Annotated in this window: 53 protein-coding genes, 3 tRNA genes and 1 other RNA gene (1 of these 57 running past the window's edge); 21 read left to right on the top strand and 36 right to left on the bottom strand. The window is 50.4% G+C overall.

Annotation, left to right across the window (positions count from 1 at the left end; all coding sequences use genetic code 11):
• Window position 1, top strand: a 1-nt sliver of a protein-coding gene (gene mscL / locus KSO86_RS07710) for a large conductance mechanosensitive channel protein MscL (protein WP_216379541.1). It extends 377 nt beyond the left edge of the window; a 1-nt sliver of its 378-nt coding sequence is all that appears in the window; the start codon falls outside the window, past its left edge; its stop codon straddles the left edge of the window (only 1 of its three bases is visible, at window position 1).
• A gap of 57 nt (window positions 2–58) precedes the next feature.
• Here the strand turns inward: mscL and KSO86_RS07705 are convergent, their stop codons facing one another.
• The 11 genes from KSO86_RS07705 to KSO86_RS07655 all read right to left on the bottom strand — a co-directional run bounded on the left by KSO86_RS07705 (window position 59) and on the right by KSO86_RS07655 (window position 12,478).
• Window positions 59–280, bottom strand: a complete 222-nt coding sequence (locus KSO86_RS07705; protein ID WP_216379540.1) for a hypothetical protein — start codon at window positions 278–280, stop codon at window positions 59–61.
• Complete coding sequence (locus tag KSO86_RS08730; RefSeq protein WP_216432029.1) at window positions 273–4,466, bottom strand: PDDEXK-like endonuclease domain-containing protein; 4,194 nt, start codon at window positions 4,464–4,466, stop codon at window positions 273–275. The genes KSO86_RS07705 and KSO86_RS08730 overlap by 8 nt, the downstream gene beginning before the upstream one ends.
• Window positions 4,467–4,508: 42 nt before the next feature.
• Entirely contained in the window at window positions 4,509–5,417 is a 909-nt protein-coding gene (gene trhO, locus KSO86_RS07695; RefSeq protein ID WP_216379538.1) for an oxygen-dependent tRNA uridine(34) hydroxylase TrhO, read from the bottom strand.
• A 53-nt stretch (window positions 5,418–5,470) separates the two neighbouring features.
• Window positions 5,471–5,543: transfer RNA gene (locus tag KSO86_RS07690), tRNA-Arg, on the bottom strand.
• Window positions 5,544–5,651: 108 nt separating this feature from the next.
• Window positions 5,652–6,569 carry a universal stress protein gene (locus KSO86_RS07685; protein WP_216379537.1) on the bottom strand — a complete coding sequence of 306 codons (918 nt, stop codon included), beginning with the start codon at window positions 6,567–6,569 and terminating at the stop codon, window positions 5,652–5,654.
• A gap of 122 nt (window positions 6,570–6,691) precedes the next feature.
• Window positions 6,692–7,426, bottom strand: coding sequence for a C40 family peptidase (locus tag KSO86_RS07680; RefSeq protein WP_253280675.1), 735 nt, complete (start codon window positions 7,424–7,426; stop codon window positions 6,692–6,694).
• Window positions 7,427–7,656: 230 nt separating this feature from the next.
• Window positions 7,657–8,334: a metal-dependent transcriptional regulator gene (locus tag KSO86_RS07675; RefSeq protein ID WP_216379536.1), complete on the bottom strand. Its 678-nt coding sequence runs from the start codon at window positions 8,332–8,334 to the stop codon at window positions 7,657–7,659.
• A 187-nt stretch (window positions 8,335–8,521) separates the two neighbouring features.
• Window positions 8,522–9,955, bottom strand: coding sequence for an NCS2 family permease (locus KSO86_RS07670; RefSeq protein WP_216379559.1), 1,434 nt, complete (start codon window positions 9,953–9,955; stop codon window positions 8,522–8,524).
• Window positions 9,956–10,086: 131 nt separating this feature from the next.
• On the bottom strand, window positions 10,087–11,319 hold the full coding sequence (manA, locus tag KSO86_RS07665; RefSeq protein ID WP_216379535.1) for a mannose-6-phosphate isomerase, class I: 1,233 nt from the start codon (window positions 11,317–11,319) through the stop codon (window positions 10,087–10,089).
• Between the two features lie 3 nt (window positions 11,320–11,322).
• Window positions 11,323–12,111: a DUF3027 domain-containing protein gene (locus tag KSO86_RS07660; RefSeq protein WP_253280674.1), complete on the bottom strand. Its 789-nt coding sequence runs from the start codon at window positions 12,109–12,111 to the stop codon at window positions 11,323–11,325.
• On the bottom strand, window positions 12,104–12,478 hold the full coding sequence (locus KSO86_RS07655) for a cold-shock protein (protein WP_216379533.1): 375 nt from the start codon (window positions 12,476–12,478) through the stop codon (window positions 12,104–12,106). The genes KSO86_RS07660 and KSO86_RS07655 overlap by 8 nt, the downstream gene beginning before the upstream one ends.
• 199 nt (window positions 12,479–12,677) lie before the next feature.
• Here KSO86_RS07655 and KSO86_RS07650 point away from each other — a divergent pair, with 199 nt between their 5' ends.
• The 5 genes from KSO86_RS07650 to KSO86_RS07630 all read left to right on the top strand — a co-directional run bounded on the left by KSO86_RS07650 (window position 12,678) and on the right by KSO86_RS07630 (window position 18,368).
• Window positions 12,678–14,603 (top strand): TPM domain-containing protein, encoded by a 1,926-nt coding sequence (locus KSO86_RS07650; protein ID WP_216379532.1) that lies wholly within the window; start codon window positions 12,678–12,680, stop codon window positions 14,601–14,603.
• An 87-nt stretch (window positions 14,604–14,690) separates the two neighbouring features.
• Window positions 14,691–15,416 (top strand): PspA/IM30 family protein, encoded by a 726-nt coding sequence (locus tag KSO86_RS07645; protein WP_216379531.1) that lies wholly within the window; start codon window positions 14,691–14,693, stop codon window positions 15,414–15,416.
• Window positions 15,417–15,533: 117 nt separating this feature from the next.
• The gene (locus KSO86_RS07640) at window positions 15,534–16,115 is read left to right on the top strand and encodes a nuclease (protein WP_216379530.1); all 582 of its coding nucleotides are present in this window, start codon (window positions 15,534–15,536) and stop codon (window positions 16,113–16,115) included.
• A 47-nt stretch (window positions 16,116–16,162) separates the two neighbouring features.
• On the top strand, window positions 16,163–16,900 hold the full coding sequence (locus tag KSO86_RS07635) for a response regulator transcription factor (protein ID WP_216379529.1): 738 nt from the start codon (window positions 16,163–16,165) through the stop codon (window positions 16,898–16,900).
• Between the two features lie 7 nt (window positions 16,901–16,907).
• A complete protein-coding gene (locus KSO86_RS07630) occupies window positions 16,908–18,368 on the top strand; it encodes a sensor histidine kinase (protein ID WP_216432027.1) in 1,461 nt (486 codons plus the stop codon).
• Here the strand turns inward: KSO86_RS07630 and KSO86_RS07625 are convergent.
• Complete coding sequence (locus tag KSO86_RS07625; protein WP_216379527.1) at window positions 18,361–19,071, bottom strand: lysophospholipid acyltransferase family protein; 711 nt, start codon at window positions 19,069–19,071, stop codon at window positions 18,361–18,363. The genes KSO86_RS07630 and KSO86_RS07625 overlap by 8 nt on opposite strands.
• On the bottom strand, window positions 19,068–19,865 hold the full coding sequence (locus KSO86_RS07620; protein WP_216379526.1) for an SDR family NAD(P)-dependent oxidoreductase: 798 nt from the start codon (window positions 19,863–19,865) through the stop codon (window positions 19,068–19,070). Before KSO86_RS07620 ends, KSO86_RS07625 begins: the two co-directional genes overlap by 4 nt.
• 141 nt (window positions 19,866–20,006) lie before the next feature.
• Between KSO86_RS07620 and KSO86_RS07615 the strand changes: the two genes are divergently transcribed.
• Together KSO86_RS07615 and KSO86_RS07610 are read left to right on the top strand one after the other, a co-directional pair.
• The gene (locus tag KSO86_RS07615) at window positions 20,007–21,107 is read left to right on the top strand and encodes an HD domain-containing protein (protein ID WP_216379525.1); all 1,101 of its coding nucleotides are present in this window, start codon (window positions 20,007–20,009) and stop codon (window positions 21,105–21,107) included.
• Window positions 21,108–21,123: 16 nt separating this feature from the next.
• Window positions 21,124–22,593, top strand: a complete 1,470-nt coding sequence (locus tag KSO86_RS07610) for a CPBP family glutamic-type intramembrane protease (RefSeq protein WP_216379524.1) — start codon at window positions 21,124–21,126, stop codon at window positions 22,591–22,593.
• Between the two features lie 126 nt (window positions 22,594–22,719).
• Here the strand turns inward: KSO86_RS07610 and groL are convergent, their stop codons facing one another.
• The 3 genes from groL to KSO86_RS07595 form a co-directional block, all read right to left on the bottom strand.
• A complete protein-coding gene (gene groL, locus KSO86_RS07605; RefSeq protein WP_216379523.1) occupies window positions 22,720–24,342 on the bottom strand; it encodes a chaperonin GroEL in 1,623 nt (540 codons plus the stop codon).
• 268 nt (window positions 24,343–24,610) lie between these two features.
• Entirely contained in the window at window positions 24,611–25,198 is a 588-nt protein-coding gene (locus tag KSO86_RS07600) for a LytR C-terminal domain-containing protein (RefSeq protein WP_216379522.1), read from the bottom strand.
• Between the two features lie 45 nt (window positions 25,199–25,243).
• Window positions 25,244–25,504 carry a DUF3263 domain-containing protein gene (locus tag KSO86_RS07595; protein ID WP_216379521.1) on the bottom strand — a complete coding sequence of 87 codons (261 nt, stop codon included), beginning with the start codon at window positions 25,502–25,504 and terminating at the stop codon, window positions 25,244–25,246.
• A gap of 47 nt (window positions 25,505–25,551) precedes the next feature.
• Here KSO86_RS07595 and KSO86_RS07590 point away from each other — a divergent pair, with 47 nt between their 5' ends.
• Window positions 25,552–26,223: a uracil-DNA glycosylase gene (locus KSO86_RS07590; RefSeq protein WP_216379520.1), complete on the top strand. Its 672-nt coding sequence runs from the start codon at window positions 25,552–25,554 to the stop codon at window positions 26,221–26,223.
• A 5-nt stretch (window positions 26,224–26,228) separates the two neighbouring features.
• Here KSO86_RS07590 and KSO86_RS07585 read toward each other — a convergent pair whose 3' ends face one another.
• The 3 genes from KSO86_RS07585 to tdh form a co-directional block, all read right to left on the bottom strand.
• Window positions 26,229–27,518, bottom strand: coding sequence for a thioester domain-containing protein (locus KSO86_RS07585; RefSeq protein WP_216379519.1), 1,290 nt, complete (start codon window positions 27,516–27,518; stop codon window positions 26,229–26,231).
• Window positions 27,519–27,649: 131 nt separating this feature from the next.
• A complete protein-coding gene (locus tag KSO86_RS07580) occupies window positions 27,650–28,843 on the bottom strand; it encodes a glycine C-acetyltransferase (protein ID WP_253281456.1) in 1,194 nt (397 codons plus the stop codon).
• The gene (tdh, locus tag KSO86_RS07575) at window positions 28,843–29,943 is read right to left on the bottom strand and encodes an L-threonine 3-dehydrogenase (protein ID WP_231943977.1); all 1,101 of its coding nucleotides are present in this window, start codon (window positions 29,941–29,943) and stop codon (window positions 28,843–28,845) included. Before tdh ends, KSO86_RS07580 begins: the two co-directional genes overlap by 1 nt.
• A 53-nt stretch (window positions 29,944–29,996) precedes the next feature.
• On the opposite strand from tdh, the gene KSO86_RS07570 reads away from it, so the two are divergent.
• Together KSO86_RS07570 and KSO86_RS07565 are read left to right on the top strand one after the other, a co-directional pair.
• A complete protein-coding gene (locus KSO86_RS07570) occupies window positions 29,997–31,385 on the top strand; it encodes a TrkH family potassium uptake protein (protein ID WP_216379518.1) in 1,389 nt (462 codons plus the stop codon).
• Window positions 31,386–31,400: 15 nt separating this feature from the next.
• Window positions 31,401–32,069, top strand: a complete 669-nt coding sequence (locus KSO86_RS07565) for a potassium channel family protein (protein WP_091279858.1) — start codon at window positions 31,401–31,403, stop codon at window positions 32,067–32,069.
• A 63-nt stretch (window positions 32,070–32,132) separates the two neighbouring features.
• Here KSO86_RS07565 and KSO86_RS07560 read toward each other — a convergent pair whose 3' ends face one another.
• The 4 genes from KSO86_RS07560 to KSO86_RS07545 all read right to left on the bottom strand — a co-directional run bounded on the left by KSO86_RS07560 (window position 32,133) and on the right by KSO86_RS07545 (window position 36,473).
• On the bottom strand, window positions 32,133–33,575 hold the full coding sequence (locus tag KSO86_RS07560) for an alanine/glycine:cation symporter family protein (protein ID WP_216379517.1): 1,443 nt from the start codon (window positions 33,573–33,575) through the stop codon (window positions 32,133–32,135).
• A 253-nt stretch (window positions 33,576–33,828) separates the two neighbouring features.
• Window positions 33,829–33,901: transfer RNA gene (locus tag KSO86_RS07555), tRNA-Thr, on the bottom strand.
• Between the two features lie 103 nt (window positions 33,902–34,004).
• Window positions 34,005–34,853, bottom strand: a complete 849-nt coding sequence (locus KSO86_RS07550; protein ID WP_216379516.1) for a DsbA family protein — start codon at window positions 34,851–34,853, stop codon at window positions 34,005–34,007.
• A gap of 54 nt (window positions 34,854–34,907) precedes the next feature.
• A complete protein-coding gene (locus tag KSO86_RS07545) occupies window positions 34,908–36,473 on the bottom strand; it encodes a serine/threonine-protein kinase (RefSeq protein WP_216379515.1) in 1,566 nt (521 codons plus the stop codon).
• A gap of 226 nt (window positions 36,474–36,699) precedes the next feature.
• Here KSO86_RS07545 and KSO86_RS07540 point away from each other — a divergent pair, with 226 nt between their 5' ends.
• Window positions 36,700–37,827 carry an ABC transporter ATP-binding protein gene (locus tag KSO86_RS07540; RefSeq protein ID WP_216379514.1) on the top strand — a complete coding sequence of 376 codons (1,128 nt, stop codon included), beginning with the start codon at window positions 36,700–36,702 and terminating at the stop codon, window positions 37,825–37,827.
• Window positions 37,828–37,924: 97 nt separating this feature from the next.
• Window positions 37,925–39,175 (top strand): DUF4032 domain-containing protein, encoded by a 1,251-nt coding sequence (locus tag KSO86_RS07535; protein WP_216379513.1) that lies wholly within the window; start codon window positions 37,925–37,927, stop codon window positions 39,173–39,175.
• Window positions 39,176–39,203: 28 nt separating this feature from the next.
• Here the strand turns inward: KSO86_RS07535 and recR are convergent, their stop codons facing one another.
• From recR to ffs, 3 genes are all read right to left on the bottom strand, one after another.
• Window positions 39,204–39,821, bottom strand: a complete 618-nt coding sequence (gene recR, locus KSO86_RS07530; protein ID WP_216379512.1) for a recombination mediator RecR — start codon at window positions 39,819–39,821, stop codon at window positions 39,204–39,206.
• A complete protein-coding gene (locus KSO86_RS07525) occupies window positions 39,821–42,346 on the bottom strand; it encodes a DNA polymerase III subunit gamma and tau (protein WP_216379511.1) in 2,526 nt (841 codons plus the stop codon). Before KSO86_RS07525 ends, recR begins: the two co-directional genes overlap by 1 nt.
• A 115-nt stretch (window positions 42,347–42,461) precedes the next feature.
• Window positions 42,462–42,557: signal recognition particle sRNA small type (ffs, locus tag KSO86_RS07520), an RNA gene on the bottom strand.
• A 122-nt stretch (window positions 42,558–42,679) separates the two neighbouring features.
• Here ffs and KSO86_RS07515 point away from each other — a divergent pair.
• Window positions 42,680–42,767, top strand: a tRNA-Ser gene (locus KSO86_RS07515).
• Between the two features lie 83 nt (window positions 42,768–42,850).
• On the opposite strand, the gene KSO86_RS07510 is transcribed toward KSO86_RS07515, so the two are convergent.
• Complete coding sequence (locus KSO86_RS07510; protein ID WP_216379510.1) at window positions 42,851–44,155, bottom strand: MFS transporter; 1,305 nt, start codon at window positions 44,153–44,155, stop codon at window positions 42,851–42,853.
• Window positions 44,156–44,240: 85 nt separating this feature from the next.
• Between KSO86_RS07510 and KSO86_RS07505 the strand changes: the two genes are divergently transcribed.
• Window positions 44,241–44,813, top strand: a complete 573-nt coding sequence (locus KSO86_RS07505; protein ID WP_216379509.1) for a LytR C-terminal domain-containing protein — start codon at window positions 44,241–44,243, stop codon at window positions 44,811–44,813.
• 4 nt (window positions 44,814–44,817) lie between these two features.
• Here the strand turns inward: KSO86_RS07505 and KSO86_RS07500 are convergent, their stop codons facing one another.
• The 5 genes from KSO86_RS07500 to cysS all read right to left on the bottom strand — a co-directional run bounded on the left by KSO86_RS07500 (window position 44,818) and on the right by cysS (window position 50,513).
• Window positions 44,818–46,182 (bottom strand): uracil-xanthine permease family protein, encoded by a 1,365-nt coding sequence (locus KSO86_RS07500; protein WP_216379508.1) that lies wholly within the window; start codon window positions 46,180–46,182, stop codon window positions 44,818–44,820.
• Window positions 46,183–46,276: 94 nt separating this feature from the next.
• Window positions 46,277–46,801 carry an ASCH domain-containing protein gene (locus tag KSO86_RS07495; protein ID WP_216379507.1) on the bottom strand — a complete coding sequence of 175 codons (525 nt, stop codon included), beginning with the start codon at window positions 46,799–46,801 and terminating at the stop codon, window positions 46,277–46,279.
• Window positions 46,802–46,816: 15 nt separating this feature from the next.
• A complete protein-coding gene (locus KSO86_RS07490; protein WP_216379506.1) occupies window positions 46,817–48,103 on the bottom strand; it encodes a hypothetical protein in 1,287 nt (428 codons plus the stop codon).
• 2 nt (window positions 48,104–48,105) lie between these two features.
• Entirely contained in the window at window positions 48,106–49,089 is a 984-nt protein-coding gene (gene rlmB, locus KSO86_RS07485; protein WP_216379557.1) for a 23S rRNA (guanosine(2251)-2'-O)-methyltransferase RlmB, read from the bottom strand.
• Entirely contained in the window at window positions 49,089–50,513 is a 1,425-nt protein-coding gene (gene cysS / locus KSO86_RS07480) for a cysteine--tRNA ligase (protein ID WP_216379505.1), read from the bottom strand. Before cysS ends, rlmB begins: the two co-directional genes overlap by 1 nt.
• Before the next feature lie 182 nt (window positions 50,514–50,695).
• Between cysS and KSO86_RS07475 the strand changes: the two genes are divergently transcribed.
• Window positions 50,696–52,114, top strand: a complete 1,419-nt coding sequence (locus tag KSO86_RS07475; RefSeq protein WP_216379504.1) for an MFS transporter — start codon at window positions 50,696–50,698, stop codon at window positions 52,112–52,114.
• 66 nt (window positions 52,115–52,180) lie between these two features.
• Here KSO86_RS07475 and ispF read toward each other — a convergent pair whose 3' ends face one another.
• The 4 genes from ispF to KSO86_RS07455 all read right to left on the bottom strand — a co-directional run bounded on the left by ispF (window position 52,181) and on the right by KSO86_RS07455 (window position 54,903).
• Window positions 52,181–52,663 carry a 2-C-methyl-D-erythritol 2,4-cyclodiphosphate synthase gene (gene ispF, locus KSO86_RS07470; protein WP_216379503.1) on the bottom strand — a complete coding sequence of 161 codons (483 nt, stop codon included), beginning with the start codon at window positions 52,661–52,663 and terminating at the stop codon, window positions 52,181–52,183.
• A gap of 6 nt (window positions 52,664–52,669) precedes the next feature.
• Window positions 52,670–53,365, bottom strand: a complete 696-nt coding sequence (gene ispD / locus KSO86_RS07465; RefSeq protein ID WP_216379502.1) for a 2-C-methyl-D-erythritol 4-phosphate cytidylyltransferase — start codon at window positions 53,363–53,365, stop codon at window positions 52,670–52,672.
• A gap of 66 nt (window positions 53,366–53,431) precedes the next feature.
• Window positions 53,432–53,977 (bottom strand): CarD family transcriptional regulator, encoded by a 546-nt coding sequence (locus tag KSO86_RS07460; RefSeq protein WP_216379501.1) that lies wholly within the window; start codon window positions 53,975–53,977, stop codon window positions 53,432–53,434.
• 185 nt (window positions 53,978–54,162) lie between these two features.
• Entirely contained in the window at window positions 54,163–54,903 is a 741-nt protein-coding gene (locus KSO86_RS07455) for a phosphoglyceromutase (protein WP_091279804.1), read from the bottom strand.
• 15 nt (window positions 54,904–54,918) lie between these two features.
• Between KSO86_RS07455 and KSO86_RS08725 the strand changes: the two genes are divergently transcribed.
• The 5 genes from KSO86_RS08725 (at window position 54,919) to KSO86_RS07435 (ending at window position 57,561) form a co-directional block, all read left to right on the top strand.
• Window positions 54,919–55,236 carry a YccF domain-containing protein gene (locus KSO86_RS08725; protein ID WP_366493660.1) on the top strand — a complete coding sequence of 106 codons (318 nt, stop codon included), beginning with the start codon at window positions 54,919–54,921 and terminating at the stop codon, window positions 55,234–55,236.
• Window positions 55,236–55,355, top strand: coding sequence for a YccF domain-containing protein (locus KSO86_RS08720; protein ID WP_216379499.1), 120 nt, complete (start codon window positions 55,236–55,238; stop codon window positions 55,353–55,355). The genes KSO86_RS08725 and KSO86_RS08720 overlap by 1 nt, the downstream gene beginning before the upstream one ends.
• Window positions 55,356–55,445: 90 nt before the next feature.
• Entirely contained in the window at window positions 55,446–55,616 is a 171-nt protein-coding gene (locus KSO86_RS08760) for a DUF8730 family Cys-rich protein (RefSeq protein ID WP_494545862.1), read from the top strand.
• A gap of 39 nt (window positions 55,617–55,655) precedes the next feature.
• On the top strand, window positions 55,656–57,281 hold the full coding sequence (locus tag KSO86_RS07440; protein WP_216379498.1) for an FAD-dependent oxidoreductase: 1,626 nt from the start codon (window positions 55,656–55,658) through the stop codon (window positions 57,279–57,281).
• Between the two features lie 25 nt (window positions 57,282–57,306).
• Window positions 57,307–57,561, top strand: coding sequence for a metal-sensitive transcriptional regulator (locus tag KSO86_RS07435; RefSeq protein WP_091279799.1), 255 nt, complete (start codon window positions 57,307–57,309; stop codon window positions 57,559–57,561).
• The last annotated feature ends 110 nt before the right edge of the window (window positions 57,562–57,671 follow it).

Below are 57,671 nucleotides of genomic sequence, written 5' to 3'. Positions count from 1 at the left end.
ATCACCGCATAGTAAATGGTGGGGCGAGCTAGTAGCTCGCCCCACCATTTACTATGTATTAGATTTTCCCAAAATGCGGCGGAATGTTGTCAATCAGTTCCCGCTCGTGTGGTGACAGGTTCACTGGTTTTGGAGGTTCGATAGCAGACTTCCGCGATAGCACTGGTCCTGCATCCGAAATATGTAGTGCCTGTTCGGCATATTCAATTTCACCTCGTTCTAAACGTTGCGCATCGACACGCGATAACCGCACAACGCGACGCCCATGTGTCTTACTCATCGCTAGCTACTCCAACACGGCGAACAATATTGGCTAAAACGCGATCAATCTGACTACCGCGCCGTAACGCTAACTCGTTACGAAGTTCAGCAACAAATTCCTCGGTGGTACGTTTAATTTCGTCCGAAGCAATCCACGTCAGTAGCTCTTCAAGCTCATTATCTGTATATCCAGCTAACTGCAATCCTGGAATAACGGCTGGACGCGCAGACCGCTTCTTTGGTTCTATGCGGGGAGCTTCAAGTTCTTCTTCTGCAGCTGGATCTCCCCATTCGTTGACGTCTGGAACTGTTAAATCAATGTCTGGATCATCTTGATTCAGCACCGACCGAACGAGGTCAATAATCTTCTCAGCTTGACCCTGCGGGTCAACGAAAAGTGACGTGGAGAACGTCTGGTAGACTTCCCATCCACAATACTTCAACGCGTCGATACGGTAGCGGTCACGCCGGCGCAGTGATGCTTGGCGTGCATATGCTACATCGTCATAAACAACGGCTACTGCCCATTGACCCGGAATATCTGGATGCCCCACGATGAGTGGAATACTCCAGTCACCTTGGCCGACATTAGCTCGTGTAACAAAGCCCGCATTCTCGATCCGTCGTGCTAAATCTGAAAGTAGCGGCGCTATCTCGCCAACGGAATCCGGAACAGTATTATCTGCAACGTACCCGCCAGCTTCAGCTAAAAGTTGTGCGAGTAGTCGCGGCCCCGGCGTCGAAACCCGCTTCAACGAAATATCTCCCGGCGCAAGGGAGGAAATAATGGTCATCGATCCACGCGCAGCTTCAATGGCGTCGATCATGCCGGTTAGGCCTAACGGAGTTGATAATGCTCCGAAGGAATGTAACACTCGGCCGTGGACCGTCTTTCCATAGCCTACGGACAAAATCACGTGATCACGACGCACACTCGCCGCCGAGAAAATATCAACAACGACAAACGGTTCGCCTTTGTTGCCGGCATACAAAGCTGACAGTTCCTTGGACTCGGTTCCCAAATGACGCAAAGCTTCGCGAATCCGATGGGCGTGCGCCGGCGATACCGTGATGACAGCTAAGGACTCATCTGGTCTACTCATAGCATGAGCCAACACAGCATCAACTACTGCATCAACTTCCACTTTTGGTGCTTCAACCGCACCATCTGCAGACGAACTTGGCACTCCTCGCCCATCAACCACGACTAGTTGCGATTGTTTTACTGATGCAACTGAGGGGATCTGTGGCAGGACGTCGTCGTAGCCATGAGCACGCAGTGCTCGTAGTGATAGTCCATCGAGTCGCGCACGGTTTGTTGGTAACTCTCGTACTGGAAGCACACCAGACAACGCTCGCAACGCACCATTTTCGTGTTCCACAATGTGTGCTCGACGGACATCTCCCAAAACGACCATCTGTCGGCCGCGGGTGACGGTCGAAGCAACCGATGCAACAGTTGCGTTATCTGAAATGTCCATCATAACGACGTCTACCCACGGCATCGGTGGAATAAATTCGGCAGCAATAGTGGCCGGAACAATCCACACTGGACGAGCAACTTGGACTAGCCGCTGATATGTTGCAATCACATCGCGTAACACTGATATTCCGTGGCGTGCCAGAAGTGCATCAAGTTTCAGCGTATCGTTTTTGCGGTCAATCATTAGTGCTCGCGCATTATTCACTACGGCCAGCTTCACTGGACCGGCCAAAGACTCGCAATGCGCCGCATCGAGCTCTTGGAACGAAGCTAATAAATCCGCAAGATCTTGCGGCCCAAGATGAGCAAGCGAAGACGACGTAACGATTAACTGCTCAAAAATAGAGGACCAGTATGCAAGGTCAAACTCAGCATCGATATGCTCGACTAGAACTTCGCGCTCCAGCATATCGTCCACGAAGCGTCCCAACCCGCGCTCACGCAAATCATTCAAAGCCGCGTTGCGCTTGGGGAGAACTTCCATGTGTGGACCATCAGCAACTAATTCAGCAATCCTACGTTGCAACTGGTCAAACGGCATCTCTACAAAGTTCACATTGCCCAGATGCTCGGAGAGGAAAGCCAGATCATCCATCAACTGTGCGCTCGTGGCCTGCATATGCGCCAAGCCCTGTGGTAACTGTGGCCAGCCACCTTCTGCAGTGTAACGTCGCCAAGTTTCCCGACGCTCTTGGACTAAGGAAAGTTCAGCATGTAGATCTTTGACAATGGCTCCCGGGCGAACCAGATCCTGCGCTTGTTTCTTGAACCGACGGCGTTCCCCACCGCGCATAGTATGCCCATTACTATCACGCCATTCACGCGAAGCAGTAGCAATAACCATGTCCATCGGAGAGGTTTCAAAAATCTGTGGAACGAAGATATCCAATGACTGCGCAATGCCGTCGAGTACGTCAATTTGTTCCAGCCACTGGGCAAGATTAGACGCCTGCTGTAAACCTGTTTCACCCGCTGCCCGCGAAGACTGGCTCACGACTGTAGGAACTGTTTCTTCATGTAACCGCTGAGCTGCTTCAAGCGCTTTTTGCCCCATGACTGGATCAGCAATATCAGTCGATGTCCATGCACAATGCGCTACTGATGGGTCAAAGGCGTGATGCTGACCCGCTTGTTCTAGCGCGTGGCGAACAGCCGTTAAACCTTCACCAGCAAAACTGTTTAGTGTTTCGCTGTCAAAGCGGACCCGTGTTAAGGGGGCTTGCGTACCTTCTGTAGACGCCGCTAACTTTTCGAGCAGATCATAAACTGATACGCCCCAGCGTGGGCTTACGTCGTGTAGTTCCCGCATAAAAGTTTCGAGAGTTGAGCGAACTCGCATCAGCTCAGTGCGCTGCGCCAGAGTTTCATCAAGTGGTAGTTCTGGACGCTCAACTCGCATTCCAGTACGGAGCCGCATCGGGATGGCTTCAACGTCTGAAAAATCAGCAATGAGATCGCCTAAACCGTGTTTTTCAAGTTCACTGACGACGTCGGCCGCGCTCGAAGCTCGCGAAGGCACGATGATCAAGGAATGTCCTGAGGCAACCGTATCTGTAGCAATAGCTGCCATCGTCGCAGAACGCTGAGATCCTGGCGGGCAATCAACTAACAACGAACGTCCCGAGGCAACTGCCTCAACAACATCTAATTCAGCAACATCGAGATCACCCACACCACGTTCTTGGTCCGGGTTGCGATCGTGCGCATTGCCTGCTGGCAACGGCTGAGCAGACTCATCACGCGATTCTTGATCGCCAGCCAACGCCAACATAACCGGAGAGGTCCGAATGTAAGGCTCCATTGCTTCCAGATCTGCCAACATCATTCGTTCCGGTTGGAAGAAAGACCCTAAGATGACCCGTGATTCATATGAGAAGCCCGGCAAATAAATACGTCCCAGCTCGTTTAACCGAGTGATCAGGACATCAACGGATCCACCCTCTGTTGCCAGCTGACGCAGTGCTGCCAATTCCTCTGCAGCCGCACCATGATTGCGAAGCGCACGAATGACCACTGGGTTAATCTCAACTGCAGTGACAAGTTGGATCAGTGCTTCTTTTTGTGATGGGAAAAAGAGCCGCACTGGACGGAACAAGGCAACTTCAGTAATTGTTTGTGCTTCTCGAATGTGCGAATCATCTTGGTCAATCGTCTCTGCCACTGACTCTAACAGAGCATCCGGAGAGAGCTTGAGCTCGCCGGTCACATCATAATGCACAATAGGCGAATCACTCTGAGATAACTCCGGCAGTTCCGTCCACGTCATCGAGCCAACAGCTAGACTGGCCGGAGCATGCCCATACGTTTGCGCGGTAATATCAAGATCTTCACGAAGTCGCGCAAGTTGAACCTTCGCCTGTGCAAGTGAGCGTTCTTCTCTGATTAGCGACGACAGCCGAGTAGCTTGGTAACCGTAAAATTGGACCGACGCCGTCGGGTGAATCTGGGTTAAATCAATACGCCCTGGGGCACGCTCAGCTTCTCGCTTGTCCGCCGCGGACGCACGTTGAGTCAGCTCCTGATGCCAGCCGTCAAACGCCACATCCATAATCTGCTCACGTGTAGCAACCATTTCTGGCCGGCGCTGCGGAACATCGGGAGTTGGTTCATCGTCGGCTTTAGTAGGCGCTTCGGTACTGGGTGATTCAACAGCGATCTCAGGCGTTAGCGCATCATCCTTGTGCTCCGGAGTTGTGTCCTTATTACGTTTAAAAAAACTCACGTTTCTCACCTATTCGCTGTTTCAGAGTTGTCATTCACCAGCTCAACGAGCCAATGTTGCCTTATGCGCATCGCAATAGACAGGATGCTCACCGCATGATTCGCAGGTCACCAATCGGGCTCGACATGATGGTTCGTCGCAGTTATGCAACTGCCCAGTCGGCTGACCACATGAATGACAAGAACCAATGACGTCCACTTCGCCACCGGGAAAATCCATCACCTCGCGATTGTCAAAAACCGTTAGCGATCCTTTCCAGCGACCAGTATTTCCGAACTTTTCTCCGTACCGTACAATTCCGCCGTCAAGCTGCATTACTTTGTCGAAACCACGATTCTTCATCAGCGCGGTCAAAACTTCGCACCGGATACCACCAGTGCAGTATGCCAAAATCGGCTTGTCTTTCAGGTCATCATATTCACCTGATTCAAGAATTGAAATAAAATCGTGCGTAGTAGTGGTTGGCGGCACAACTGCTCCATCAAATCGCCCAATTTGCGCTTCGATCGCGTTACGTCCGTCAAAGAAAACAAGATCTGGGTTCTCCGCGATAATCTGCTCGACTTCGTCAGGCTTCACATGGCGTCCACCGCCGACGATGCCGTTTTCATCAACTTTGAGTTCTTCCGGGGCACCAAATGCCACGATTTCTTTGCGGACTTTAACAGATAGCCGAGGAAAATCTGCCGCGTATCCCTCAGCGTCCGTGCCTAACCCCTCCGATATTTTCCATTCAATATCAGCAAATCCGGGGTATTGTTTCATTCGCTTAACATAGGCTTTACATGCATCGATCGTGCCCCCTACAGTAGCGTTGATTCCGTGTTCAGAGATAAGGATACGGCCACGAAGTTTCAACCGTTCACACATGTCCCACTGCCACATCTTCATCGCAATTGGGTCTGTAATCGGCGTGAATTTATAAAAGAGTAAAACTCGAGACAGTGCCACAATATTCTCCTTGTTCTGATTGCTTCCAGATGAAATCTGGCACGAAATTCGCGTGCCCCCGATAGGAATTGAACCTACGACACCGGCTTTAGGAGAGCCGTGCTCTATCCACTGAGCTACGAGGGCATAGTACACCGATAAATGGAGTACTTATCTAGTGTAACTGAAAGTCTCCACACAATGAACCGCACCACTCGGGTGCGGTTCATCTATGAGACTAGAACAACGTTAACTTTATTTAACCTGTGGTCCCTGATCATCACCAGGGCGCACCCGGCGCGGAACTACCATTGTTGGGCACGACGCTGTTGACAGCACGCTTTGCGATGTCGACCCTAAAAGCAAGCCCGCGAAACCGCCACGCCCGCGAGTTCCTAATACAAGTAGATCTACTTCATGCGAAAACTCCGTCAAGATTTGTGCTGGATTTCCTTCAACAGCATGAACTTCGACGTCGATCTCACGGCCTTCGTCTACTTCCGCGAGTTGGGTACGCACCGATTCCGCAACTTCTTCTAGGAAACCGTACCGGAATGTGTCCGCTGGAATCCACGTTGCAGCTGCTGTATTAACGGTTGCCACAATTGACAAGCGAGCGTGCCATCGATCAGCTTCCCACACAGCACGTTGCAGTGCAGTTTTGGCATGATCTGAGCCATCAACGCCAACCACGATATGCTTAATCGGTAGATCATCTTCAGTGTGGTCTGCCGGTACGACAACAGTTGGGCAGTATGCGTTTGACGGCACTGCCGAAGACACCGTGCGTAACAGCCGATCAGCCAGTGAATTAGAGGTTTCCTCGCGGCCACCCACCACAATCAAAGCAACTTTCTTGGACATTCCAACAAGGATTTCGGTAGGATCGCCAAATTCTAGCGACCATGTCACGTCCACGCCTTGATTCGCAACACTTGTAACGATTTCTTTAATCATTTTCTCGGCTGCACTATATAGAAATCCTGAGTCTCCAGTAGGAATCCTCGCACCGCTCGTGGGCATAAATTCTGGCGCATAGCTTGGCAACTCATAGGCACAAACTAGATGCAAGCGAGCACCTCTAGCCTGCGCCTGGGCATGGGCCCATCTCAATGCGCTCCGAGATGCAGGTGACCCATCGATTCCAACAACGACGATGTTTTCGTGTGACATGGCAACCTCCCTTGGTTTCTTCCATTATCGCACGTTTCAACACTATATGGTGGAGGTCACATTAAATTAGAACGACATAGGGAGAAGCCTGAGGGCTTCTCCCTATGTCAAAAGCTTTAAAATCAGCGACCCATGCGGACGAATGTTGGGTTACCGTACAGTGGGGATTCAGAAGTACCCAGCGCTGGTGTGTGAGCTGCAATATGCATGCCGTTACCACTGTAGATACCAACGTGCCCTGGCCAGTAAACAATATCTCCTGGCTGAGCATCAGCGGCCGAGACAATAGTTCCAGCGGCCAACTGAGCACCTGCTGTACGTGGGATAGCAATACCTGCTTGACGGTATACCCATGAAGTAAACCCGGAGCAATCCCAACCAGCTGGAGTAGTACCACCCCAAACGTAAGGAGTACCAGTATATGCCCGAGCAATAGAAACAATGTCTCCAGAAGCAATGGCCGGTGCAGCAGCTCCAGCAGCGACTGCTGGAGCAACGGTCGCCTTTGCTACAGCCTGAGTCTCAGCTACAGGCGCTTCAGTTGCTTCAACAACATCCGCACCAAGGTCAACTTCTGCCGAAACTGCATCGATCGACCACTCGCCAGCTTCTTCTTCGCTCAAAACAACGCTCTGAACCTCGACAGAATCATTAGCCGATGCTGTAGCAACTTGGCCAAGCGATACGGAAGCATTAGCCGCACCCTCAACCGCCTTATTTACATCATTTTGCGGAGCTGCCATAGCTACTGGGATACCAGCACCAGCAATAACGCCCAGTGCTCCAGCTAGAGCCAAACCACGCACTGCGTTCGGGTTTTTCACGTCTACTGGCGTTGCGATCGAATGTCGTCCCATTGCTTATATCTCCATTTATGTCTTGACTCAGGCAACTAGATCAAATCTGGTCCGCCCTTAGGCACAAGAAAGAGATTACAACGTTTATAACAATTAGGCAACAATTTGACACGCATCTATAACAATTCCACACTTCTCGATTGTGTAGAAACTTATTTTCCTTTGAATTATCGCCGAAAAATGCTCATCAGTGATTCACGTTACAGCCCGTTATAGAGTGTTATTTTTCGTTATAAAGCCGAGACATAAACATGTTGCGCGAGGTCATCCGGCACTGCCACCTGCACGTCACCAAGGTCAAAGATTATCGACCCATCAACTGTAACAATTCCTTGAGCACCAGGGACGACGCCCAATTCTTCAAGATCCGCCAATCCTTGTTCATCTACCTGAACAACTTCAGCAATTCGCTGGATCCGCACTCGACGCCCCGCTGCGCTCGGACTATTGAGTGACATAAGCCCGTCATCGCAGCCGCACCGCATTTCCTCCGGCTTCGGCTCATCGCTAGGCATAGGGTTACCGAACGGATCATACTTCGGCTCGCCAAGTAGTTCACTAATATGGTCAGCCGCCCGGTCAGAGATCGCATGTTCCCAGCGGCACGCTTCATTGTGTACCTGAGACCATGGCATCTTAACAACATCCAATAAAAGCACTTCCGCTAAGCGATGCCGACGCAACACCGCAGCAGCTCTCTCATATCCTGCAGGGGTGAACGATATTTCACGTTTGCTATTCATCCGAATTAAGCCGTCACGTTCCAAACGCGCTACAGTTTCGGACACGGTTGGCCCTGACTGGCCCAACCGCTCAACGATACGCGCACGAAGGGGAGGAATCCCCTCTTCAACTAATTCATAGATAGTTTTGAGATACATCTCTGTTGTATCCATCAAATCACTCATAGCGCACCCCTTTCACGTTTCATATTACTGACAAGTTCCCCCAAAGCTGTGATTAAATCTTTTACTATACGAAACCCTTTCCTAAATGATTTTATTCCTTTCTACGCTCCTTATATATAGGACAAGCAGACATCCAACTGATAAGTACCAGTTGGATGCCTGCAGAGCTTTCAGTTGGTCAGTTGCTCTAGTTAATTCCCAATGCGCGGGTAATTGGCTCTAGCGCAAAGTAAATGACAAACACAGCGCTCGTTAGATACATCAGTGGGTGCACCTTCTTAGCATTGCCCAAAACCAGTTCAACAATGACGTGGACGATGAAACCAATGCCAATTCCAACGGTAATTGAGTATGTAAATGGCATGAACACGATCGCCATAAACGCCGGAATCGCAGTGCGAAGATCTGCCCATTCAATCTCAACTACTTGTTGCATAATTAAGAAACCAACAACCACAAGAGCCGGAGCAGCCGCCTCGGTAGGGACAATTGCGAACAGTGGCGATAAGAATGTCGCAAGCAAGAAGGCAATACCAGTGACGATTGAAGCCACACCAGTTCGAGCACCTTCTGCCACACCAGTGGAAGATTCTACGAAGGAGGTATTTGTGGAAACACCACCCATACCACCGGCAACAACACCGAGTGAGTCAATCAGAAGGATATGGCGGGTACGTGGTACTTGACCACGCTCATCGACAAGTCCAGCTTCAGTTCCGACTGCTACCATTGTACCGAGCGTATCGAAGAAGTCGGCGAGCATGATCGAGAAGGTGAGGACGACGACGGCGATGACGCCAACCTTTTGGAATGGTCCAACTATTGAGAACTGGCCGAGAGTGGAAAAATCTGGAACCTGGATCGGACTCCCTGGGAACGCCGGGACGGTAAGGCCCCAACCACCAGGATTTTCAGTGCCAGAGTTTCCTAGATGACCAAAGTTTTCGATGATGATTGCTAATACGGTACCAGTGATTATTCCGAAAAGGAGTGCGCCTTTAATCTTGCGCACCATCATGATGATGATACATAAGAGTGCAATCACGAAAACAACGAGTGGCCAGGTGGAAATGGAGCCATTGACTGCGAACGACACCGGAGTACCAACTCCAGGGCGAACAATTCCCGCGTTCACCAAACCGATAAACGCAATGAAGAGACCAATACCTACCGAGATGGCTGAACGCATGAATTTCGGGACAGCCTTGAAAATAGCTTCGCGCAAACCTGTCAGAACAAGCGCAACGATAACAATTCCTTCAATAACTACGATGCCCATGCCATCCGCCCAGGTCATTCCAGGGAGCTTGACGAAACCAGCGATCATACCGTTGAGCCCTAGGCCTGCTGCGAGCGCGATCGGGAAATTGGCTACCGCACCCATCAGGATGCTCATAATTCCTGCAATCAATGCTGTCGCAGCAGCGATGGCTGGAATGTTAGGCTCTGCGCCACCACCGAGGAATGCTCCAGTCGAATCCGGACCAGACAAGATGATTGGATTGAGAACCAAAATGTAGACCATGGAGAAGAAGGTAACGATACCGCCACGAACTTCTTGCATCAGCGAGGAACCACGCTGCGTGATCTTGAAATAACGCTCAAGAAAGGATGATGACATCTGTTCAGCAGCAGGCTGTTTTACTGGGTCAGCTCCCGTAGTTTTCTTCACTTGCCTAATGCTGACATAGGGTTGTAACACCCAGCCACACAAGTTCATATTTTGATATATAATTTATTCACATTTTGAGATTACGGAGCTTCTACCTGAACAAGCTCGCCAGCACCACGCACACTGATTGCGCCGTCGTCGGCACCTAAAAACATTGATTGCCCAGTATTTATAAAGAAAAACTCGTTCCCTATCCACACCTCTACAGCACCACGCACACACAAAATGATACGTGGACCACAACCCTTAACCTCGACACGCTCATCGGCATGACGCAAGGAAATAATGGATAGCTCAAAGTCATCCACGGGAACATAGAACGTTGATTGCACGGAACTAATCCGTTCTGCCGCAATACGGATCGGTGGCGCCGCAACCGTGTCGGTAATGCGCAACAACTCCTCCACATCAACATGCTTATAGGTCAAACCAGCACGCAACACATTATCGGAGGCAGCCATGACTTCAACACCTAAGCCGGAGATGTAGGCATGAACAATACCCGCTGGTGTATAAAGAGCTTCACCCGGATGCAAAGTCACCGGATTAAGCAACAGCGATGCCACGATTCCCGGATCACCAGGATGGAACCGAGCAATCCGCACCGCCAACGCATCCGCACGAGGCGACGGCGAATCGACAGATCGACGAGCAGCACACTGTGTCACCAGCTCTGCCACTTCCTCCTCCGTCGGTCGCGTTGCTTGCGAAATCAACTGCGAAAATGCTTGACGCACCCCGTGATTATTGGGTTCAGCCGCGATCGTAGTGCGCACCCGCTGGGCTACTGCACAGTCCAACCCACTGAGAACCCCGAGAATTCGGCGCGGACTGCGGAACCCCACTAACGCTTCAAACGTTGTTAGCGAGTAAAGCATTTCTGGCTTATGATTTTGATCCGGATAGCACCGGCGCGGATCCTGCGGTGGAATCCCAGCACGCTCTTCACGCTCAAACCCGAGGTATGCCTGCTCCAATGACGGATGCACTTGTAGCGACAACGGCTGATCTGGTGCGATTAGCTTGAGTAAAAATGGTAACTGCGAACCATATCTGGCAATAATGTCATCACCGAGAACACGATGAGGATCAGCCGCAATCAGCTCTGCAAGTGACAACAGCTCAGCACTGCCACCCTGCGGAGCATAAGACTGCTGTCTAGGATCATCGGAAACAAAGGACGGGGCGTTATTATGCGCACCGAACCATAGCTCCGCTACCGGTTTCTCCGCAGCAGGGCACCCGAACAGTCGGGGGATCGCATTGTGCGATCCCCACGAGTAATGACGAACGCGGCCCTGCAAATATTTCATTACTTACCGCTTAGCTACCTCAACTTCGGCTTCATCAATTACTGGCGTGGTTTGCTTCCATAGATGTTCCCGGTGCGGAACGTCTGTTTCCGAATGAGCACCACACCCGTGATCCAGGGACACAATACGCCCATCAAATGCTGACCACTCGTTAGCACACGCCCCAAAAAGCTGACGGGCAGAACCGCCCAGATGCATCAAATACCCACAGGTTGAACAGGTTGCTTTAGCATCGCGGGTAGCTTGGTTACGCGGGCCAGCGTCGGAGCGGTACCAGCGACGGTAGGCTTGTGTCCGGCCGTGATCAGACATGATTCGGGCACGGCCCAAACCTAACTCCCAGGCCGCTATTACATCCTCGTCAACGCCTACAGTTTCAAATCCCTGATCGAGCCCCGGATCTACATTAGCGACTAGCTGTGGATCTTGCGGGTTATATGGCAAACGATCTGAAGGCGTAACGTCAGATGGCTGTAAGCGATCAGCCCACGGAATCCAGTCCGGAGCCAGCAATGCATCTTCGCCGGGCAGGATCGATAGTTCCGCAACCGAAACATTCTTGGACCGCGGTGCACGAACTAGTGACACGGTCCAGTACCAGCCTCGATATCCAGCCATTAGACATTCAAACGCATGTGTGACAAGACGTTCGGCCTCCTGGACCATCCCCACGTGTTTGCCTACTCGCTCAGGAGTAGTAATATCCGTGAGCGCTTCTCTCGCGAATTCAACAGCTTCGCCAAGAGTCTTATCTTTAACTACTTTTTTGCGTGGAGTTATTCTTTTAGGCATCAAAATCATCTGCTAGTGCACGTAATGCTTGAGCAATCCGCGGTCCGCCGTCGGGATAACGACCCCGGCGAAGCTGCGTGGATGAAACATCAAGAATCTTAATCAGGTCTTCAATGAGCGGAACGAGTTCTTCAGGTGACCGGCGATTGACTTCTAGGAGTGACTTTTCTTTTTTGATCACCGAGACCGAAAGCGCAGCTGGACCGCGGCGAGTTTCGCCAATTCCGTATTCAACTCGGGTTCCTGGGCGCAACTTAACGCCCAGTGGCACTGCGCTCTGAGCAACATAAACTTGGGCACCATCGTCCCCAGTGATAAAACCAAAGCCCTTCTCAGCGTCGAAGAACTTCACTTTTCCAGTAGGCACGGCATTCTCTCTTTCATTTCCGGAGTGCGATAGTTTTGAGTACGCACTCAGATATAGCTAAGCAACATTATGACACTTATATGACTAACTATTCTATCAGGCAAGGCGTGCAGACTTGCGCGCTAAGCGTATCAATATACCCACAACAGACAACTTAATTGATAGATTTGAAGTAATACTCAGCAGAAAGGCGATTATCATGAGAAACATGCGCCGATTATTGACGGCTGTCATAGCAGGTATCTTCGTATTATTACCTGGTGTGGCGTATGCAGTTCCTCCTGTTGATATTTCCCGGAACTATGAAGACTACGCAGACGTATCTGAGCGCGAAGCACAGCTATCAAATCTTATTGTTGAGGTTTCTAGCGGAAATTTGTGGGTTATCACAGTTGATGATTTTGATGGGCTTGCCCCTGATAATTGGGTCCAGAAAACGTTTGACAAATCTGGTTTAACATCGGCTGATGGGATACTCGCTGTCAGTGTTGGGACATCTGAGCTCTATGCCTATTCGCCAGATGGCCAGATCAAAGAGCTTCTCAACCAGGCAACTTCCCAAGATGTCTTGGATAAGTTCCACGACGGCGAATGGGACGCTGGCATTGAGTTGTTTGGCGAGCACGTACGCACTTTGCGTAATGGCGGCCCCGCTCCGGTCGCGCCTGGGCAAGCAGCTGCTCCAAATGTCCTACCTGTTATCGTGTTGATTGCACTTGGCGGCGCAGTAGTGGTTGGATTCTCGATATGGCGAAAGAAAAAGGCTCGCGTTAGTGAGGCTGTGTCTAACACACAATTAGCGAAACAAGCTTCGGCTGAATTATTGGCTGCCGACGACGACGTTCGCGCTGGCGCTAACGAACTTGAGTTTGCTCGCGCTGAATTCGGCGTCGAAGCTACCCGCGAGTTCCGCGATGCCCTAACACAAGCTCAAGAAGCTGTTCACAAAGCATTTAACTTGCGGCGGTTACTTGACGACGACGAACCAGAGACTCCTGCTCAGCAGCACCAGATGAATACTCAGATTCTGCAGTTATCACACGATGCTCGGGAGACGATGCAAGCACAAGCCGAACAGTTTTCTGCACTACGTGATTTAGCGAACCGGGTAGATTCGAAACTGAGTGACTTGCAAGAACGCCATGATGAACTCCAGTCTCAGCTTTCACTGGCAGAGGTTAAGGTTCGTAATCTTGGTTTGTCTTTCCCACAAGAATCATTAGCAACGATTTCTACATACCCGTCTCAGATTCGTACTCTTTTAAGCGCATCATCGACACATATTACCAATGCTCATACTCATGTGAAGCAGGCAGAAAAAGGCGAAGCCGTACAATATGCCCGCCTGGCTGAAGGCGTACTCGACCAAGCGTCCAAACTCATGGATCGCATCGATCAAGCTCCAACATTGTTAGCTCAAGCCCGCGATCACTTGCCACAAGCTATTGAATCATTGTCTGCCGATATTTCTGATGCGAAGCGACTGGGCCAAGGAAACGCCACGATTACCCAACGCCGGCAAGAAGCCGAAGCAGTCATTGCGCGAGCGACTGCGGGCTCCGCCGTCGATCTCCTTCTGGTAGCTGACCAACTAGAGGAGGCCGAACGGCAGCTTGACCTAGCACTAGTTCACGTGCGTACAGCAGCCGAACAAGAAGGCAAACGAAACACTAAGCTCGCTCAATACCGTATCCGGCTAGAGGAAAAACTCGCGCGCTTAGATGAAGATGTGACTCGCTATCGCGAGGTCGTCACTGCCGATACACGCACCCTTCTCAATCGTGCTCACAGTGCATTTACTTCGGCACAATCACAAACTGGCGAACAACAGCTTTCGACATACAGTTCCGCAATGGACTATGCACAACGTGCCGAACGCGCGCTAAATTCTGATATCGAAGATTATCGCGGAAGCGGACGTCAATCGCGTACTGGTTCCGAACTAGGCGGTGAACTGGCTGGAGCGATTCTCACCGGAGTTGCCAGGTCATTGATCTACGGAGCTTTGTCGGGCGGTTCTTCACGTCGGAATGACTGGGGAAATAACAGTTTCGGATCTGGCGGCAGCTCGCATTTCGGTGGCGGTTTCGGATCTGGCGGTGGCGGTTTCGGAAAAACCTTCTAAACACGAGAACTTACGCATAAGATTACAAGAGTAACTACTGACAGTAAGATGTATCTCAACATCGCTGTCCCAAAGAAAGGTTCCACTATGGCTGAAAAGCAATCAATCCTCGGCCGCATGGCCCAGTTAGCTAAAGCAAATATCAACGCGCTACTTGACCGCGCCGAAGATCCGCAGAAGATGCTCGACCAGATGGTTCGCGATTACACTAATTCGATCGCTGAAGCAGAGGACGCAGTAGCGGTCACAGTAGGAAATCTTCGACTTGCCGAAGCAGATTACGACGAAGACATCCGTGCAGCACAAGAGTGGGGTGCCAAAGCCCAGGCTGCCGTCTCCAAGGCACAGGAACTACGCACTGCTGGCAATGAAGATGGCGCACAAAGGATGGAGCATCTTGCCAAAGTCGCTATCGAACGTCAAATTACCGCTGAAAAAGAAGCCCACGATGCAGAGCCGATGATCGCTTCGCAGCGTGAGGTTGTTGCGAAGCTCAAAGACGGCTTGAATATTATGCGGAGCAAGCTCAACGATCTGCGCAGCAAGCGTGACCAGCTCGTTGCCCGCGCAAAGTCGGCTCAGGCACAAAATACTGTCCAAGATGCGATCGGCTCCATTAACGTTCTCGATCCTTCAACAGAGATTGGTCGCTTTGAAGAGTCGGTACGCCGGCAAGAAGCCCTTGCTCAAGGCAAGGCAGAAGTTGCCGCATCATCATTGGATGAACAGTTTGCTCAACTTGAACAGTCCTCGAATTCAACTGAAGTCGAAGCACGGTTAGCGATGCTTCAAGCAAACACTGAACCTCAGTAAATCGAAAACTAACATATCAACTCTTCGGTGGGCAGAAACCGTTACGTCGGTTTCTGCCCACCGCTATATGTTACACATTGCCCTGCTTTTCGTCGCGAAGAGGGCTAAAATACAAGTATGTATATTCTTATTGATGGTGAAAACATTGACGCTACCCTCGGAGTGAACATCCTTAAGCACTCCCCACGTGCTGAAGAACGTCCTCGTTGGGATCGTGTTCTCGAATTTGATCCGTTTGACGGCCCGGCCGCACCAACTTCTGAAAACCGTCGGGAGAAGAACACCAAAGGCTTTTTCTTCCTGAATGTTTCACAGCGCACCGCAGCCCCATTCATCCAAGCTCTCCTAGCAATCGGATGGCAGCCAATCCAGCTGACATCGCAAGATCCAGAGCGGAAAGTTGTTGATGAAGGAATTCAGCGCACTCTCGAAGCCATTCTTAAAGAACGGCCTGGAGCAGACGTCGTCGTCGGAACTCATGACGTCGACTATCTTCCGCAACTAGAAGCATTACTCGACGCTGGACATCGCGTTGCTATTATCTGTTTCCGCGAGTTCCTTGCTGTCCCGTTGGCAGAATTAGAAGATCGTGGACTTGTCATCCACGATCTTGAACTTGATGTTCAGGCATTCAATATTCCACTCAACCGTACTCATCCAGTAGATATCGATGAGTTCGATCCATACCCCTACCTGTGAAACACATTTTCAGGATTCTCTCAGTTTAGTAGCGGAAAATATTGTCCATGACAGAACAAAAATCAACAGCAAAGATATTGGTCGTTGACGACGAACCTTCGATTCGCGAACTTCTCTCCGTCTCGCTTAAGTTCGCTGGTTTTACCGTTGAAACTGCTGACGACGGCCGTAACGCAGTGCGTCTATTTCAGGAATTTGCACCTGATTTAGTCGTACTGGACGTGATGCTACCTGATTTTGATGGATACGAAGTCTTGCGCCGCATCCGCACACAAGACTCCGACACTCCAGTTCTTTTCCTGACGGCAAAGGATGATCTCCAAGATAAGATTCATGGACTAACAGCTGGTGCTGACGATTACGTCACTAAGCCATTCTCCTTGGAAGAGGTCGTTACCCGGATCCAGGTCATTTTGCGACGCACAAATCCCAGTACTGATGAGCCTTCAGTTATCACTTATCATGATCTTGAGCTAAACGAAGACACATACGAGGTTCGTAGAGCTGGTCATCTCGTTGAGCTCTCTCCTACCGAATATAAGTTATTACGGTATCTGATGGTAAACGCGGAACGCGTGGTATCAAAGGTTCAGATCCTTGATCATGTCTGGGATTATGACTGGATTGGTGAAGCTTCGATTGTTGAATCGTATATTTCCTATCTACGCCGGAAAATAGACTCAGCCGAAGCACTCGGCATCACTGATCCAGACCAGGTCGCCGCGCTCGTGCCGCTCATTCACACCAAACGCGGTATCGGATACGTCATGCGCGCTGGCAAGTAAATAGCCTATGGAAAGCTCATCCTCGCAATTACACGTTACCGGGCGTCTATCGTGGCAACTGCTCGTAGTTTTCCTTGTGCTACTCGGATCCGCGCTGATGTTGGTTTCGGCGTTTGCAACTATTTCTTTGCGCACCTTTCTGACGTCGGAAACTGACAAAACACTGTCATCGTCTGGACAGATCGTGGCTTCACAAACTGTCGATGCACTCATTCAAGGAACATCCGAAGCGTTGCTTCCATCTGATTTTTACCTGTATATTTCCGATGATTTCGGCACTGCAGTTGAGGAAGTTCATCCGTCAATCGAACAACGATACGGAAAACCAGAACATGCAGAAACGTTGGCCTCAAATTATTTCGATCAACCCCGTACTGTTGATGGCACATTCGAGGACACCGAATGGCGCATTATTTCAGTGCCACTGACGTCTACTGGTTCAAATCCACATACCGTAGGTAATGTGCTGATTGGGTTGCCGTTAGCCCAAGTGGAACGTACTGTCACAAATCTCAAACAGGTTCTTACACTATTCGTGGTAGCAATTATGTCTATCGGGGCGTTACTCTCGATCGTACTAGTGCGTCGATCATTACGCCCGCTCCGCACGGTCACGCGCGTAACATCAGATGTACGCCAAGGTAATTTTGCAGCCCGGATTCCACCAATGAAGCCCGGAACTGAAGTCAATATCCTTGGCGAATCTGTCAACGCTATGCTCGATGAGATCGAAGACCTTTTCGCAGCCCAAGCAGCCTCAGAGCAGCGCGTTCGACGATTTGTATCCGATGCTTCGCATGAGTTGCGCACACCTCTTGCTACTATTCGCGGATATGCGGAGCTGTATCGTATGGGTGGCGTCCCAGACGAGCAAATCGAACTCGCTTTTGGCCGTATTGAATCTGAATCTGGCCGGATGGCTAACCTGGTCGAAGACCTTTTGAAACTTGCACGACTTGATGAACGTAAAGAAATTCATCCTAAACCAGTAGATCTAGCTGCAGTTGCACTCAACACTGTTTCTGATTTCCTTGCTCGTTCGCCAGAACGAATAGCCAATGTCACTAACCTTAACGGTGACGACGTCGAATCCGTCGTCATCATGGGAGACCAAAATGCTGTGACGCAGCTACTAACGAACCTGCTCAGCAATGTTTCTGCCCATACTGACTCCTCAGTCCCTGTTGATGTTGCTGTTGGGATAGATCTACTCCAACCTAAAAACGCAGTTGTCGAAGTCCGCGATCATGGCCCGGGAATATCTGAAAAAGACCGTGAGCATGTATTCGAGCGCTTCTATAAAGCCAATTCTGCCCGCACTCGTGGTAGCGGCGAAGGCTCAGGACTTGGCCTTGCAATCGTTGCTGCTATTATGAGCGCACACCACGGGCAAGTCAGCGTGCATGAAACACCCGGTGGCGGTCTGACTGTGCGCCTAGTTTTCCCGATGCCTAGTCTGCTTAACTGAGCGAAGGATCCGGATTGGCGGTCTTCTGTTCCAGCATCATCTCGATCTGGTGACGAACCCGTGCAATAAAAACCTCTGGGGTATCATCAGGCTGACCATGCATGGGTTCACCGATGAACAGTTCAACTTCCGGATGATTCAACGGTGGCAATACTCGCCCAACTGGCATTGCTTCGTGTCCGCCCGACATCGCTAACGGAACAATCGGCACCCCGATCTTCAATGCAATCGCGGCTGCACCGGGCTTGAAAATTCCCATCTGGCCGTCCCGCGAGCGCGTACCTTCTGGGAAGATCAAAATTGGAATGCCATCACGTAGCAAGCGACTTGTCATTCCGGCTGCCCGGCCGACGTGCGCGCCAACGGTCTTTCCTTTGCGCTCAATCGGATACGTATTGAAGAATACTGACGTCAGCTTGGCAATGCCCTTCTTGCGATAAAAATAGTCGGCGGCGGCGCCGGTAGCAAGATTTTCTGTCATATGGTCAGGCAGTAATGAAAAGACCATTGGAGCGTCAAGATGCGACGAGTGATTGCCGACAACAATATAGGCTCCTTCGAGCCCTTCAACGTTTTCTTCACCCCACACGGTTGCTTTTAGAACCGTTTTCAACACTGGCCGGGTGAGGATTTTACGAACTGCTTTGCGAACTTTTCGTTTACCGTCTGAATGGTAGTCATCTAATGGGTGTAGCTCACTCATCGCCGGCCCTTATTCAATTTCTTGACGGCCTTGTGGACCACTGATTGTGGCAAGTGACGGGCGAAAAATGCCATCGTCTTGAAACGCTTGGACGGAATAGTGGTTGTTTTACCGCGTTCAACATCGCGAAGGGCTTCGTCGATCACACGCTCTGCGTCGAGCCATAGCCAAGATGGGATCGACGACGTCGAAACACCGGATCGCTGGTGGAACTCGGTTTTTACCCAACCGGGCAAGAAAGCAACAACTTGTACACCGTATCGGCCAACTTCGATAGACAGGGACTCTGACCACATTCGTACGAATGCTTTGACGGCCGCGTAGGCCCCCATCGGGGCAAGCGACGCTACCGATGCAGTAGTAATGATGACACCGGCGTGACGTTGCTTCATTGAGAACGCGGCAGCTCCGCCAAGCTCCATCGGAACTAACGCCATAAGTTCGGCACCGGCACGTAACTGGCTAGCGTCGTCGGTCGCCATCGGTGAGTACATCCCGGACCCGGCGTTATTCACGAATATCGTTACTGGATCGGCTTGTTCAAGAAGCCGAGCTTTAACGGCGTCGACTCCATCGCGCGTACTTAAATCTGCGGGAAGAATCTGAACATCTACCTGGTATTGCTGCGTGAGCATGTTAGCATTTTCCGCTAACCGCTCCTTATTTCGCGCCACCAAAACAATATCGCATCCGCGAGCCGCTAACGCACGAGCGAACGCCGCCCCCATGCCAGATGTACCTCCGGTGATGAGTGCGCGACCAGTAAGGACAGATGTTGAACCTTTTTTCTTCACAATCTCTACGTTAGAACACTTTGCGCGTTTGAGCACTCTTATCGGTCCAGTTCGTGGTACTTCTCTAGTTACTTATACCGCATCATTTGGGTAGTTCATCTGCGGGGTATAGAATCGGGGGGCGCTAATCTTGGAGGATTTATGGTGAAAGCGGACGTACCTGCATGGGTAGTTCAAGCGTTTGTACGAAGCGCGCGCGATGCCGGGGCTACCGCAGAGCGAGATCATGTCGAGCGTGTTGCGTACGAATTGTTGGATATTTGGTCTAGTCCAGACCGATTTTTTCACAATACCCGCCATGTTATCGACATGCTCACCCGGGTAGATACCCTGGCTTCGGAGACTCAAAATCCGTGTCTTGTCCGATTAGCAACATGGGGCCATGGGCTTGTCTTCAATGTCTCCGATGATGCCGTCTATTCGCGCAACGGTGGTGAAGACGAGCGTGCATCAGCAGATGTGGCAGATAAGTTTTTTGCTGAAATCGGTATCCCAGCGGACAATCGCCACCGAATTGCTGAACTCATTTCTCATCTTCATAAGCGTCATGATCTGCCAGGTTCTGCCAAGCGTGCGGATGAAACTGCTCGTTTTGATTCTATCGACGTCGATCGCCTCGCTCTTTATGATGCACATTTTGGCACTCTCGCGAATCCGCCACAGCGTTACAAGACCTATGTCAGCCAGGTTCGCGAAGAGTATCCGCGGGTATCTGACTATAGTTGGCTCATGGCTCGCCGCCAGATTGTTGAGCATCTGCTGGCACGGAAACGTATTTTCCTCACCCCACTTGCCAACGAGTGGGAGCAAGTCGCACGGCAAAACTTGGGCGCAGAGTTAGAACGTATCACTCTTGCCTGCTACAAGCTCGGCGATAATATCCCCGAGCAGGCGTCATCCACGGCACAGACCATGCCTTCCGCAGATCCTGCCGATCTTTTATTCCAGACAGCGCAAGAAGAGCAAGCAGCAGTTTTGGACGGACACACATCTGACGTAGCCGCATCCGATCCAGCCATTATCGACGACGACGTGACCGAACTCTTCCAGCCACATGTTCCAGTTGTGAAACGCTCGTCGTTAGAAGAACTCGACGAGGCTTTTGCGCCGGGGGCTCCACCGCGGATCTTGGATCATTCGCAAGCCGAAGCTGCCCGCCGGGAACAGATAGCGCAAGAAACTTTGGAAACAATTGAGCGTAAGCAAAACGAAGCTCGCGAGGAACGCGAGGGGCGTAGCTAAAAACATTGGGAGATTCATGGTTACTAGTCGGCGGATATCGTTTCGGGACGTGTTGTTTGGTTGCGTAGTCTTTAGCGGCCTAGCATCTTTTGCACTCATACATACCCAAGGATTTCAATGGCTAGGCTTTACCTCAACCGCTGGATTCATCGGTGACAGTCTCGGCTTCGCCCAACAACTCCCTTTGCCCGCGCAATGGGGACTGAGTATCACTATCGGGGTTCTCACCGAGATCATCTGCGCCGCCCTTGCCTGGTGGATACTCAACCAAAAACGCTTATCATTCACACGACGTTTCATTATTGCTGTAGGTCTGACAACAGTATTTCGCGGCATATTCTTCGCCCCTTACGCTAACGTCCTTTCGCCCCTTCAATGGGCTGGGGTAGCAATCTTTTCCAGCTACTACTATTGGAACTATCGTCGAGCATGGCCACTAGCATTAAGCCACGCACTATTCAACGCCATCGCTTTTAGACCAAATGATTTCTTAACCGGAACGTTTTTAGGAACACTAAAAACCACCGCCAACGACGTCGTCCTCCCCGTCATCGTATGTTGGGCACTCGCATGGATCATCGTCCGACCCCTCAACCGCACCACAAGCACACCACCAAAAACCGTGCTCCCACTCAAACATAAAATTCTTGTTTTAGTTGTGGTTGGCGTTGTTGCTGCCGCATTCATAGCGGAAATTCCAGCAATATTTTATGGACGGATTTTCCCTATTGCTATACCTGGGGTATACGACGGCATAATAAAATTCTCCCTACCGTGGATCACAAGCATGATTGTGTTCGGGGCGTTGATGATCACCGTTTGGCAGGTGCTATCAAACTTCCCACGCGCAGAAAATTCACGGCGAACAACTCACTCTAACGCTTTTATTGGAATCGTATTCTTTGCGATTTTTACGGCTCAAAATAGCGCCATTGCGCTTTACGGCCCGTGGGGGTACGCGGTGGGGGTGGACTTCCGTCATTCCTTAGGAAACACTGAGGGACTCGACCTCGTCATACCACCCCCATCGATAGGGACTATTTTTAAAATGCTGATTGGAGGGGGCTTCGAAGAACTCGCCTACGCAATAATCTTATTGGCATTAATCTGTATTTTACGTATGCCATCGCGCTTATCGATTGCAGTGGTACTCATCTTCCGGGTGATGCTACACCTGTACTACGGAACGCTTGCCGTAGCATTATGGCAGATTCCAGAAGGCATCTTTGCCGGGATATACGTCATACGCTGTGGCCGCATCCTCCCGTTGATTATTGCTCACGGACTCTATGACGCAATTCTTGCCTTAAATGACTATCTCGTCTGTACCGGCGTTTTCGGTCACCTTCGCTACGATGGCATTGACCGGATATGGACTCCCGTTACTGGATTAGCCGGCATCGTCATCCTCACCCTCGTCTACGTCTGCTACACACACAAGCGGTCCGTGGAAACTACCGAAAGCATAACAGTCAGATATATTTAGCCTATTCAAACGGCCGTAAGACTCATACTGCGTTCAGGTAGGCAAAAAGGAACGAATCTCGGAGTTTTCCGAGATTCGTTCCTTTCCATTGGCCATTATCTGACCGGAAGAACTAAGCAGTTATTCTTAGTACATGCCACCCATGTCTTCAGCACCTGGTGCTGGAGCAGCTGGTGGCTCTGGCTTGTCAGCCACAACTGCTTCGGTGGTGAGGAAGAGGCCAGCGATGGATGCTGCGTTCTGGAGTGCAGAACGGGTAACCTTCACTGGATCGTTCACGCCAGCAGCGAGCAGATCCTCATATTCACCGGTTGCAGCGTTCAGGCCGTGACCAACTGGGAGTGAGCGAACCTTTTCTGCGACGACTCCACCTTCGAGACCAGCGTTAACTGCGATCTGCTTGAGCGGTGCGGCAACGGAAACGCGAACGATGTTTGCGCCGGTTGCTTCATCACCTTCGAGTTCGAGATCAGCAAGTGCCTGGTCCGCTGCGTGGATAAGTGCAACGCCACCACCGGAGACGATGCCTTCTTCAACAGCAGCCTTTGCGTTGCGGACAGCGTCCTCGATGCGGTGCTTGCGTTCCTTGAGTTCAACCTCGGTTGCTGCACCGGACTTGATAACAGCAACGCCACCGGCGAGCTTTGCAAGACGCTCTTGGAGCTTCTCACGATCGTAATCCGAGGTGGAGTTCTCAATCTGGGTCTTGATGGTGGAGACGCGAGCAGCGATGTCTTCAGCAGAGCCTGCACCCTCAACGATTGTTGTGGAATCCTTGGTGAGCACGACCTTGCGGGCGCGACCAAGAAGCTCGATGTCGGCATTCTCAAGCTTGAGGCCAACAGTTTCCGAAATGACCTGACCACCGGTGAGGATAGCCATATCCTGGAGCATTTCCTTACGGCGATCGCCAAAGCCTGGAGCCTTAACAGCAGCAGACTTGAAGGTGCCACGGATCTTGTTAACAACGAGAGTTGCGAGTGCTTCACCTTCGATGTCTTCAGCGATGATCACGAGTGGCTTGCCAGTCTGCATAACCTTTTCGAGGACTGGGAGCATGTCCTTGACGTTGGAAATCTTAGATTCAACCAAGAGAACGTAAGCATCTTCGAGGACTGCTTCTTGACGGTCAACATCAGTGACGAAGTATGGCGAGAGGTAGCCCTTATCGAAGGACATACCTTCGGTCAGCTCGAGTTCGGTGCCGAAAGTGTTGGACTCTTCAACGGTCACAACGCCTTCCTTGCCAACCTTATCCAGAGCTTCAGCAATAAGTGCGCCGATTTCTTTGTCGCCAGCAGAAATAGCTGCAGTAGCGGCGATTTCTTCCTTGGTTTCAACTTCCTTAGCATTGGTTAGAAGTTGCTCTACGATCTTGGCGACAGCCTTGTCAATGCCCTTACGAAGAGCGATTGGGTTTGCGCCAGCAGCGACGTTGCGTAGGCCTTCCTTGACGAGAGCCTGCGCAAGAACGGTAGCGGTGGTGGTACCGTCACCGGCAACGTCATCAGTCTTCTTAGCGACTTCCTTGACTAGTTCAGCACCGATCTTCTCAAATGGATCTTCAAGATCGATTTCTTTAGCAATGGACACACCATCGTTTGTAATCGTGGGAGCTCCCCACTTCTTATCTAGAACAACGTTGCGGCCTTTTGGTCCAAGAGTGACCTTGACGGTGTTCGCAAGCGCATCAAGACCACGCTCCATGCCACGGCGTGCTTCTTCGTTGTAAGCAATGATTTTTACCATCGTATTTTCCTCCCATTAGGGTGGTTCACGACCAGTGCCCGCGACGGACGACATTCTCCAAATACGTTCGGTTTCGTATTCAGAAAACACCTCACTAGTCACAATAACTATCACTCTCTAGCCGAGAGTGCCAGTATTGATTTTGGCACTCTCCAGCTCAGAGTGCAAGATGGCGAACTCGATTAGCCTGACTTTATTCTAGGAGAGAAAAGTTGAGTGAGCCTGACGCAAGTTACGTCAGGCTCACTCATAGCGCTGCTAGTTAGCTTTAGCGCATGACTACAACGATCTGAGCACCGAGTTGGAGCGCAGAGCCGTCTTGCACCTCAGCACCGCCTACTTTAGAGGCAATGTCTTGCGCTTCGGCCTTAAATGTCTCTTCGCTATAAAAAACAGTAGTCACGACTGGTTCACTGCCACCGGAATAGTTTCCACCCGTTGCGTTGGCGTAGCCACCAGCCACAAGATCTTCAGTAATTTTTTTCGCTAGCCCAGCTTCGCCACGTCCATTCAATACTTGTACTGAGACCGCAGTATTAAGGGGTGGCTGTTCCGAAGTGGTCTGCTCCGGGGCCGGTTTTTCTGCCTGTTCCTGCGCAGACTTCTCTTCCGTAGATTGCTCAGCCTCGCCGTATTCAGGTTGTTCCGCCACTGGTTGAGATGTTGCTGAATCATCACGCGACTTGGAATCACTTGCCATCCACATGCCAGCTCCCCAGCCGATAAGTGGCGCAAAGACTAATACTGCAACAAGAGCTATCAACCATGGGTTTAACCGCTTAGACTTCCGATGAGCTCCAAGATTTTGCCGTTCTTGAGCTAAGCGATCAAATTCATCTTCTACGTATTCGTTCACGCTTCTAGCCTACCTAATCTACCGAACTAATAAATAACGCCACTCTCAGGACACAGTACGTTCATTCGTACGCTTATCACGCAGTCTGCGCAGCCGATCCACCAGTTGTGGACGAGCTCGCCAAACACGTTCTTCTTCTAGCATTCGAGATAGAAGAATATAGTACCGCATTGGCGTCATACCGAGTTCTTGTTCGATTGCTCGATCTTTAGTTTGTGCAATCGTCCACCACGATTCTTCTAGTGCTAGTATCTGGCGTTCGATCTCTGTCAGTTTCTCAACCTTATCTTCTTCCCCATCGCTCATAAGACAAGTTTACGCAACGCACTACTTTTTAGCCGTATCATAAAGTCATGAGTGATCTTGATGAAGTCATGCACCCAACGTGGGCACAAGCTATGGAACCAGTTGCTAAAAATATTCACCAGATGGGAGATTTTCTCCGGAACGAACTAGCCCAAGGGCATCGTTACCTTCCAGCTGGAGCAAACGTCTTACGCGCTTTTCAGCAGCCACTACCAGATATTCGTGTACTTATCGTTGGTCAAGATCCCTATCCCACTCCAGGACATCCGGTTGGCTTATCTTTCTCCGTTGACCGCACAGTGAAACCACTTCCCCGATCGCTTGTGAACATTTATCAGGAACTCCACGATGATCTAGGCCTGATACCACCTGCGCACGGCGACCTCTCATCATGGACGCATCAAGGAATAATGCTTCTAAACCGAGTTTTAACAGTAGCGCCCGGCGCTCCTGGCTCGCACGCACAGCGCGGCTGGGAAGTTATCACAGATCATGCGATTAGGGTTCTCGCGGCCCGCAAAGCACCACTCGTAGCAATCCTGTGGGGCAAGCAAGCACAGTCACTAGCCCGGCTAATGCCCGAAACACCCACCGTTATGAGCCCACATCCTTCTCCACTATCCGCACATCGCGGGTTCTTCGGCTCCAAGCCGTTTTCTCGAGCAAATCAGCTACTAGTACAGCAAGGAGCCGAACCTGTGGACTGGACCATCCGCTAATTTAACTATAAAACTTCACGATATCTACGCCGCTCACGCCAAGTCAGCGCTACTCCGCCCGCGATCGTTACCGTAGCTAGAGATACGAGCACATATATCTCGGAGCCAGTTTTCGCTAGCTGCGGCCGATCAGAAGCAACCTCTGAAACCTCGTGCTGTTTAGCTGAATCATTAGATAACTGTGACGATTCTGGTGTTTCATTAGCTGCAGGTACCACTACACACTGCGGAGAATCCTTTGGAAGAATTCTCCCTGATACTGAATCAGTCACTGGAATGCCGTCTACGTCCCGGCATACATCCTGCTCGGAACGCCAACTAATGTGTGCAACATGGCGAATCTGCTTGGTCAGTTCCCGAACCATTATCAAAGTCTGCCCATGGTCCTCAGTAGAAATACCCGGCGTGAGAAGAGAACCATTAAGCTCTGCAGTATTTACAGTCCCCGTCAGATCAATCTTGCCCGCATCGTGTATATTTCGTGTATCCACATATATCTCTTGTTCAGAGGAAATATTTGCCGGATCAATGTGGTCGCCTACTTTCGAGACCAGCGAAAAACCCTCCGGAACCTCGATCGAAACAGTAGGAACATTTGCTTCAACTCGAATTGGCCCCACAAGTTGCCCAGCAAAGCTCTCACCTTCCGGCAGGCTAAAAGCCACCGTAGGTTGTAGAGAATCTTGCGTTAACCCGACATTTATACTGGAAAGCAGATAATGATAGGTAGCTGCAATACCCTGAGCATCCACCCCATCTGTATCTTGCTGACCTAGTGCAGAAAAGTCAGGAGTCACTCCATCTGTCAAATGCCAGATAGCTGACTGCGTGGCAGTCACCGCTTGTTGAATCGACAGCTCAGTAACCCCAACTTCATGGGCAAGATATTCTAAGCTCCGTGCCGGGTATGAATGCTGGACAATCCAGGCCACTTTTTGGCGTACTGAATTATCGGCTCTAAATGCATTGTTACCAACGAATCCATCCCAGTCAGTAACATGTAAAGGTGTTTGCCGGTCTGTGGGGACCGTTATCTCCAGGCAGTATGCATGGTAAACACCTTCACCTACATTCTTGACTGAAAACAGCGCCGGCCGAGCATGCCAAGTTTTTTGGGTATAACCTGCTTGACTACCAGCGTCTACAGCTGGCAGATAACGCATACTAAGACCTACTAATTCGCCGTCTTGAGGCAAGAGTTCCGGCTTTCGCTCATCACCATAAGCCATGCCCATGCCAGAACAAAACAATGCGACGACAAGTAGACCCTGCACGATGCGAACAAGAAATGTCATGATAACTTCCAATCTTCGAAAATTCCTGAACAAAAGTAGACTATCGAAGATCAAAAATCACCAAAAATATCTATCCACAATCAAACGTTATCCACAGCGTCTGACGAACAAGTAGATCACATGGTCATTATTTATGCTGAAACCGCGTCCCGTGCCTGAACGAATGCTGCAACTGCCGCACGTACGTCCTCAGCCGAATGCGCAGCCGAAAGCTGAACACGAATACGTGCCTTACCCAACGGCACCACCGGATATGAGAACGCAGTAACATAAACGCCCAACTCGCCTAACTTAGCAGCAATCTGTCCAGCAAGGCGCGCGCCGTCGTCACCCGGGAACATCACCGCAATAATCGCATGCGAGCCAGGGAGCAATTCAAAACCCGCCTCAGCCATCAATGAGCGGAACAACTGCGCATTATCAGCAATCTTTGCACGCAAATCATCACCTTCACGTGCCACATCCAATGCCTTCAATGATCCCGCAACCAGAGATGGTGTAACGGCATTCGAGAACAAATACGGCCGCGCACGCTGTTTAAGCAACGCAATCAATTCAGCCGGTCCAGCAATATAACCACCCGACGCTCCACCGAGTGCCTTACCCAAAGTACCGCTGAGAATATCCACCCGATCACTGACACCAAATTCAGACGGCGTACCCGCACCGTGCTCACCAACAATGCCAGTAGCGTGCGAATCGTCAACCATTACCATCGCGTCAAACTCATCTGCCAAATCGCAAATCTCTGGCAGTTTCGCATAATAACCATCCATTGAGAACACACCGTCGGTGACGATTAGGATCCGTCCCACGCCCTCTGCACGCGCAGCTACTAACTGTTCACGCAACTGCTCCATATCTGAGTTCTTGTACCGGAACCGGCGAGCCTTGCTTAACCGAACGCCGTCGATAATCGAGGCATGGTTGAGTTCGTCAGAAACAACGGCGTCGTCCTTGCCTAACAAAACCTCAAAAATACCACCGTTTGCATCGAATGCTGACGGGAACAAAATGGCATCTTCCATTCCCACATAATCTGCAATTTTCCGCTCTAGCTTACGGTGAATATCTTGTGTTCCGCAGATAAAACGTACCGAAGCAGTACCATAACCGTACTCATCTAACCCCGCATGCGAAGCAGCAATAATCTCTGGATTATCAGCCAATCCCAGATAGTTATTCGCGCAAAAGTTCAACAACTCGCCCTGTCCAGTACGGATATGTGCGGACTGCGGGGACAGAATTTCCCGCTCATCTTTATAAAGTCCAGCTGCTTTGATCTCGTTCAGCGTCGTCGTTAATTCTTCTCGAATACTAAACATCAGTCATTCCATTCCAAAATAATCTTGCCTGCGTGTCCACCACGCGCAGTCTCAAATGCTTCTTCCCAATTTTCTGGCGCAAACCGGTGCGTAATCACCTTCCGAACCTGCTCCCGGAACTTCTCTGATCCGGTCATAAGATACGTTGCCCGATACCACGTGTCATACATCGCGCGACCATAAACACCTTGAATCGTCAGCATACGCGCTATCAAGGTGTTCCAATTGATAGCGTATGGGCGTGCCGGCAAACCCAACATCGCAATTTTCGCACCATTGGTACACAGGTCTATCATCTGTTCGGTCGCTTTGGGCGAACCGGAGATTTCTAGGCCGATATCAAAGCCCTCTGTCATATTGAGTTCCGCGAACCGATCCCGCACATCCTCACGCAACGTATTAACGCCAACAACGCCTTCAATGGACCGTGCTAGCTCCAGCCGTTCATCGTTAATATCCGTCAGAACCACGTTCCGTGCGCCAGCGTGCCGGGCAATCGCAGCACACATAAATCCAATTGGGCCAGCGCCAGTCACCAAAACGTCTTCTGCAGTCAACGGGAATTGGAATGCGGTATGCACAGCATTGCCGAGCGGATCGAAAATTGCACCAAGTTCGGCGTCGATAACATCGGGCTGTTTCCACACATTCGTTATTGGGACGACGACGTAATCTGCAAAAGCACCATCACGATCCACACCAATCGACACCGTATTCGAACACATATGGCGACGCCCTGCACGGCAATTACGGCAGTGTTCACACACCACGTGCCCTTCTACCGACACCCGCTGCCCCACATGAAATTGACCTTGACCCTCGCCCTCCGGAACCCCATGTCCGAGTTCAACGATCTCACCATAAAATTCATGTCCAATAGTTTGCCCAGCCTTAACATGTGCTGCGGCGAAATCGTCCCACGAAAGTATATGTAAGTCAGTGCCACACAGCCCTGCTCGCATCACCTTAATCTTGACTTCGCCTTGCCCTGGTGTTGGTTCAGGAACCTCACGTAATTCAAGGCCTGGGCCAGCAGTTGGTTTCACGAGTGCGCGCATATTCATTCCTTGGAGTAAACCGTAGCGGGTTCTTTCACTCACTACGATAGCCTGTTATGTTGTCTTGAGACATCTTCAGCTCTAGAATCACTTAGGTGAATCGTCTCCGAAAGATGCGACCCACCTATATTCTCATTTTCGCATTCTTGCTGACAATAATAGTGGGCACCTTCTTGCTGATGCTCCCGATCTCTGTTACCGGGCAGCCTCCATGGCCATATCCATTATCTACTCCGCCACATGAATACGGCCCGCAATTTAATGGCGGAGCCCCATTTTCAGTCGCCTTTTTTACCGCCACATCAGCCACTGCTGTGACCGGACTTGCAGTTGTTGACACCGCGACTTACTACTCCCCTTTTGGTCAGACCATCATTGGCATATTGATCCAATTAGGCGGTATGGGCACGATGACGGTAGTTACGCTTGTGGCAATGGTGCTAGCACGGCGTCTAGACATGAGAACCCGCGAAGTGGCATCAGCGACGGTGAGTGGCACCGGGCTAGGAAATATCCGCCGAGTTATCTTTGGTGTAGTCCTCTTAACCGCCGTCGTCGAAACTTCCATAGCAGCTATGCTCCTCGGACGGTTTTTATATCTCGGTCATGCTTTCCAACGAGCACTGGGCGAAGCGTGGTTCCACTCCATTTCAGCATTCAACAATGCCGGCTTTTCACTATATACCGACTCTTTAGTCGGGTTCGCCACCGATCCATGGATTATTTTGCCTATATCGGCGGCTATCATCATAGGCGGATTGGGATACCCTGCACTTCTAGCCTTCTATAGTTCTGGGATTCACTGGTGGCGTTGGCCAATGACTACACGGTTAGTCGTTGTAGGAACGATCAGTTTGCTCCTCACTGGCTGGGTTTTCTTTGCACTCGCCGAGTGGACGAATCCTAATACACTCGGAAATCAGAGCTCGTCCGGGAAAGTTTTGATGGCATTTTTCGCTTCGGTTACTCCACGAACCGCCGGCTTTAATTCGATCGACGTCGGTTCCATGACAGATATTTCTCGCGTATTAACCGATATGTTTATGTTTATTGGTGGTGGACCAGGTGGAACTGCAGGCGGCGTAAAGATAACGACGGCGTTCGTGATCGGTTTCGTTGTCTGGTCTGAGATGCGTGGCGGTCGCGCAGTTAATGTTCTTGGGTTGCGATTACCACGCTCGGCGCAACGTCAAGCATTGACGGTTATGTCGTTGTCTTCAATGGCCGTTATGGCTGGAACAACACTACTGATGATTCAAACCACGGCGAATCTGGATCAGGCATTATTTGAAGTAGTTTCCGCGTTCTCCACCGTTGGCCTATCTACTGGCATTACGGCGACGTTACCCGAATCTAGCCAACTTGTTCTCATTACTTTAATGATCATTGGGCGTTTGGGACCGCTCACCATTGCTACTGCGTTAGCATTGCGGACAACACCGCTCACCTATGAGCTTCCTAAAGATCGGCCGTTAATCGGCTAAGAAAGGATGTGTGGTATGCGTTTGCGCCACTCTGTTCAAAAACATGATGTTGCTGTGTTCGGGCTAGGCCGATTTGGATCTGCGTTAGCTCTGGAGCTGGTGTACGCCGGTTATAGTGTGCTTGGAATCGACAAGTCACCTGCGGTTGTGCAAAGTTTGGCAAATAAGCTTCCCCATGTTGTAGCAACTGATCCGACTAATCCCGATACGCTGGAAGAACTGGGTATCCAGGATTTCTCGCGAGTTGTGGTGGCGATTGGAAACGATCTAGCCTCGTCGATTTTGGTGACGTCTGCGTTGTTGAAGATGAATGGCCCAGAGGTATGGGCAAAAGCATCAACGCCGCAACAGGGGCAAATCCTTGAGCAGATGGGCGTTAACCACATCTTCTACCCAGAAACCGATATGGGACGACGAGCCGCCCACATCGTCGCTCAGTCGTTCAATGACTACGTGGAACTGGGCTATGGCTACGCTCTTGTTTCGACGACAGTGAACGACGCAATGACTGGTGTGGAATTAGCAGAACTAGGCTTGCGCCGGTCAAAAGGCATTTCGATTATTGCGGTCAAAGGACCGGACGATCACTGGGTTAATGCGTATGCTGAAACCATTCTTAAACCAGGAGACGAAATCTTGGCGGTTGGCCCTACAAAGACGATCGGCTTTATCGTCGCTGATTGATTTTTATTGGTAATACAAAGGTTGGCAGGTATTAACCTGCCAACCTTTGTATTACCACCGCGTTCAGTGTTCTTGGCCAGCAGTTTCTTTGGTCCAAATCGTATCTGGGATTTCACCCGGCAGATACTGGTTCTCGACCGCTACAAATGCGCCTTCGCCGTCGGTAGACTCGAAGTCACGTAAGACACCGAATGCCCATTTGCCTAGCAGAATAATTGCAACAAGGTTGATGACCGCCATAAAGAACATCGAGGTATCGGCTAGTGTCCAGACCAAACCAAGTTTAGCGATCGCACCGATGAAGGTGGCAGCAACCACGATGACTCGAAGAACGACGTCGGCCGATTTTTTACCTGGGAAAAGATAATCCATGTTCACTTCAGCATAAGCATAATTTCCAATGAGGCTGGAGAAACAGAAAACAAAGACCAATATGATCATCACTGGCTCCAACCATCCACCGAGAGCGGAAACAGCTGCGCTTGTTGTTAAGGTGGCTCCTTCGACGTCTTGTCCAGGCACATAGATTCCAGAGGTCAGGATGATGAATGCAGTTGCTGAACATACGAGCATAGTGTCAACAAAAACGCCCATTGACTGGATGAGAGCTTGACGTGCTGGGTGAATCGTAGTTGCCGTTGAGGCTGCGTTAGGAGCAGATCCCATTCCAGCCTCGTTCGAGTAAAGTCCTCGCTTGACGCCGTTCATTAATGCCGCAGTGAATCCACCAGCAGTTCCAGCAAACGCTTCATTTACCCCGAATGCTGATTCAAAGATCTCAGTAAATACCGGAATAATATGGTCAAGATGGGTAGCAATGACTGCGAGCGAAATTGCAATATAGACGAGTGCCATTGCTGGAGCAACAATTTCAGTCACACGTGCAACAGATTTGAGTCCACCCAAGATAACAAGACCAGTCAAAACTGTAACAACCAGACCGGTTGCCCATGTTGGAAAGTTGTAAGCGTCGTAAAGAGTGTTTGAGATCGTATTGGACTGGACTAGTTCAAAAGCGATGCCGTAGGTAAACAGGAGAGCTACTGCGAAGGCTGCACCCCAACCCCAGGATCCGAGTCCTTTCCAAATGTAGTAGGCCGGCCCACCACGGAATGTCCCGTCACGCCACGGCACTTTGAAAAGCTGCGCTAGAGCGGCTTCAATGAACGCCGTCGCCATTCCTAGGATAGCAACAACCCACATCCAGAATACTGCGCCAGCTCCACCTAAGGTAATGGCTACCGCAACTCCGGCAATATTGCCGGTTCCCACACGCGCAGCTAGACCAATGGCGAAAGCTTGAAACGATGAGATCTGTCCCTTTTCCTTTTCCCGGCTTCGCCCAATAACTTTGAACATCTTCCGAAATAAACGGAACTGTAAGCCTTTAGAGCGCACGGTAAAATATAGCCCAGCTCCGATCAAGAGCGGGATAAGAATCCACGTATAAATGACATCGTTAAACCACGAAAAGTTCGCATTTAAGCTGTCCCATATATTGTTCATGGAGAATCCTCCTTCACTGGCAACAGAAAAAGCTACCGAAGCAATTATGCTAGCTTGCTCAGGGTGCTGTGCCAACGGTATCCATATTTTGAGAACTAAGTTCATTGGAATAAAGTGGCGTTAATTCAAAGAAAGATAAAGATCTGCCCCAAATCTTTACCTAAAAATTAACTAAAATATCACAAAAATGGTCACATTTAGATAACGAGAATTGCTGGGACTATCTATACTATTTGCGACAAGGCATGAAAAGAGCCCCCTGTCAGACTCGAACTGACGACCTACGCTTTACAAGAGCGTCGCTCTACCAACTGAGCTAAGGAGGCGTGCGCATCAGCAACAACCGGTGCGCATAACAATAATGACAGAGAAAACCCGGTAATGCCAATCGCACTACCGGGTAATCTTCGACACGTTTCGAAAAAAGTGTTACTTTCCAGCTGCTTTATTCAGAATTTGCGGAACAACCTCGTCTGGATTTCCCTTAGTCCATGAATCATCAGCCTTGCCGTTCACGGTCAATGTTGGGGTACCCGTAAATTCATTTGCCCGGAACTTTTCAACTGTTTTAGCTACAAGACCTTGCCACTTTTCATCAACGATCGACGCTGGCAGATCGTTGACAACGTCATCTGGAACCCCGACACTCTTGGCAATATCAGCAATGTCACTTGCTGACGGGTTAGGTCCGACGCTCTGGGCGTGAATCTTCATACCGTAATCCATTAGACCTTTATTGAACGCCCATAATTTTTCCGGAGCGTACTGGGCGACATAATAAAAGGCTGTTGCACCTTTAGTTGAAAAGTCTGTACCCAGCGTATTAACTCGATAAAACTTGAACTGCAGATCTCCCGCAGCAGAATGATCTGCCATTAGCTTTCCGTAGTTTCCTTCGAAATGCTCACAACCAGGGCACATGTAATCTGACCACAGACCGATTACTGGCTTGCCAGACTCAGTTGCAGTAGCGCTTCCACTCTGGTCAAACAGTACCCCGCCGTCGTCACTGACATTGTCCGTCTTTACTTCCCGCACAGATCCAGAATACGAGCCGAGCTCTTTAGCCTGACCTGAATCCTTGGACACAATTTGCCAAATCGCGAAGACCACAAGCACCAACGCTAAAACGGCAATCACAATAGTGACGATTTTATTTCGCTTAGCGCGTTTAGCTTCCATTTCCTGCAATAAACGAGCTTTTTCCCGCGCGACCTGCCGGCGTTCTTCCTTTGTTAGTCGGTCATTCGACATTCCAGGAGTATTTTTCGATGCCATATGTTTGCCTTTGTACGAAGTTAGTCGGTCTGAGTCGATAATAGAACGTCTATATCAAAAATTAAACTTAATAGATTGGGGATCAACCATATAAAAGTTAAAAAGATCCAACTGATAGCTCGAGATTGGCACTGACGTAGCCATAAATACTGCAGCAATCACAGCCACAAGACCTATCGCACACCAAAAGACGTAGTAAGCACGACTAGGCGTCAGCTCACGAATACTGGCGTTCCAGCCAACCCGCGCATTACGCCCCCAATCGATTCGCCACAGCAGAACTTGAGTTACCAGCATCGACAGCGTAAACAATACATGCGGCCCAGCAATCTGGGAATCATCAAGCAAACGAGATAGAACCCACGTAGTTCCAAAGCCAGCCAGACCGCCTACTGCTCCACCCACGATAAGTAGGAGTCCAGCACGCAACGCCACAAAAGGGAATCTAATAACTAACGGAAGCCATCCAGTTTTCCCTCGCTGTGCACGGTATTGAGCTCGTTCCCATAGATTGCCAATAATTGAAAAAACGAAAAAGAGTGAAGCACTCGCTCCGCCAGCAATAGCAACATTCCAACTAGCAAGGATCGCTACCGAAAATACCATGAGTATCCACAACAACCGGTAGTGTGGCAACCGCGCAAAAGGATCCCGCGGTATTTCCTCGGCTTCCGGCACCACCTCACTTTTCAGCGTGAGCTCCGGATCAGGAAGGTATGAATCCACCATCGTGGGCGGAACAGAATCCTCGGTAACTCTAGACTCGTCCGCTGTCTCAGCCACGACGTCGTCGCTGACGTGTACTGGCACAATACGAGTTGCGTCGTCGTCACGAAATCGCACAGGATCCACGAGCGCATCGATCAGGTCATCAAAGTTCATCCGAAACTCAAGATCTGGCTCGAGCGCGGCCGCAATAATATATGCCACGTGCGGGTCAATCCCACTCAGGTCCGGCTGACCATGTAGCACTTGATTCATTATTGCCATCGGAGTTCCATGAAAAACGCTGTGCCCGGTAGCCGCAAATCCGATCACTGCAGCAAGTGCCCACCAGTCGGCTGCTTCATCCGGTTCAGATCCGGCAATGATTCGTGGATCGACATATCCAGGCGTATGGGCTATCGAACCCGCCTGAGTTAGCCGAGTAGCGCCAACCGCCTGTGAGATACCAAAATCAATAAGAACTACGCCAGATTCACCAATCATTACATTGGATGGCTTAATATCCCGATGCAGAACTCCGGCCGCGTGAACTGCATGCAACGCTTGGCTCAATTCGGTAGCTAAATCAATCAAGTCCTGCCCTGCGAAGCACCCATTATCAGCAACTTCTTCTTCGAGGGTCGGTCCATCAATCAGCTCCGTGACGATAAAAACATCGTCGTCAAACTCAACGTCAAGGATCTGGGAAACATGCGGACTAGACACTCGTTGCATCATGGCAACTTCACGTTGCAGCCGTAGTCGTGCTTGTGGATCTCCTACTAAGCCCGGGCTCATGCGTTTAAGCGCGACCCGCTCACCGGCGGGATCGATAGCTTCGTAGACGGTAGACATTCCGCCTGCACCTATCCGTTTCACTAAAGTATAGCCGGACAGTTCACTCCGCTCCCGCATGGCACCTCCTTTTGCTTTCTTTTATTAAGCCTAGCCCAAGAATTTCCGACGACGGTTTGCACACGTCACTACTCAAATCAGTCAGATTCTGCTCTAGCAAATACACCCAAGTTGTGCAAGAATAGTACCAGCTTCGCACCGACGCGAAGTTTGTGTCAGAGTCGACACTCAGACACCTTTCACTACGGATCGTCCGGCACGTACCTGCCGGTGAAGGGATAAGGTAATGGCTACCGTTACTTTCCAAAACGCTACCCGCGTATATCCAGGCGCTGATAAGCCTGCAGTAGATAAACTCAACCTTGAAATCGCCGACGGCGAGTTCCTTGTTCTCGTTGGGCCATCTGGTTGTGGTAAGTCCACGTCGTTGCGTATGCTTGCTGGCCTTGAAGATGTCAATGCCGGCCGCATTTTTATTGGTGACCGTGACGTCACTGATGTTTCACCAAAAGACCGCGATATCGCAATGGTCTTCCAGAACTATGCTCTCTACCCACACATGACTGTGGCCGACAATATGGGATTCGCACTCAAGATTGCTGGCGTAGATAAGGCAGAAATTCGTCGTCGTGTTGAAGAAGCTGCAAAAATTCTTGACTTAACAGAGTACCTCGAACGTAAACCAAAGGCACTCTCCGGTGGTCAACGTCAGCGTGTTGCTATGGGACGTGCGATCGTCCGTAAGCCTCGAGTGTTCTTGATGGACGAACCGCTGTCTAACTTGGACGCGAAGCTCCGTGTTCAGACTCGTACTCAGATCGCGTCCTTGCAACGTGAACTCGGCGTTACCACAGTTTACGTTACCCACGACCAGACTGAGGCGCTCACAATGGGCGATCGTATTGCAGTCCTCAAGGATGGTCTCCTGCAACAAGTTGCTTCGCCGGTAGAAATGTTCGCACGCCCAGCTAATGCATTCGTTGCTGGCTTTATTGGTTCCCCTGCCATGAACTTGGGCAACTGGCGGATCGAAGGTAACCAGGCAGTATTTGGCGATGCTCGTCTTGATCTGCCACAGCAGGTTTTGGCTGCGGTTACCCCAGAGGACAACAACGAAATCACGATCGGTATGCGCCCTGAAGCCTTCGATGTGATTCCGCAAGCTGATTCTCATTCGATTCCACTCAAGGTTACTTTCGTTGAAGGCCTTGGTTCGGATGCTTACGTTTACGGCACTATTGTTGGCGCGAAGAGCGAATCCCAGCGGTTTGGATCCGGCGACAATTCCGACACGATGGTTGTTCGTATTCCACCAGAGAATGTTCCAAACCCGAACGATGTTGTCTACTTGCGTCCACGCGCAGATCACATTCACTACTTTGCTGCTGCTAGCGGCAACCGTATTGGTGACTGATAAGCTCAGCGTATAGCCATGAGGGGGTGCGGATTTACGCACCCCCTCATACACTTGCTATAGTGACGGTTTTAAACCCTATTGAGGATATAAGTTCATGCCTAAGACTCTTCAAATAACATCAGCCACGGTCAGCCCTGCTCTGCTTGACCTTCCGTGGAACATTCCCCTTGAAGAATGGCCAGAAGATATTGTCACGAAGCTACCTCGCGGTATTTCTCGTCATATCGTGCGGTTCGTGCGCCTGGAGAATCAGATCATCGCTGTTAAAGAAATTGGCGAAACCGTCGCTTACAAAGAGTACGAAACGCTTCGCAATTTGGAACGTCTCGACGCTCCGTGCGTTGAACCATTTGCGGTGATTTCCGGCAGAACTGCCGATGATGGTGAGCCGCTTAATGCCGTGCTAGTAACAAAGCACCTTCCTTTTTCTCTCCCTTATCGAGCTCTCTTCGGACAACAAGCAATGCGCTCGGAGACTGTTGCACGGCTCATTGATGCCTTAACGGTTTTGATGGTTCGTTTACATCTGCTCGGTTTCTTTTGGGGCGATGTTTCATTGTCTAATACTCTGTTCCGCCGCGATGCCGGCGAATTTGCTGCCTATTTGGTTGATGCCGAAACCGGAGAAATTGAGGACAATCTTTCGGATCGTAAACGCGCTTATGATATTGACGTGGCGCGTACTAATATCATTGGCGAGCTTATGGATCTCCAAGCTGGTGGCGTTTTAGACGAAGATTTTAATACCATCGCCGTTGGAGACCGGTTCGAACGTCGATACCGTGAGTTATGGAATGAGTTGACCAGCGCTGAGTCGTTTGCTCTTGCTGATCGGTGGCGAGTAGATGCGAGAATCCGCCGGCTTAACGAACTTGGATTCGAGGTTGGCGAGATCGAAATGAGCACCGATATCGACGGCACGAGACTGTCAATCCAGCCAAAAGTTGTTGATGCTGGACATTATTCGCGCAAAATCATGCGTCTTACTGGTATGGATGTTGAAGAAGCTCAAGCTCGCCGTATGATGAACGATATCGATGGTTATCGTGCAGTCAAAGGGTTGTGGGATGTGCCAGATTCTATTGTTGCCCACGAATGGCTAGATAACGTTTATGAGCCAGCAGTGAATGCGATCCCATGCGAGCTACGCGGTCGGCTCCAACCAGCACAGCTGTTCCACGAAATCCTTGAGCATCGTTGGTATGTTGCGGAACAAGCAGGGCACGATATTACCCTAGCTGACGCGGTTCAATCGTATATTCACAATGTTTTACCGCTGCACCGAGAAGAAGCAACGATGCTAGAGCGCGAAGCGCCTCATACCATGGATGATTACTACAACTAAATCCTGCTGGCGCCTAATACTAGACAGATCACTGTGCTGGAGTATGGATTCGTTGGCGTCCTTCGAGCGCGCGTGAAATTGTCACTTCATCGGCGTATTCCAGATCGCCACCTACTGGTAGTCCAGAAGCAAGCCGTGAAACGATGACGCCCATATGGGCGAGGTTGATGGACAGGTATGTTGCAGTGGCTTCGCCTTCCACATTGGGGTCCATCGCCAAAATGACTTCTTTTACGGTGCCGTCTTGGAGGCGAGCATAGAGTTCACGAATACGTAGATCGTCTGGTCCGACGCCACCGATCGGATCGATTGCTCCACCGAGCACATGATACTTACCGCGATATTCACGCGAACGTTCGATCGCAACAATATCTTTGGCCTCTTCGACAACGCAGATGACGCTGTCGAGCCGGCGCAGATCGGCGCAGATTCGACACAATTCGCCTTCAGCTATATTTCCGCACACATGGCAGAACTGCACTTTAGCTTTCACAGCTTGCAAAGCAGTAATCAACTGTGAAACATCTTCATCTGAAGCTTCAAGCAGGTGAAAAGCTATGCGTTGCGCACTTTTCGGCCCCACGCCTGGCAATCGACCTAATTCGTCGATAAGTGCCTGCACTGCGCCATCATAAACGCCCGCCATCAATTACCACCATTTCCATCTGGAATTTCTTCAATTATTCGCCCATCAAACGTTCCGAGAAGCACCTTGAGCCCAACAAGGGAGGATTCGCTAATATCTGGATCATCCTCAGACACTTCCTCCCATTCTGGTGGTGGTTCTTCCTGCGATTTTACTGGTGGATGAACCTCCCACACTGGTCGCGATTCTCCTGGGCGAACAGATTTTGCTGGGACTGGCGCTATCGAACTGACAGCTGGTTTGTTATCTCGTATTTCGCTACTGTGCCAGGATTTTTCATCATTCGCCCGAGCTCCTTCAGTTGCCGTACCCGGATAGGTCACCGGAGGGATCTCTGGCATAGGCTGGGCAAAGAACGGCACCTCAGGCGGCACAAGATCGCTCTTAGCTAATGAGCCACTAGCATCTTGATGTTCTTCAGGAACAACTATTGGATCAAGATCCGGAGAGTGCGGCGACTGGACATGGTCCTCACCTTTGAATTGTGCTTGTCCGTCGACAAGTGCACCAAGGACCCCCGCTGGATCTGTACTAGTGACATCAGTAGTCACGTGGATTTCGGTAAGATTCTCTTCTTCTACCCAAGAATCATCAAAATCTGGTTCTACGGTTGCAGAATCATTGGTTGGAACATTAACGTCTGTGTCACTACGAGGGGCCGCAGGTTCCGGAGAAACTGACGCGAAGTCTTCCCGGGCGGCCTCAACTTTTGGGGCCGTTGTACCATCATCAGGAATTGCTTCAACACTAACTTCTATTTGAAGAAGGTCCCTAATAACGTCGGTAACATGATCGCCAGATCGACGTTGATTAAAACGCAACGCCACCGCAGGCATAGCGAAACCGATATGCAACGTATTGTCAACAACATCAACGGGTCGCGCACCCGACTTAAGTTGGTTACGTACTAAACCGCCTAGTTTAGGATGTGCCAGAATATCTCCCCATGCGCTGACAATTTTATTCAGCATAGTATGGGCAGGATCAGCAGTTGCAACACGCGCTTGCACGGCCGCTGAATCAGGCAGCTGCGTCAAATGAGCAGGCGGCACCGGCGGTGCCTGAACATGCGGTGGCTGCACAGGAGCCGGAACACGCGGAGCATGCACCGGTTCTGGTTGATGTTCTGGCACAGTTGGCTGAGCCGGTTGTGTTACAGGTTTTGGGCTTTCAGTTTGGACAGATGCAACCGCTGGCGTATGCGTAGGAGGCAGTTCAGAATCTGACTTCTGTTCCGTTGGTATCGTAGCAACTGCCGATTGCTGAGGCTGGGGTTCAGGGACTGCTTCCATCGTCCGACGCGATGCCACAGCTTCTTTGACACTAGGCTTCTTCCATTTACTGAGCACCTGCGGCGGAGTAGAAACCTGGGCCCCTTCAGTGGCAACTTTCATTTGTGTTGGAGCAGAGTCTGTTCTGCCTTCCGCCTGAGCTACCACTAGCCGGGCACATAAAAGTTCGAGCTGTAATCGCGGCGCAGTCGCACCAACCATCATGTTTAGCGCTTCATTAGTAATATCAGCACATCGCGAAGCACGGGCAGCACCCAGTTGTTCAGCTTGTTCCGTCATACGCTCAAACTGATCATCAGGAACGCTCACAAAGACGTCTCGAGCGGCCTCACCCGTGAGCGCGATAATCACAACATCACGCAAACGTTGCAACAAATCTTCGACAAACCGGCGCGGATCATGGCCCGATTTAACCACTGAATCAACAACGTTAAATAGTTTTCCGCCGTCGCGTTCTGCAACTGCGCTGACTGCGTCATCGAGCAAATGGGCCGAGGTATACCCCAGCAGAGCCACTGCGCGGTCATAGTCTAACGAGTGAGAATCGGACCCACCGATAATCTGGTCCAATACAGAAAGTGTGTCACGCACAGATCCAGTTCCGGCCCGAATGACAAGAGACAACACGTCCTTTGATGCACTGACGCCTTCTTGAGCGCAGATTCGCGCAAGATACTTCTCCAGTTCGAGCGGTGGAACCAACCTGAATGGGTAATGGTGAGTACGGGAACGAATCGTCCCAATAACCTTTTCCGGTTCCGTAGTGGCGAAAATAAACTTCACATGCTCTGGCGGTTCTTCAACCAACTTCAACAATGCGTTGAAACCTTGATTGGAGACCATGTGCGCTTCATCAATAATAAAAATCTTAAAGCGATCGCGAACAGGCGCGAACCCGGCTTGCTCACGTAGCTCACGCGCATCATCCACACCACCATGTGAAGCGGCGTCAAGTTCAACCACGTCGAGAGAACCAGCACCGTCCCGCGCCAGATCCCGGCATGAATCACACACGCCACACGGCGTATCGGTTGGATAGTTCACACAATTCAAGCATCGAGCAAGGATGCGAGCCGACGTCGTCTTTCCACACCCGCGCGGACCAGAAAATAAATACGCATGGGTTGTGCGCCCCGCAGCCAACGCTGCTCTTAGCGGCGCGACAACGTGGTCTTGTCCAATAACTTCTTGAAAAGACTGAGGCCGATAACGGCGATACATGGCTACACTCACGAAGACCATCTTACTCGACCCCTCCCACACCTGACTTGTCATGGATACATCCTGTGGAAAACAATCAGTATCCACGCCCAGCACTAAAGCTAAAAATTTACAATAAAAGCAGGCATAAAAGGACTCCCCACGCACCCGTCAGAGCCCGGCCTCCTTGCTGCATTCCTGCCCTGGGGAATTAACCGAAGATGACGCCACGTGAGGAGTCGACTTTCAGTGTACGCGAATTTTCCGTTCGATGCGAATCTATTGCCTAGGTAACACGCCACCGATTCGCGCACAGCCATAGTTTTCATATACCATTAACAGGTACATCAGTAGCGATGATACTCAGGAGGATTCGCCTAGTGGCCTATGGCGCACGCTTGGAAAGCGTGTTGGGTGCAAGCCCTCGGGGGTTCGAATCCCCCATCCTCCGCCAGTTGCCCCGGACTATTTCACGAGTCCGGGGCAATGTTTATATTGGCTTTCCCTATTTATATTGGCGTATCTCGCCGTCGGAAACTAACGCAAGCCCTCGTCAGTCGGACCAAACTTATTATTCAAGTAGCGTTCGCGCGGGCCATGAATATCGACGAACGGCCAGTGACGGCGCGAATGCAACTGCACGTCCCACGACATCTTCGCCCATACGAAAATAATTAATGCCACCACAATCGAACCGATACCGCCAATTGCAATCGACCAGCGTGGTCCCCACACTTCGCCGATCCAGCCTACAACTGGCGAACCAATCGGGGTAATACCTAGATTAACCGCGAAATAAATCGCCAACACCCGACCACGCAATGCTGGCGGGGTGCTGATCTGAACCAGCGTATTAACTGCGATTAAGAATGTCAGCATTGTAAATCCGGTAGGAATCATCAGCAACGCAAAAATTGTGTAGGTGGGAGCTAGCGAAGCAATAATCGCAATTACGCCAAACGCCACCGCATACAGTAATAACTTTGAAAATCTAGGCGCTTTACGCCGAGCAGATAACAACGCGCCGCTTAACGATCCAATCGCAAGCATAGACCCCAAGAAACCATAGGATCCTGCTCCCATGTGATACACATCGGTAGCCATCAGTGCCTGGGTGACCTGAAAATTCAGCCCCAGCCCAGAAACCACTGCGATCATGACCAGTATCGCTAAAATATCGGAACGCGTACGCACATAGGCAAACCCCTCGCGTAGCATACCTTTGCGCCGAGGCACCGGAGTATGCTCGAAGAAATGCTCCGCCTTCATTATCGCCAGGGAAAGAACCGGTACCGAGAAAAGCGCAAAATTGAGGATGAAAACCCAACCTGGCCCCACCAGTTCAATGAGCGCACCAGCCAACGCCGGACCAAAAAGGCGCGCGATATTGAACGACGTCGAATTCAAACTAATCGCGTTTGGCAACGACGATGTCGGAACCAGCTCAGACAAAAACGTGTTACGCACCGCTGACGAAAGCGCGTCCGCAGCACCCGATAACACTGCCGCAATATAGACATGGTAAAGATGAGCCGAACCAGTGACGAGTAAAATCCCCAAAATCAAGCCGATAACTGCGACTACTATTTGGGTAATTTGAATAAGCCGACGACGATTCGCCCAATCGGCTAGTACACCACCAAATGGGCCAAGCAGCATTTGAGGAAGAAACTGAAAGGCCGTCACCAATCCAACCGCAATAGCAGAGTTATCAGTGAGAACGGTGAGGACTACCCAGATTTGACAGACACGTTGCATCCACACCGCAGTAGCAGAGACAAGGTTAGAAATGAACCATAACCGATAGTTGGGATACGACAATGAATGGAAAGTTTTAGACATAAATCAACCTCATAGCTATTCTACCTGAAACAACCGTCTATATTTAGCTCGCTCAGACCCCCTAACGTGCGCTACATTATATAAGGTGAGTACTCAAGAAAATCCACGTGTAGAATATCGCAAGCGTATCCAGCAGCGTCAGACCGTCATTTTTGGATCAATCTCTGCTGTTATGGCATTCTTGCTCATTTTTGGAACTCTTATTTGGGTTGGTGTTATTCCAGCACCTATCAATCCATCTTTTTCGAAGAAGGCGGAGCCGGTGTTCGTTGTACCGTGTCCTTCCGAGAAAATCCAAGCACGTGACTTATCTACTCTCACCGCTCGCGTCTACAACTCCACATCGGTCAGCGGCCAAGCCGGAGAAGTCGGTCAAGACCTTGCAACCCTGGGCGTTACGATCACTGAAACGTCGAATTGGGGAGGCAAGGCACTATCAGAGCCCACCCGAATCATTGCCGGAAAAAATGGTGTCGACGCCGCCTACACTCTGCGTGCGTATTTTCCTGGCGCCAAAATTCATTTCGATGAAACCAATAACTCCGAGATTCTCGACGTTGTTATTGGCAAGGCATTTAAAGGTACAAATATCGACCCCAGCGATGAAGAAAAAACTTCCGCACTGGAGCCGATAGAAGGTTGTAAACCAGTTAAGTAGCTAGTTACGGTTCACGGATCAGCGCACCGTCTTCTAGTTCCGCACCGGCTGGTGCTGATGCTGGTGTTGCTGGTTCAATAGTGGTACCACGCCACTTCGAGAGCGCTCGCATAACGTGATAGATAATGATTGCCCCGAAGGAACCCAAGGCGATCCCGGAGAACTCTAGCTCACCCACATACAATGTGTAATTAGCAATGGCCATAACCATAGCAACCGCAGCCGTATTCAGATTTACTGGGTCTGAAAAATCTACCTTGTTCTGTACCCAGATACGGATTCCCAACATTCCGATCATGCCATAGAGGACTGTCGCAGCTCCGCCCAAAACCCCAGGCGGAATCGACGCGATGGCTGCACCGAATTTCGGCAGCATCGATAGACACAAAGCAAAACCAGCAGCCACCAGATAAGCCACGGTTGAATAGATACGAGTTGCGGCCATGACACCAATATTTTCCGCATACGTCGTCGTCGCTGAACCGCCACCAGATCCCGCAACCATCGTTGCCACACCGTCAGCGAATAATGCACGCCCGGTGTACTTATCAAGGTTTTCTCCGGTCATCGCCGAAACCGACTTCACGTGGCCAACGTTTTCCGCAACGAGCACCAAAACCACCGGGATAAACAGCGCGAAGAGGGAAATATCAAAAGAAGGAGCACGGAAATGTGGGAAGCCCACAATATCTGCCGCAGCCACGGTATCGAAATTGACCTCGCCGCGAACAATGGCGGTCACATAGCCAACAATAACGCCGATGAGGATTGACAGTCGGCCCATAATCCCCTTCAACAAAACCGTGGAGAGCAAAATAGCAAGAATAGTGACAACAGCTGTCACCGGCGCCGCCTGCACGTTGTTCCAAGCTGCAGGGGCAAGATTAAAACCAATCAACGAAACAATTGCGCCAGTAACAACTGGTGGCATAAGCACATCAATCCAGCGCGTCCCGGCGAAGTGTGCAGAAATACCGATCAATGCAAGTAAGCCACCGGTCATAATAATGCCTCCTTGAGCTAAGGAGGCTAAATCGTCGTTGAGTGGTTGTCCGCCGTTGGCAACATATCCGGTCACAGCACCGATAGGAGCCAAGAACGCAAATGACGATCCCAAATACGAGGGGATCCGACCGGCTGTGATCAGGATAAAAAGAATGGTTCCAACTCCGGTGAAGAACAATGTCGTTGCCGGGTCGAAACCAGTGATGAGTGGAACTAGGAACGTTGCCCCAAACATGGCCACCATATGTTGGGCGCCAACACCAAACGTAATAGGCCACGAAAGACGCTCGTTCGGTGGGACAATCTCACCGGGGGCAATTTTTGTGCCATCACCATGAAGCTTCCATGTAAATAATTGCGCCATATCATTCTCCTCGTTAAAAGTTACTCAAACGACCAGAACTATACGGAGCACAGCGTAGCTATAGCAAGTTCCTCGGCTGTGATCTAACGGATACTTACTGGGCAATGTCAGTATCTACCCGATACATCACATCAAAATACTCCACGATGACAGATGCTTTTTCGTTGAATTCTAGCCCTGAATCGTGGGCATCAGTAGTAAAAATACGAGTGTGATCCGCGATCCATTGTGTTAGCGGACCTTCTCCTTCTGCCTGCGCAATATCAGTATCGATCTCATTAAATGGAACGATCTCTACTTTGCAATTCCGCAGTAAAGCTATTGGGTGCGCATCACCATCTAATAAAATTGCTAGATCGCCAACGCGTGGATATGGCTCATCATTGACATCATAAACCGGCGCATAACTGGAGGTAGCAGTTTTAACGCCAGAGACAACAAGGTGAGCAAGCTGGCTTGCAAGCTCACGTGTCCCGTCGCCAAATGCGAATGCCGGCGGCTCTACCGCTACCACGTCCGTCATCCCCATAACACCAGGCATTTCGGCCAATTTTGATCGGGTTTTTGCACGAGTCCAAAAGGCTGTTAGTTCTGCTGCCTGTGGTTCTGGAACGAACATGATTCTCCTAATTTTTCAGCTCTGCCAATTGCGCATATTGCGCCACGTTTCGATCTCAGTCTGTTTGCGATCAACAATGCTACGCATATAAGTTGTTGTACCGATTCGCGAAAAAGCACTAAGTAGTACTCCTGAGCCAATCGCCGTGAGCGTTTTTGCTCCGATTCCACGGTTATGTCGGTGGTAAGCGGTAGCCAACAATGCTCCGCCCAGAGCCGCCTGCATTGCTGACCCGACAGCCACCAGCCATGGCCGATCAATATAAACCTTGTTAACCGCCCGCATGAGTGATGGTTCAATGAGCCCTTCGCCAGCAAACTCCCATGCCAGTACATCTTCAAATGACCATTCTTGGGGCGACACCACTTGTGCTGATGGAATTGCAGAAAGAGTACTTTTTTCGGCAAGTACGTCAGCAATTTCGGATGGCAACCCGAGAACTCGCACTAATGATCGCACGGCAGCTCGTGGTTCCACCAATAAAGCCTGACGCATTTGGCTGAATTTCACGTTCACCAGATCAGCAATTGCTAACCGGGCAATCGCACCGGCTCCTAGCTCATCGCTCACAAATTCGTGTTCTATTGTACCTTCGTTGATCCAGTCAAACATCGGCATTTCACCGCTCCAGTCCCACACCAAGCGGATGTTGTCACGGCGCACCATCAGGACGGGGCCAGATTGACTCTGGGTACTAGTAGCTAACGCCATAACATAGTTCGGACGCGGGAATACCTTGCGGTAACTGAGCAGTGAGCCTTCCGAAACTAAAACCCGCATTGACCCAAGTTTCGATATTGCGATCGGCGACTGGGACGTACTAGCCATGCCGGGGACTTCTGCCATCGTCATATCCGTCATGAGCATCATGGGGCCACTATCAAAATCGGGGAGCTTAGCCCCGTAAATACCAGCGTCAAGCTCATCTTCAGATCGAGAAGTGGCGTTGTCAAGGTCAATGTCATCAATGTCGATATCGTCGTCGATATCGACTGCTCCGATGTCCAACGGGCCGTGAACCACTTCGCCGTCGAGTTCCACTGCAACTTTGCGAAGCTTGTCTTGCATTTCTACAAGAAGATCGCTTACTGCCAAACCGCGGATAACTGTCCCGGCATCATCGAGCATTGCAACACGGCGACGCCGTCCACTGATTGCCACTTCAAAATCATAGCCATCACTCACCTGCTGACCTCGACCCAAAATCTGTTGAGCAGCAAAGAATTCTGCCACCAGTTCCGGAGTGGTCAAATACGGGTCAAGAATGTCGATATGCCCGCGAACGGATCTCCATGATGTCATGATTAGGCCTTCTTTTGGTGGAATTTTCTGCGGTTGACGTCTAGTTGGTATAGCGCAATTCCCGTAGCTACCGCTGCGTTGAGGGACTCCATTTCCGAAGCGATAGGAATAGATGCGATCACATCACACGTGTCACGAACAAGGCGGGATAGACCTTTTCCTTCTGATCCCGTAACAACGACGACGGGCACATCTGCCATGTCAAGAGCATCAATCTGCGCATCGCCTTCACCGGCCAGGCCGACGACGAAATAACCGTGTTCTTTCAGGTACTCTAACGCTCGCACAAGGTTAGTTTCACGTGCTACTGGTACACGTGCTGCCGCTCCGGCAGAAACCTTCCAAACCGTCGCATTGACTCCAGCACTGCGCCGCTCAGGAATAAGAACACCGTCTGCCCGGAAAGCTGACGCCGATCGCATAGCTGCACCTAGGTTATGCGGATCAGTTACCGAGTCCAAGGCTACGATTAGCCCCGGTTCGAGATGATCTGCACCCAACGCTACCAATTCGTCAATATCAACATATTCGTATGGCGGAATCTCAATCGCGATGCCCTGATGAACCTGTCCATCAGTCATTTTGTCGAGTTCTTGGCGAGTTACTTCAATAAGATCAGCACCCGACTCGGTTGCCTTCTGTAAAACCGTAGCAACGCGATCATCATTAGCTAACGAGCCAACAACAAAAACTCGACTAAATGGAATTCCAGAGGTGACTATCTCTACCACCGGATTACGGCCAGATACCAGCTCGAACCCCTCTGGTGTATGCAAATGACCGCGTAATTTTGGTCCTGCAGCTTTAACAATCGCAGCTTCACGCGCGACTTTCTTCTTGTGCGCTGGATGGTATGTGCGATCCTCTGCTTTCGGCGTTGGGCCCTTGCCTTCTAGGCCCCGCCGACGCTGACCACCAGAGCCAACCTTGCCGCCTTTTTTAACGCCTTTACGTACCGCACCCGGACGCCCGAAATGACCTGCCATCATTTATCTCCGATCTTCCAGCGAGCTCCTGCTGCCGAATCTTCCACATGAATCCCCGCTGCTTGTAGCGAATCACGCAAGGAGTCCGCCCGTGCCCAATCTTTTGCCGCACGAGCTGCTGCGCGATCAGCCAAGATAGTGTGTACGAGTGCATCAAGTGCTTCGTAATACTGTGCCCCGGTGGAATTCTTCTCCCGCCACGGCGATGCACACGGATCTAGGCCAAGAACATCGAGCATAGCACGAACGAGCAACTGTTCCCGGCGAGCTTCTGTGTCTTCACCCGCAGCTAACGCATTATTGCCGGACGTAACATGCTCATGAATTACCGCGAGCGCAGCCGATACGTTGAGATCATCGTCCATAGCATCGACAAATTGTTCCGGCAGATCAGCCAATCCAACCCCAGCAACATCCTCAGCAGACACTTCGCCAACTTCATCGATCGAACGTTGCACGAAACCAGCAAGACGATCCCAAACCGCACCAGCTTCCGTTAATGTACGCTCCGAGTATGCGACAGTAGACCGGTAATGCACAGTTCCCAATGCCAACCGCACAATAACCGCCGGATACTGTTGCAGAATATTCGACACAATAAGCGAGTTACCCAGTGACTTGCTCATTTTTTCGCCATCGATAGTAACCCAAGCGTTGTGCATCCAATACTGCGCGAAACCATAACCAGCGGCATGGGACTGAGCTTGCTCATTTTCATGATGTGGGAAACGCAGATCTATTCCACCGGCGTGAATGTCAAAGGATTCACCCAGATATTTTCCAGCCATCGCGGAGCATTCCAGATGCCATCCTGGCCGGCCGCGCCCCCATGGGGTCTCCCACGATGCAGTTTCAGGTTCCCCTGGCTTCGCCGCCTTCCACAGTGCAAAATCACGCGGATTACGCTTGTCCGGCTCGACGTCGTCGTCGGCAAAATCATCCAACGTTTGTCGCGTTAACGAACCATAATCAGGCAATGACGCAACATCGAAATACACATTTCCCGGATCACCCGCATAAGCATGCCCACGCTCAATCAATCGCGCAATAAAAGCCACCATCTCTGGAATATGACCAGTTGCACGGGGCTCATAGGTAGGCCGCAGAACACCCAATGCATCGTAGGCTTGGGTGAACTCATTCTCGTACTTGTAGGCGTGCGCCCAGTATTCGCGACCCTCTTGGGCAGACTTGGCCAAGATTTTATCGTCAATATCAGTGACGTTACGTACCATCATCGTTTCATAGCCTGAACGACGAAGCCACCGAACCAGCACATCGAAAGCTAAGGCCGACCGCATATGTCCAATATGCGGAGAACCCTGCACTGTAGCACCACACAGATAAATGCTCGCCTTGCCAGGAGTCAACGAAGTAAATTCACGCATTGAGCGGGTTGCAGAGTCATATATATGTAGTGCCATGGTGATAATTTTACACGGAAACAGCGCACTTCGTGACTCCTAATCACACCCGTGGAAAACTATAAAAATCCACAGATTTTAACCACCAAGTAATGTCCTATTGTCCTGACAAATGTTAAGTTTCACAAAAATACATTCCCGTTATAACCCCGTTCACCAGCAAATAACGATAGATTACAGATATGAAACTAGAAACAACGTCGCTTCCAAGCAACGATGCTTTCCCTTTTCCACCGGAAAGTCCGTCGCCTGAAAAAGCGTCAAAAAATACAAACCTGTTCACTAAAAAAGTTATTTATTGGGGTTTGTGGGACTGGGGATCAGCCGCTTTCAATGCGATTGTCACCACGTTTATTTTTGCTTTCTACATTTCCAATCCGAAACTCTTTGGAGATCACGCAAACACATATCTCGGATGGGCCCTGGGTATCGCTGGTATCATTATTGCGCTCATCGCCCCTGCCCTCGGCCAAGCCGTAGACCGGTCTGGAAAACGAGCCACCGTACTATCAGTAACCACATTAGGCACCGCTGCGATTATCGCATTGCTCTTCTTCGTCAAACCTGGTGAAGATTACCTAATGCTCGGTTTAGTCCTTATCGGAATCGGAAACATTCTCTTCGAAACTGGATCAGTGGTTTACAACTCGCTCCTATCTGACCTGGCAGACAAGGAACAGTACGGCAGAATTTCCGGTTTTGGCTGGGGTCTGGGATACCTTGGCGGTATCGTACTTTTACTCATTTTATTCGTTGGCTTTATCAATCCGGAAGTCGGCTGGTTCGGCGTTACCAGCTATCAAGGTTTAAATGTTCGCGTATCAATGCTCGTGGCCGCGGCATGGCTAGCAGGATTTTCACTCCCGCTCATTTTCACCTTAAAAAATAAGCCGCGTGCTGAGGAATCACCAGTAGATGGCTTCTTTAATGCCTACCGGGAATTGTTCCGCTCTATTGCTGAATTATGGCGCAACGATCGTATCGTTCTTTGGTTCCTTATTTCTTCGGCCATTTACCGTGACGGACTCGCTGGGGTGTTCTCCTTTGGAGCCATCATTGCGGGCGTCGCTTTCGGATTCTCCAACTCGGAAGTCATTTTGTTCGGCATTGCAGCAAACGTCGTGGCTGGTTTCTTCACCATCGGCTTTGGGTGGCTCGACGACCGCATTGGCGCAGCAAAAGTTGTCATCCTTTCCGTCTCATCAATGGTCGTTTTGGGGCTGTGCGTCTTCTTCTTCCATGACGGTTTGTTTGGCTTCACCGGTCATGAAATTTACTGGGCTTTCGGGTTGGCGCTCTGCGTCTTCGTCGGACCAACCCAGTCCGCATCCCGCACATACTTAGCACGATTGGCCCCAGAGGGTGAAGAAGCTGAGATCTTCGGGCTGTATGCTACAACCGGCCGCGCCGCATCACCACTAGCTCCGTTGCTATATGCTAGCGCGATTTCTGCCGGCGCTTGGCTCCTTGACATCACTCAAAAAGAAGCAGCATATTTCGGAATCCTCGGCATTGTATTGATTCTATTTTGCGGTTTAGCTTGCTTCATTCCAGTTGCCCGGCACGCAAAGAAGCTACGGAAACTGAATAAAAAGAACTAGTAACGACCTTTACATCTGGAGGGCGGCTCACCTTGCGAGTCGCCCTCCTTCTACGTTCTGCGATAGTCAGTTGCGTGTTACAAGAGCAGTCGCAATCGCTGCCAGCCCTTCTTTTCGTCCAACAAATCCAAGATGATCTGAGGTAGAAGCAGAAACAGATACCGGTGAACCAACGACGGCGGACATCGCCTGTTCTGCTTCCTTCTTGCGCGGTGCAAACCGCGGCTTTTGCCCCAATAATTGCACACTCACGTTCATTATTTCCCAGCCAGCTTCGCGTACCAGACGAACTGACTCGGCTAGCAGTGAACTTCCCGATGCACCCGCCCACTCGGGCCGGTCAACGCCAAAAACTGTTCCCAGTTCGCCAATCCCAGAAGCTATTAGTAGTGCATCGGCTGCAGCGTGAGCTACCACATCGGCATCGGAATGCCCATCGAGTCCTTGCTCTCCAGGCCAATACATACATGCCAAGAATAGTGGCCGTTCTAGTTGCGCAGAAAAGGCATGGATGTCAACAGCCGTTCCAACTCGCATTTCGTGAGACATAATCAGTTACCTTTCTACGTTGCGCGTCTGTTGGTAGATAAGCTCGGCAACAGCTAAGTCGAATGGAGTCGTTATTTTGAGGGCATCGGCAGACCCATCGACGACGACGACGTCGTTCCCCATCAGCTCAACTAACGCCGCATCATCTGGTGCAGCACTGCTTTCTGCTGCGCTGAGTTGTTCACCGAATTTATGCGCTTGACGTAAAAGATCAGCATCAAACCCTTGCGGAGTTTGAACTGCACGTAACTGTGAACGATCGAGAGTTTTCAGAACTTTATTCTTACTAACACGCTTGATCGTATCAACAACGGGAAGAACCGGGATTGCTGCCGTTGCGCCCTGTTCTACCGCATGAATGACTCGGGCAATCATGGGCGCAGGGGTGAGTGCTCGCGCCGCGTCGTGTACCAGAACCGATTGATTTTGTACCTGTGCTAGACCACGAGCCACAGATTCTTGCCGGGTTGCCCCACCGACGACGACGCGGACCGCTATCTGCGCTTCGTCAAAAACCCGTCCGAATTCGTTTTCATACCCATGCGGAACAGTAACTATGCAATCTGTTATTCCAGTTTCGACAACAGTTCGCACCGCATGGACGACCAGTGGTGTTCCGCCTATTTCCACTAGAGCTTTGGGACGGTGAGCTCCCAGCCGGGTCCCAGAACCAGCGGCGGTGATAATTGCACTCCAACTCATAATGACTCTCTACACTATACAAATAAGGGCCGTACCATAATGATACGACCCTTATCTTAACGTTTATTATTCAGCTGATTGTGCCGATTCCGGAGTTTCAGCAGTATCGCTGCTTTCTGGAGAAATAACAAACTCACCCAGAATTTCATTGAGAAGTTCAGCGGCCTCATCGTCACTGATTCCACGACCCAAGGCTATCTCTGATCCAAGGATTGCGTGTGCCTGTGCAAGCATCCGCTTCTCACCAGCCGAAAGGCCGCGGTCACTATTGCGGCGAGTCAAATCTCGCACAACTTCCGCAACTTTATTGACGTCACCAGACGTTAGTTTTTCACCGTTTGCTTTGTAGCGTCGTGACCAATTCGATGGTTCTTCAACATTTTCTTCGCGCAGAACAGCAAACACTTCTTCTAGCTGAGCATCATTCGATACATCTCGGAGCCCAACTTGTTCAATAGAATCTGCTGGAACCTGAATGACCATGTCACCTTGAATAATACGAAGCGTCAAATAAAGACGCTTTTCACCGCGCATGATCTTTTCTGATATATCTTCAATGTACGCAGCCCCATGATGAGGGTAAACGACCGTTTCTCCGACTTTGAAGCTCATGTGGTAGTCTCTCTATCTCCGCGAACAAGAATAATACTATTCTACCAAAGTTCCAGCCCTGCACGTGGGGCCTACGCTAATGGCGTGAATAATGTGCAATATATGCATAGCACTGCACGTATCTCACTAACGAGTATGGGGCACGCAAAACGCATGCCCCATACTCACAAAAGACCTAAGCTAGATTACTTGCCCTGGTTGGCAACTGCCTCGATAGCAGCCTTGGCTGCTTCTGGATCAAGGTAGGTTCCACCCTTGGTAATTGGCTTGAGGGTTTCTTCGTCCAATTCGTAGAACAACGGGATAGCCGTTGGAATGTTCAGCCCAGAAATCTCTTCATCCGAGATACCGTCAAGATGCTTGACGATTGCACGCAACGAGTTACCATGAGCTGCAATCATAACGGTCTTGCCAGACTTAAGTTCTGGAACAATCTCGCCTTCCCAGTATGGAAGGAGACGCTCAAGGACGTCCTTCAAGCATTCAGTAGCTGGAATTGGCTCACCTGCATAGCGTGGATCGGAGTCCTGCGAGAATTCTGATCCAGCTTCGATTGCCGGCGGCGGAACATCGTACGAACGGCGCCACTGCATGAACAGTTCTTCACCGTATTCATCACGAATTTCTTTCTTATTCTTGCCTTGCAAAGCGCCGTAGTGACGCTCGTTGAGACGCCAGTTTCGCTTAACTGGAATCCAGTGACGGTCAGCGGCGTCAAGTGAAAGATTAGCCGTCATAATTGCACGGCGAAGAAGCGAGGTGAAGAGCAAATCTGGCAGAACGTTTGCATCCTTAAGCAACTTTCCTGCGCGCTTCGCTTCTTCAGTTCCCTTCTCGGAGAGCGGAACATCCACCCAGCCAGTGAAGAGGTTCTTCGCATTCCATTCACTTTCGCCGTGACGGACGAGAACGAGTTTGTATGTCATGTGTGTTCAACTTCCATGGTCGGTAACACTATATCTGATGCGCCTAAGCACACTACCTACAGTTTACGTCTTTTTAAAGTTTTTAGGCTAGGTCAGAAGCCTTATGTCACCGCTGCATCCCAAACTATGTGGGAGCCACCCCTTAAGCTGTTCTTATGGCTCGTCTTCGGCGGAATCGAAATGTTTTTCATATACCGCATAGCTTGCACTATCGGACTTATTTTCATTGTCACTATTCCGATGAGCTTAGCCATCTTTCGCATTGCTGGCTATCTACTCTGGCCTTTTGGTCGAACAATTGTGCAAAAGCCAAATAGTGGGATAGCACACTGATGAACATAATCTGGTTCATTACCGCCGGGCTCTGGCTCGCGATCGGCCATCTATCGTCTGCCGCGGTTCTCACCACGCAACATGAACCACATAGATTGAACTCATTCATCTTGCAGTAAATATACCCCCGGGGGTATATTTACTGATGTTCTTAGTCTTCCAAAACATCCACCTAAGGACACCTACTTAAATAAAACAAGGAGAACAACATGTGCTACCCCGTCACCTGCAAAAACTGCGGTAAAACAACCTGGAGCGGATGCGGTCAACATATCGCTTCTGTCAAGGCTCAAGTACCAGCGAGCCAATGGTGCACATGCACTGAAGAAGAAAAGAAACAAGCTAAGAGTGGCGGATTCTTCCGGTCACTATTCAGCTAAAACAACCGGATAACAATCAACCACTTCAAGGAGAACAATATGACTACCACCGTTATTGTTGGCGGAGTTGCCGGGGGAATGTCCACCGCCACTCGACTGCGGCGCAACGATGAAAACATGGACATCATCGTCTTAGAATCATCTGGATATGTTTCGTTTGCTAACTGCGGTTTACCATATTTCATCGGTGGTGAGATTACTGAGCGCTCAAACTTACTCCTACAGACGCCACAATCTCTCAAGTCTCGCTTCAACCTAGATGTGCGTATCAATTCCACCGCTACCAGCATTGACCGCGCAGCAAAGACAGTTACCGTCAGTGGCCCAGAAGGAACATACACTCAAAAGTATGACTACCTTGTTTTATCTCCCGGCGCCCAACCGCTAATGCCTCCGATCCCGGGTATTGAAACAGCTTTGACACTTCGAAACGTCGAAGATACAGATCGCATCGTTGAATACGTTCAAGCCACTTCTGCTCGCAAAGCAGCCATTATCGGTGGCGGGTTTATCGGATTGGAACTTGCTGAAAACCTCACTAAGAGATCGATTGCTACAACAGTTATCGAGCAAGCTCCTCATATTATGGGGCCATTTGACGAAGAAATGGCAGCCATGGTCACTGAACACATGTCTAATCACGGCGTGACCATTCGTGCCAACTCACAAGTTACTGCTATTGGAGAAGGCTACGTAGCTATCGGCGACGAAAAAGTTGACGCTGATATAGTCATTGCCGCTCTAGGAGTACGTCCTGCGTCTGATTTGGCACGAAACGCTGGACTCGAGGTCAACCAGCGCGGCGGAATTACAGTCGATTCGCAACAGCGAACGAATGATCCAGCAATTTTCGCGCTTGGCGATGCAGCCGAAAAAACTGATCTTATTTCTGGCGCAGGAGTCATGATTCCACTCGCTCAAACGGCCAACCGCCATGGGCGTTTGGTAGCTGATGTCATCACTGGTCGTGAAACGCACAGCCTACCTGTATTAGGTACTGCAATCATTGGTCTTTTTGGCCTCGCAGCAGCCTCAACTGGTTGGAATGAACGCCGCGCCCGTTCCGAGGGTAAAAATATTCGCGTCATTCACTCGCATCCAGTTCATCACGCTGGCTATTATCCAGGTGCATCAAGCCTTCACCTTAAACTGATCGTGGACGCTGATAACGATTCTATTCTTGGTGCCCAAGCTGTTGGAACTCAGGGTGTTGACAAGCGTATTGATGTCATTGCTACTGCTATGCGAGCTGGCTTGAAAGCTTCAGATCTCGCCGATCTTGAATTAGCTTATGCGCCACAATTCGGTTCTGCTAAAGATCCAATCAACATGCTCGGTTTCATCGCAGATAACGGCCGTACAGGTGAACAAACACGTCAATGGCACGAGCTTGACGATGCTCTTGCCGATGGCTGGCAACTCATTGATGTGAGAACTGAGGCAGAATACAACCGCGGAACAATCCCTGGAGCAATCAATATCCCAGTCGACGAATTGCGAGACCACGTAGAAGAACTTCGCGGAAAGAAAGTTCTGGTTCACTGCCAAGTTGGGTTACGCGGGCACATTGCCTGCACTATACTTGCTAACTCTGGGCTTGAATGCGCTAACCTCGATGGCGGATATATAACATGGTCTTACGGCCAGCGCGCACGCACTGCGTAATCGACCATACCCAAGGAGATAATACGTGAAACTTCCAGCACAGGATGTCAAACCTGCAGTTACCCGTCTCAAACGAGCACGCGGACAACTCGATGCAGTAATAGCAGCCTTAGAAAGTGAACAAGACTGCCATGACATCATTCCACAGCTTGCTGCTGTAGCTAAAGCAGTGGATAGAGCAGGTTACCTGGTCATTGCCACTGGCATGAAAACCTGCTATTCGACTGGCCAAGATGTCGAAGAGGAACATCTCGAAAAAATGTTCCTTTCCTTCGCATAGACTCGTGGGGGGGGGGGGGGGGCGCCCCCCCCCCAACAAAAAAAAAAATAAATGTGTTTTTTTTTTTTTTATTTTTTTTTTGGGAATTCAAAAAAACAAAAGGAAAAAAA

This window comes from Arcanobacterium phocae (assembly GCF_018913465.1).
Classification (GTDB): Bacteria; Actinomycetota; Actinomycetes; order Actinomycetales; family Actinomycetaceae; genus Arcanobacterium; species Arcanobacterium phocae_A.
Note: the sequence above shows the minus strand (reverse complement) of the source record. Positions and strands in the feature narration are given on the sequence as shown.

Excerpts from the sequence above, each read along its gene's own strand:
- KSO86_RS07705 (WP_216379540.1), bottom strand. The coding sequence starts at position 280 with ATGAGTAAGACACATGGGCGTCGCGTTGTGCGGTTATCGCGTGTCGAT.
- KSO86_RS07685 (WP_216379537.1), bottom strand. The coding sequence starts at position 6,569 with ATGTCACACGAAAACATCGTCGTTGTTGGAATCGATGGGTCACCTGCA.
- KSO86_RS07680 (WP_253280675.1), bottom strand. The coding sequence starts at position 7,426 with ATGGGACGACATTCGATCGCAACGCCAGTAGACGTGAAAAACCCGAAC.
- KSO86_RS07675 (WP_216379536.1), bottom strand. The coding sequence starts at position 8,334 with ATGAGTGATTTGATGGATACAACAGAGATGTATCTCAAAACTATCTAT.
- KSO86_RS07670 (WP_216379559.1), bottom strand. The coding sequence starts at position 9,955 with ATGTCATCATCCTTTCTTGAGCGTTATTTCAAGATCACGCAGCGTGGT.
- manA (WP_216379535.1), bottom strand. The coding sequence starts at position 11,319 with ATGAAATATTTGCAGGGCCGCGTTCGTCATTACTCGTGGGGATCGCAC.
- KSO86_RS07660 (WP_253280674.1), bottom strand. The coding sequence starts at position 12,111 with ATGCCTAAAAGAATAACTCCACGCAAAAAAGTAGTTAAAGATAAGACT.
- KSO86_RS07650 (WP_216379532.1), top strand. The coding sequence starts at position 12,678 with ATGAGAAACATGCGCCGATTATTGACGGCTGTCATAGCAGGTATCTTC.
- KSO86_RS07645 (WP_216379531.1), top strand. The coding sequence starts at position 14,691 with ATGGCTGAAAAGCAATCAATCCTCGGCCGCATGGCCCAGTTAGCTAAA.
- KSO86_RS07640 (WP_216379530.1), top strand. The coding sequence starts at position 15,534 with ATGTATATTCTTATTGATGGTGAAAACATTGACGCTACCCTCGGAGTG.
- KSO86_RS07635 (WP_216379529.1), top strand. The coding sequence starts at position 16,163 with ATGACAGAACAAAAATCAACAGCAAAGATATTGGTCGTTGACGACGAA.
- KSO86_RS07630 (WP_216432027.1), top strand. The coding sequence starts at position 16,908 with ATGGAAAGCTCATCCTCGCAATTACACGTTACCGGGCGTCTATCGTGG.
- KSO86_RS07625 (WP_216379527.1), bottom strand. The coding sequence starts at position 19,071 with ATGAGTGAGCTACACCCATTAGATGACTACCATTCAGACGGTAAACGA.
- KSO86_RS07615 (WP_216379525.1), top strand. The coding sequence starts at position 20,007 with ATGGTGAAAGCGGACGTACCTGCATGGGTAGTTCAAGCGTTTGTACGA.
- KSO86_RS07610 (WP_216379524.1), top strand. The coding sequence starts at position 21,124 with ATGGTTACTAGTCGGCGGATATCGTTTCGGGACGTGTTGTTTGGTTGC.
- groL (WP_216379523.1), bottom strand. The coding sequence starts at position 24,342 with ATGGTAAAAATCATTGCTTACAACGAAGAAGCACGCCGTGGCATGGAG.
- KSO86_RS07595 (WP_216379521.1), bottom strand. The coding sequence starts at position 25,504 with ATGAGCGATGGGGAAGAAGATAAGGTTGAGAAACTGACAGAGATCGAA.
- KSO86_RS07590 (WP_216379520.1), top strand. The coding sequence starts at position 25,552 with ATGAGTGATCTTGATGAAGTCATGCACCCAACGTGGGCACAAGCTATG.
- KSO86_RS07585 (WP_216379519.1), bottom strand. The coding sequence starts at position 27,518 with ATGACATTTCTTGTTCGCATCGTGCAGGGTCTACTTGTCGTCGCATTG.
- KSO86_RS07580 (WP_253281456.1), bottom strand. The coding sequence starts at position 28,843 with ATGTTTAGTATTCGAGAAGAATTAACGACGACGCTGAACGAGATCAAA.
- KSO86_RS07565 (WP_091279858.1), top strand. The coding sequence starts at position 31,401 with ATGCGTTTGCGCCACTCTGTTCAAAAACATGATGTTGCTGTGTTCGGG.
- KSO86_RS07560 (WP_216379517.1), bottom strand. The coding sequence starts at position 33,575 with ATGAACAATATATGGGACAGCTTAAATGCGAACTTTTCGTGGTTTAAC.
- KSO86_RS07550 (WP_216379516.1), bottom strand. The coding sequence starts at position 34,853 with ATGGCATCGAAAAATACTCCTGGAATGTCGAATGACCGACTAACAAAG.
- KSO86_RS07545 (WP_216379515.1), bottom strand. The coding sequence starts at position 36,473 with ATGCGGGAGCGGAGTGAACTGTCCGGCTATACTTTAGTGAAACGGATA.
- KSO86_RS07540 (WP_216379514.1), top strand. The coding sequence starts at position 36,700 with ATGGCTACCGTTACTTTCCAAAACGCTACCCGCGTATATCCAGGCGCT.
- KSO86_RS07535 (WP_216379513.1), top strand. The coding sequence starts at position 37,925 with ATGCCTAAGACTCTTCAAATAACATCAGCCACGGTCAGCCCTGCTCTG.
- recR (WP_216379512.1), bottom strand. The coding sequence starts at position 39,821 with ATGGCGGGCGTTTATGATGGCGCAGTGCAGGCACTTATCGACGAATTA.
- KSO86_RS07510 (WP_216379510.1), bottom strand. The coding sequence starts at position 44,155 with ATGTCTAAAACTTTCCATTCATTGTCGTATCCCAACTATCGGTTATGG.
- KSO86_RS07500 (WP_216379508.1), bottom strand. The coding sequence starts at position 46,182 with ATGGCGCAATTATTTACATGGAAGCTTCATGGTGATGGCACAAAAATT.
- KSO86_RS07495 (WP_216379507.1), bottom strand. The coding sequence starts at position 46,801 with ATGTTCGTTCCAGAACCACAGGCAGCAGAACTAACAGCCTTTTGGACT.
- KSO86_RS07490 (WP_216379506.1), bottom strand. The coding sequence starts at position 48,103 with ATGACATCATGGAGATCCGTTCGCGGGCATATCGACATTCTTGACCCG.
- rlmB (WP_216379557.1), bottom strand. The coding sequence starts at position 49,089 with ATGGCAGGTCATTTCGGGCGTCCGGGTGCGGTACGTAAAGGCGTTAAA.
- cysS (WP_216379505.1), bottom strand. The coding sequence starts at position 50,513 with ATGGCACTACATATATATGACTCTGCAACCCGCTCAATGCGTGAATTT.
- KSO86_RS07475 (WP_216379504.1), top strand. The coding sequence starts at position 50,696 with ATGAAACTAGAAACAACGTCGCTTCCAAGCAACGATGCTTTCCCTTTT.
- ispF (WP_216379503.1), bottom strand. The coding sequence starts at position 52,663 with ATGTCTCACGAAATGCGAGTTGGAACGGCTGTTGACATCCATGCCTTT.
- ispD (WP_216379502.1), bottom strand. The coding sequence starts at position 53,365 with ATGAGTTGGAGTGCAATTATCACCGCCGCTGGTTCTGGGACCCGGCTG.
- KSO86_RS07460 (WP_216379501.1), bottom strand. The coding sequence starts at position 53,977 with ATGAGCTTCAAAGTCGGAGAAACGGTCGTTTACCCTCATCATGGGGCT.
- KSO86_RS07455 (WP_091279804.1), bottom strand. The coding sequence starts at position 54,903 with ATGACATACAAACTCGTTCTCGTCCGTCACGGCGAAAGTGAATGGAAT.
- KSO86_RS08725 (WP_366493660.1), top strand. The coding sequence starts at position 54,919 with ATGGTCGGTAACACTATATCTGATGCGCCTAAGCACACTACCTACAGT.
- KSO86_RS08720 (WP_216379499.1), top strand. The coding sequence starts at position 55,236 with ATGAACATAATCTGGTTCATTACCGCCGGGCTCTGGCTCGCGATCGGC.
- KSO86_RS08760 (WP_494545862.1), top strand. The coding sequence starts at position 55,446 with ATGTGCTACCCCGTCACCTGCAAAAACTGCGGTAAAACAACCTGGAGC.
- KSO86_RS07440 (WP_216379498.1), top strand. The coding sequence starts at position 55,656 with ATGACTACCACCGTTATTGTTGGCGGAGTTGCCGGGGGAATGTCCACC.